The 53,974-nt window shown below is 72.9% G+C and carries 57 protein-coding genes, 2 pseudogenes and 1 riboswitch (2 of these 60 only partly in view); of the genes and pseudogenes, 33 read left to right on the plus strand and 26 right to left on the minus strand.

What is annotated here, in order from left to right; translation table 11 throughout:
- Positions 1 to 241: the 3' end of a glycosyl hydrolase family 18 protein gene (locus ACIO5D_RS18020; protein ID WP_400652193.1), read on the plus strand. 1,559 nt of this gene lie to the left of the window's left edge; the window shows 241 of its 1,800 coding nt (coding positions 1,560-1,800); its start codon lies off the left edge, out of view; the stop codon is at positions 239 to 241.
- Positions 242 to 378: 137 nt separating this feature from the next.
- On the opposite strand, the gene ACIO5D_RS18025 is transcribed toward ACIO5D_RS18020, so the two are convergent.
- Positions 379 to 939 carry a MarR family transcriptional regulator gene (locus ACIO5D_RS18025; protein WP_363607067.1) on the minus strand — a complete coding sequence of 187 codons (561 nt, stop codon included), beginning with the start codon at positions 937 to 939 and terminating at the stop codon, positions 379 to 381.
- Positions 940 to 1,071: 132 nt separating this feature from the next.
- Between ACIO5D_RS18025 and ACIO5D_RS18030 the strand changes: the two genes are divergently transcribed.
- From ACIO5D_RS18030 to ACIO5D_RS18045, 4 genes are all read left to right on the plus strand, one after another.
- A complete protein-coding gene (locus ACIO5D_RS18030) occupies positions 1,072 to 2,379 on the plus strand; it encodes an MFS transporter (RefSeq protein WP_363607065.1) in 1,308 nt (435 codons plus the stop codon).
- Between the two features lie 144 nt (positions 2,380 to 2,523).
- Complete coding sequence (locus ACIO5D_RS18035) at positions 2,524 to 4,128, plus strand: dolichyl-phosphate-mannose--protein mannosyltransferase (RefSeq protein ID WP_400652197.1); 1,605 nt, start codon at positions 2,524 to 2,526, stop codon at positions 4,126 to 4,128.
- Between the two features lie 3 nt (positions 4,129 to 4,131).
- Positions 4,132 to 4,911 (plus strand): ABC transporter permease, encoded by a 780-nt coding sequence (locus ACIO5D_RS18040; protein WP_363607062.1) that lies wholly within the window; start codon positions 4,132 to 4,134, stop codon positions 4,909 to 4,911.
- A 211-nt stretch (positions 4,912 to 5,122) separates the two neighbouring features.
- Positions 5,123 to 5,707 (plus strand): TMEM165/GDT1 family protein, encoded by a 585-nt coding sequence (locus ACIO5D_RS18045; protein ID WP_363607060.1) that lies wholly within the window; start codon positions 5,123 to 5,125, stop codon positions 5,705 to 5,707.
- Positions 5,708 to 5,715: 8 nt separating this feature from the next.
- On the opposite strand, the gene ACIO5D_RS18050 is transcribed toward ACIO5D_RS18045, so the two are convergent.
- The gene (locus ACIO5D_RS18050) at positions 5,716 to 6,837 is read right to left on the minus strand and encodes a peptidoglycan-binding protein (RefSeq protein WP_400796220.1); all 1,122 of its coding nucleotides are present in this window, start codon (positions 6,835 to 6,837) and stop codon (positions 5,716 to 5,718) included.
- Positions 6,838 to 7,172: 335 nt separating this feature from the next.
- Here ACIO5D_RS18050 and ACIO5D_RS18055 point away from each other — a divergent pair, with 335 nt between their 5' ends.
- Together ACIO5D_RS18055 and ACIO5D_RS18060 are read left to right on the plus strand one after the other, a co-directional pair.
- Entirely contained in the window at positions 7,173 to 9,245 is a 2,073-nt protein-coding gene (locus ACIO5D_RS18055) for an MFS transporter (protein WP_400796223.1), read from the plus strand.
- A gap of 86 nt (positions 9,246 to 9,331) precedes the next feature.
- Positions 9,332 to 10,576: an MFS transporter gene (locus ACIO5D_RS18060; protein ID WP_400796225.1), complete on the plus strand. Its 1,245-nt coding sequence runs from the start codon at positions 9,332 to 9,334 to the stop codon at positions 10,574 to 10,576.
- 57 nt (positions 10,577 to 10,633) lie between these two features.
- On the opposite strand, the gene ACIO5D_RS18065 is transcribed toward ACIO5D_RS18060, so the two are convergent.
- Positions 10,634 to 11,539 (minus strand): LysR family transcriptional regulator, encoded by a 906-nt coding sequence (locus ACIO5D_RS18065; RefSeq protein WP_400652213.1) that lies wholly within the window; start codon positions 11,537 to 11,539, stop codon positions 10,634 to 10,636.
- Between the two features lie 118 nt (positions 11,540 to 11,657).
- Complete coding sequence (locus tag ACIO5D_RS18070) at positions 11,658 to 12,134, minus strand: MarR family winged helix-turn-helix transcriptional regulator (protein WP_400652216.1); 477 nt, start codon at positions 12,132 to 12,134, stop codon at positions 11,658 to 11,660.
- 60 nt (positions 12,135 to 12,194) lie between these two features.
- Here ACIO5D_RS18070 and ACIO5D_RS18075 point away from each other — a divergent pair, with 60 nt between their 5' ends.
- Positions 12,195 to 12,605, plus strand: coding sequence for a cupin domain-containing protein (locus ACIO5D_RS18075; RefSeq protein ID WP_400796228.1), 411 nt, complete (start codon positions 12,195 to 12,197; stop codon positions 12,603 to 12,605).
- 128 nt (positions 12,606 to 12,733) lie between these two features.
- On the opposite strand, the gene ACIO5D_RS18080 is transcribed toward ACIO5D_RS18075, so the two are convergent.
- Complete coding sequence (locus ACIO5D_RS18080) at positions 12,734 to 13,669, minus strand: LysR family transcriptional regulator (protein ID WP_363607050.1); 936 nt, start codon at positions 13,667 to 13,669, stop codon at positions 12,734 to 12,736.
- A gap of 135 nt (positions 13,670 to 13,804) precedes the next feature.
- Here ACIO5D_RS18080 and ACIO5D_RS18085 point away from each other — a divergent pair, with 135 nt between their 5' ends.
- Positions 13,805 to 15,091: an MFS transporter gene (locus tag ACIO5D_RS18085; protein ID WP_400796231.1), complete on the plus strand. Its 1,287-nt coding sequence runs from the start codon at positions 13,805 to 13,807 to the stop codon at positions 15,089 to 15,091.
- Positions 15,092 to 15,153: 62 nt separating this feature from the next.
- Here the strand turns inward: ACIO5D_RS18085 and ACIO5D_RS18090 are convergent, their stop codons facing one another.
- The 3 genes from ACIO5D_RS18090 to ACIO5D_RS18100 form a co-directional block, all read right to left on the minus strand.
- Positions 15,154 to 16,035 carry a phosphotransferase gene (locus ACIO5D_RS18090; protein ID WP_400796234.1) on the minus strand — a complete coding sequence of 294 codons (882 nt, stop codon included), beginning with the start codon at positions 16,033 to 16,035 and terminating at the stop codon, positions 15,154 to 15,156.
- 63 nt (positions 16,036 to 16,098) lie between these two features.
- Positions 16,099 to 16,584: a glycine-rich domain-containing protein gene (locus ACIO5D_RS18095; RefSeq protein WP_400652225.1), complete on the minus strand. Its 486-nt coding sequence runs from the start codon at positions 16,582 to 16,584 to the stop codon at positions 16,099 to 16,101.
- 545 nt (positions 16,585 to 17,129) lie between these two features.
- Positions 17,130 to 17,972 (minus strand): helix-turn-helix transcriptional regulator, encoded by an 843-nt coding sequence (locus ACIO5D_RS18100; RefSeq protein WP_363607047.1) that lies wholly within the window; start codon positions 17,970 to 17,972, stop codon positions 17,130 to 17,132.
- A gap of 330 nt (positions 17,973 to 18,302) precedes the next feature.
- On the opposite strand from ACIO5D_RS18100, the gene ACIO5D_RS18105 reads away from it, so the two are divergent.
- Positions 18,303 to 18,629, plus strand: coding sequence for an antibiotic biosynthesis monooxygenase (locus tag ACIO5D_RS18105; RefSeq protein WP_363607045.1), 327 nt, complete (start codon positions 18,303 to 18,305; stop codon positions 18,627 to 18,629).
- A gap of 5 nt (positions 18,630 to 18,634) precedes the next feature.
- Here ACIO5D_RS18105 and ACIO5D_RS18110 read toward each other — a convergent pair whose 3' ends face one another.
- Both ACIO5D_RS18110 and ACIO5D_RS18115 read right to left on the minus strand, forming a co-directional pair.
- Complete coding sequence (locus ACIO5D_RS18110) at positions 18,635 to 18,826, minus strand: hypothetical protein (protein WP_400758999.1); 192 nt, start codon at positions 18,824 to 18,826, stop codon at positions 18,635 to 18,637.
- A complete protein-coding gene (locus ACIO5D_RS18115; protein ID WP_400796237.1) occupies positions 18,823 to 19,842 on the minus strand; it encodes an alpha/beta hydrolase family protein in 1,020 nt (339 codons plus the stop codon). The genes ACIO5D_RS18110 and ACIO5D_RS18115 overlap by 4 nt, the downstream gene beginning before the upstream one ends.
- A 68-nt stretch (positions 19,843 to 19,910) precedes the next feature.
- On the opposite strand from ACIO5D_RS18115, the gene ACIO5D_RS18120 reads away from it, so the two are divergent.
- Both ACIO5D_RS18120 and ACIO5D_RS18125 read left to right on the plus strand, forming a co-directional pair.
- Positions 19,911 to 20,756 (plus strand): PaaX family transcriptional regulator C-terminal domain-containing protein, encoded by an 846-nt coding sequence (locus tag ACIO5D_RS18120; RefSeq protein ID WP_400796240.1) that lies wholly within the window; start codon positions 19,911 to 19,913, stop codon positions 20,754 to 20,756.
- A gap of 408 nt (positions 20,757 to 21,164) precedes the next feature.
- A pseudogene (locus ACIO5D_RS18125) lies at positions 21,165 to 21,656 on the plus strand (YrhB domain-containing protein); the annotation flags it as partial.
- A 284-nt stretch (positions 21,657 to 21,940) separates the two neighbouring features.
- Here the strand turns inward: ACIO5D_RS18125 and ACIO5D_RS18130 are convergent.
- Positions 21,941 to 22,294: a hypothetical protein gene (locus ACIO5D_RS18130; RefSeq protein ID WP_400796242.1), complete on the minus strand. Its 354-nt coding sequence runs from the start codon at positions 22,292 to 22,294 to the stop codon at positions 21,941 to 21,943.
- A 187-nt stretch (positions 22,295 to 22,481) separates the two neighbouring features.
- On the opposite strand from ACIO5D_RS18130, the gene ACIO5D_RS18135 reads away from it, so the two are divergent.
- Positions 22,482 to 23,333, plus strand: a complete 852-nt coding sequence (locus tag ACIO5D_RS18135) for a helix-turn-helix domain-containing protein (protein WP_400796244.1) — start codon at positions 22,482 to 22,484, stop codon at positions 23,331 to 23,333.
- A 13-nt stretch (positions 23,334 to 23,346) separates the two neighbouring features.
- The gene (locus ACIO5D_RS18140; RefSeq protein ID WP_400796246.1) at positions 23,347 to 23,544 is read left to right on the plus strand and encodes a DUF397 domain-containing protein; all 198 of its coding nucleotides are present in this window, start codon (positions 23,347 to 23,349) and stop codon (positions 23,542 to 23,544) included.
- A 196-nt stretch (positions 23,545 to 23,740) separates the two neighbouring features.
- Here the strand turns inward: ACIO5D_RS18140 and ACIO5D_RS18145 are convergent, their stop codons facing one another.
- The gene (locus tag ACIO5D_RS18145) at positions 23,741 to 24,049 is read right to left on the minus strand and encodes a hypothetical protein (RefSeq protein WP_363607032.1); all 309 of its coding nucleotides are present in this window, start codon (positions 24,047 to 24,049) and stop codon (positions 23,741 to 23,743) included.
- Between the two features lie 413 nt (positions 24,050 to 24,462).
- Here ACIO5D_RS18145 and ACIO5D_RS18150 point away from each other — a divergent pair.
- From ACIO5D_RS18150 to ACIO5D_RS18220, 15 genes and pseudogenes are all read left to right on the plus strand, one after another.
- A pseudogene (locus tag ACIO5D_RS18150) lies at positions 24,463 to 24,675 on the plus strand (helix-turn-helix domain-containing protein); the annotation flags it as partial.
- A 300-nt stretch (positions 24,676 to 24,975) separates the two neighbouring features.
- The gene (locus ACIO5D_RS18155) at positions 24,976 to 25,359 is read left to right on the plus strand and encodes a hypothetical protein (RefSeq protein WP_400796382.1); all 384 of its coding nucleotides are present in this window, start codon (positions 24,976 to 24,978) and stop codon (positions 25,357 to 25,359) included.
- 80 nt (positions 25,360 to 25,439) lie between these two features.
- Complete coding sequence (locus ACIO5D_RS18160; protein ID WP_400796249.1) at positions 25,440 to 26,663, plus strand: helix-turn-helix domain-containing protein; 1,224 nt, start codon at positions 25,440 to 25,442, stop codon at positions 26,661 to 26,663.
- Between the two features lie 97 nt (positions 26,664 to 26,760).
- On the plus strand, positions 26,761 to 26,970 hold the full coding sequence (locus tag ACIO5D_RS18165) for a hypothetical protein (protein WP_400796251.1): 210 nt from the start codon (positions 26,761 to 26,763) through the stop codon (positions 26,968 to 26,970).
- Positions 26,967 to 27,269 carry a hypothetical protein gene (locus ACIO5D_RS18170; RefSeq protein ID WP_400796254.1) on the plus strand — a complete coding sequence of 101 codons (303 nt, stop codon included), beginning with the start codon at positions 26,967 to 26,969 and terminating at the stop codon, positions 27,267 to 27,269. The genes ACIO5D_RS18165 and ACIO5D_RS18170 overlap by 4 nt, the downstream gene beginning before the upstream one ends.
- 166 nt (positions 27,270 to 27,435) lie before the next feature.
- The gene (locus ACIO5D_RS18175) at positions 27,436 to 27,657 is read left to right on the plus strand and encodes a hypothetical protein (protein ID WP_400796256.1); all 222 of its coding nucleotides are present in this window, start codon (positions 27,436 to 27,438) and stop codon (positions 27,655 to 27,657) included.
- A 131-nt stretch (positions 27,658 to 27,788) separates the two neighbouring features.
- A complete protein-coding gene (locus ACIO5D_RS18180) occupies positions 27,789 to 28,172 on the plus strand; it encodes a hypothetical protein (RefSeq protein WP_400796259.1) in 384 nt (127 codons plus the stop codon).
- 28 nt (positions 28,173 to 28,200) lie between these two features.
- A complete protein-coding gene (locus tag ACIO5D_RS18185) occupies positions 28,201 to 29,421 on the plus strand; it encodes a helix-turn-helix domain-containing protein (protein ID WP_363610103.1) in 1,221 nt (406 codons plus the stop codon).
- 89 nt (positions 29,422 to 29,510) lie between these two features.
- Positions 29,511 to 29,720, plus strand: a complete 210-nt coding sequence (locus tag ACIO5D_RS18190) for a hypothetical protein (protein ID WP_400796262.1) — start codon at positions 29,511 to 29,513, stop codon at positions 29,718 to 29,720.
- Positions 29,721 to 29,801: 81 nt separating this feature from the next.
- Positions 29,802 to 30,020 (plus strand): hypothetical protein, encoded by a 219-nt coding sequence (locus ACIO5D_RS18195; RefSeq protein ID WP_400796265.1) that lies wholly within the window; start codon positions 29,802 to 29,804, stop codon positions 30,018 to 30,020.
- Positions 30,020 to 30,193 (plus strand): hypothetical protein, encoded by a 174-nt coding sequence (locus tag ACIO5D_RS18200; protein WP_400652259.1) that lies wholly within the window; start codon positions 30,020 to 30,022, stop codon positions 30,191 to 30,193. Before ACIO5D_RS18195 ends, ACIO5D_RS18200 begins: the two co-directional genes overlap by 1 nt.
- Positions 30,190 to 30,345 (plus strand): hypothetical protein, encoded by a 156-nt coding sequence (locus ACIO5D_RS18205; protein WP_363610097.1) that lies wholly within the window; start codon positions 30,190 to 30,192, stop codon positions 30,343 to 30,345. The genes ACIO5D_RS18200 and ACIO5D_RS18205 overlap by 4 nt, the downstream gene beginning before the upstream one ends.
- Positions 30,346 to 30,377: 32 nt before the next feature.
- Positions 30,378 to 31,232, plus strand: a complete 855-nt coding sequence (locus ACIO5D_RS18210) for a hypothetical protein (RefSeq protein ID WP_400796268.1) — start codon at positions 30,378 to 30,380, stop codon at positions 31,230 to 31,232.
- Between the two features lie 364 nt (positions 31,233 to 31,596).
- A complete protein-coding gene (locus tag ACIO5D_RS18215; RefSeq protein ID WP_400652263.1) occupies positions 31,597 to 31,902 on the plus strand; it encodes a hypothetical protein in 306 nt (101 codons plus the stop codon).
- Between the two features lie 185 nt (positions 31,903 to 32,087).
- Positions 32,088 to 33,296 carry an alpha/beta hydrolase family protein gene (locus ACIO5D_RS18220; protein ID WP_400796271.1) on the plus strand — a complete coding sequence of 403 codons (1,209 nt, stop codon included), beginning with the start codon at positions 32,088 to 32,090 and terminating at the stop codon, positions 33,294 to 33,296.
- 112 nt (positions 33,297 to 33,408) lie between these two features.
- Here the strand turns inward: ACIO5D_RS18220 and ACIO5D_RS18225 are convergent, their stop codons facing one another.
- The 6 genes from ACIO5D_RS18225 to ACIO5D_RS18250 all read right to left on the minus strand — a co-directional run bounded on the left by ACIO5D_RS18225 (position 33,409) and on the right by ACIO5D_RS18250 (position 39,962).
- Complete coding sequence (locus tag ACIO5D_RS18225; protein ID WP_363610089.1) at positions 33,409 to 34,287, minus strand: ECF transporter S component; 879 nt, start codon at positions 34,285 to 34,287, stop codon at positions 33,409 to 33,411.
- Entirely contained in the window at positions 34,284 to 35,897 is a 1,614-nt protein-coding gene (locus ACIO5D_RS18230) for an ABC transporter ATP-binding protein (RefSeq protein ID WP_400796274.1), read from the minus strand. The genes ACIO5D_RS18225 and ACIO5D_RS18230 overlap by 4 nt, the downstream gene beginning before the upstream one ends.
- On the minus strand, positions 35,894 to 36,997 hold the full coding sequence (locus ACIO5D_RS18235; protein ID WP_363610085.1) for a CbiQ family ECF transporter T component: 1,104 nt from the start codon (positions 36,995 to 36,997) through the stop codon (positions 35,894 to 35,896). The genes ACIO5D_RS18230 and ACIO5D_RS18235 overlap by 4 nt, the downstream gene beginning before the upstream one ends.
- Before the next feature lie 67 nt (positions 36,998 to 37,064).
- Positions 37,065 to 37,799: an SCO2322 family protein gene (locus ACIO5D_RS18240; RefSeq protein ID WP_400796277.1), complete on the minus strand. Its 735-nt coding sequence runs from the start codon at positions 37,797 to 37,799 to the stop codon at positions 37,065 to 37,067.
- Complete coding sequence (locus ACIO5D_RS18245) at positions 37,796 to 39,061, minus strand: prenyltransferase/squalene oxidase repeat-containing protein (RefSeq protein ID WP_400796280.1); 1,266 nt, start codon at positions 39,059 to 39,061, stop codon at positions 37,796 to 37,798. The genes ACIO5D_RS18240 and ACIO5D_RS18245 overlap by 4 nt, the downstream gene beginning before the upstream one ends.
- 116 nt (positions 39,062 to 39,177) lie before the next feature.
- Positions 39,178 to 39,242: riboswitch (cobalamin riboswitch) on the minus strand.
- A gap of 96 nt (positions 39,243 to 39,338) precedes the next feature.
- A complete protein-coding gene (locus tag ACIO5D_RS18250; protein ID WP_363610081.1) occupies positions 39,339 to 39,962 on the minus strand; it encodes a TetR family transcriptional regulator in 624 nt (207 codons plus the stop codon).
- A 305-nt stretch (positions 39,963 to 40,267) separates the two neighbouring features.
- Here ACIO5D_RS18250 and ACIO5D_RS18255 point away from each other — a divergent pair, with 305 nt between their 5' ends.
- From ACIO5D_RS18255 to ACIO5D_RS18265, 3 genes are all read left to right on the plus strand, one after another.
- A complete protein-coding gene (locus ACIO5D_RS18255; protein WP_400796283.1) occupies positions 40,268 to 41,578 on the plus strand; it encodes a glycosyltransferase family 4 protein in 1,311 nt (436 codons plus the stop codon).
- Positions 41,579 to 41,677: 99 nt separating this feature from the next.
- A complete protein-coding gene (locus tag ACIO5D_RS18260) occupies positions 41,678 to 42,442 on the plus strand; it encodes a class I SAM-dependent methyltransferase (RefSeq protein ID WP_400796286.1) in 765 nt (254 codons plus the stop codon).
- Positions 42,439 to 43,515, plus strand: a complete 1,077-nt coding sequence (locus ACIO5D_RS18265; RefSeq protein WP_363610075.1) for a prenyltransferase — start codon at positions 42,439 to 42,441, stop codon at positions 43,513 to 43,515. The genes ACIO5D_RS18260 and ACIO5D_RS18265 overlap by 4 nt, the downstream gene beginning before the upstream one ends.
- A gap of 78 nt (positions 43,516 to 43,593) precedes the next feature.
- On the opposite strand, the gene ACIO5D_RS18270 is transcribed toward ACIO5D_RS18265, so the two are convergent.
- The 5 genes from ACIO5D_RS18270 to ACIO5D_RS18290 form a co-directional block, all read right to left on the minus strand.
- Positions 43,594 to 44,502, minus strand: coding sequence for a hypothetical protein (locus tag ACIO5D_RS18270; protein WP_400796289.1), 909 nt, complete (start codon positions 44,500 to 44,502; stop codon positions 43,594 to 43,596).
- A gap of 176 nt (positions 44,503 to 44,678) precedes the next feature.
- Entirely contained in the window at positions 44,679 to 45,704 is a 1,026-nt protein-coding gene (locus ACIO5D_RS18275) for an N-acetylmuramoyl-L-alanine amidase (protein ID WP_400796292.1), read from the minus strand.
- 7 nt (positions 45,705 to 45,711) lie between these two features.
- Positions 45,712 to 46,830, minus strand: a complete 1,119-nt coding sequence (locus ACIO5D_RS18280; protein ID WP_400796294.1) for a hypothetical protein — start codon at positions 46,828 to 46,830, stop codon at positions 45,712 to 45,714.
- A gap of 195 nt (positions 46,831 to 47,025) precedes the next feature.
- A complete protein-coding gene (locus ACIO5D_RS18285) occupies positions 47,026 to 47,679 on the minus strand; it encodes a class I SAM-dependent methyltransferase (RefSeq protein ID WP_400796297.1) in 654 nt (217 codons plus the stop codon).
- A 119-nt stretch (positions 47,680 to 47,798) separates the two neighbouring features.
- On the minus strand, positions 47,799 to 49,169 hold the full coding sequence (locus ACIO5D_RS18290) for a M48 family metalloprotease (protein WP_400796300.1): 1,371 nt from the start codon (positions 49,167 to 49,169) through the stop codon (positions 47,799 to 47,801).
- 139 nt (positions 49,170 to 49,308) lie between these two features.
- Here ACIO5D_RS18290 and ACIO5D_RS18295 point away from each other — a divergent pair, with 139 nt between their 5' ends.
- On the plus strand, positions 49,309 to 50,403 hold the full coding sequence (locus ACIO5D_RS18295; protein WP_363610061.1) for an alcohol dehydrogenase catalytic domain-containing protein: 1,095 nt from the start codon (positions 49,309 to 49,311) through the stop codon (positions 50,401 to 50,403).
- Between the two features lie 85 nt (positions 50,404 to 50,488).
- Here the strand turns inward: ACIO5D_RS18295 and ACIO5D_RS18300 are convergent, their stop codons facing one another.
- The 3 genes from ACIO5D_RS18300 to ACIO5D_RS18310 form a co-directional block, all read right to left on the minus strand.
- Positions 50,489 to 50,668 carry a hypothetical protein gene (locus ACIO5D_RS18300; protein WP_363610059.1) on the minus strand — a complete coding sequence of 60 codons (180 nt, stop codon included), beginning with the start codon at positions 50,666 to 50,668 and terminating at the stop codon, positions 50,489 to 50,491.
- A gap of 163 nt (positions 50,669 to 50,831) precedes the next feature.
- Positions 50,832 to 52,670: an ATP-binding cassette domain-containing protein gene (locus tag ACIO5D_RS18305; protein ID WP_400796303.1), complete on the minus strand. Its 1,839-nt coding sequence runs from the start codon at positions 52,668 to 52,670 to the stop codon at positions 50,832 to 50,834.
- Positions 52,670 to 53,974 carry the 3' portion of an ATP-binding cassette domain-containing protein gene (locus tag ACIO5D_RS18310; protein WP_400796306.1) on the minus strand. It continues 372 nt past the right edge of the window, so 1,305 of the gene's 1,677 nt are visible here — the last part of the coding sequence; its start codon lies off the right edge, out of view; its stop codon occupies positions 52,670 to 52,672. The genes ACIO5D_RS18305 and ACIO5D_RS18310 overlap by 1 nt, the downstream gene beginning before the upstream one ends.

The raw sequence follows: 53,974 nt of genomic DNA on the forward strand, positions 1-53,974 counted from the left end.
CCCGCCGACCACGCCGCCCACCACTCCGCCCACGACCCCGCCGACCACGCCGCCCACCACGCCGCCGACCACCCCGGCCGGCTGCTCGGGCGCCCCGAGCTGGGACGCGGCCGCCACCTACGCCACCTCGACCAAGGTGTCCTGGAAGGGCCACTTCTACACCAACAAGTGGTGGACCAAGGGCGACGACCCGGCCGCCAGCGGTGCGTGGGGCGTCTGGACCGACAACGGCCCCTGCTGAGGCCGGTACCACCGGGCGGCTGACCCGCCCGTACATCTGAGGGCCTGACGGACCCTCGCACCACGAGTCCGGCCCGCCGGGGGAGCTCCCCCCGGCGGGCCGGACTTCCGCGTGTGCGGGCAGGTGTGCGGGCCGGGTCAGGCCAGGTCGTCGGTGCGCCCCAGCGCGTCGGGCTGGGTCTCCTCGATCCGCCGCAGCATCCGGGCCAGCAGCGCGGACAGCTCGGTGCGCTCCTCCCCGGCGAGGTCCTGGAGCAGCTCCTCCTCGAAGCCGGCGGCCATCCGCATCGACTCCAGCCACTTGTCGCGGCCGTTCTCGGTCAGCTCGATGATCACCCGGACCCGGTTGGCCTCGTCCCGTTCCCGGGTGACCAGGTCCTCGGCGACCATCCGGTCGATCCGGTGGGTCATCGCGGCCGGGGTGAGTCCGAGCCGCTTGGCCAGCTCGCCCGGGCCGAGCCGGTACGGGCTGCCCGCGACCACCAGGGCCTTGAGCACCTCCCACTCGGCGGAGGTGATCCCGAGCACATTCAGCTGCCGGCCGTACGCCACGCCCATCCGCCGGGCGACCCGCGAGAGGGTCTGCACGATGGTCTCCACCTGTGGGTCCACGGTGGGGAATTCCCGCTGGTAGACGGCCACCTGCTCGGCGACTCCCAGCTCGTTGGCGGTGGCCGGGGCGGGCTTCTCTGCAGTCATGCGGACCAGTGTCGCATGAAGCGGTGCACTCCTTAAGCCTTTGACTCCACACTCTTCCGAATGCTAAGACTTTAGCTCTGAAATCTTCTGGGCTTAAGAGTATCCAGCGAAACTAGTGAAGGGGTGTGCACGGTGACCGGCACGGTGAAGCAGCAGAGGCAGCGGCGTCATGGGGCGGGCGGCCCGCTGCGCCGCGTCCAGATCGGCAACGCGCTCAGCGCGTTCGGCAGCGGATTCACGATGCCGTACATGTTCGTGTACGTGGACCAGGTGCGGGGCCTGGGCTCGCTGGCCGCCGGGATGGTGTTCACCGTCTTCGCGCTGGCCGCGCTGGCCGTGCTCCCGTTCACCGGCCGCGGCATCGACAGGTACGGCCCGCGCCCGGTGCTGCTGGCCGGCGCGACGCTCGCCGCCACCGGCGCGTTCGCCTTCGGTCACGCCACCGGCACCCCGGCCCTGCTGGTCTCGTCCTTCCTGTTCGGCGCGGGTGTCACCACCTGCCAGCCGGCGCTCGCCACGATGATCGTCCGCTGCTCGACCACCGCGACCAGGTCGCACGCGTTCGCGCTGCAGTTCACCCTGATCAACCTGGGCATGGGCATCGGCGCGCTGGTCGGCGGCCAGATCGTCGACGTCGCCGACCCGGCCAGCCTGACCCGGCTGTTCACCATCGAGGCCGTGACCTTCCTCGGCCTGGCCCTGGTCACCGGCTCCGCCCGGATCCCGGCGCCGGCCCCGGTGTCGGTCCAGGAGCGGACGGACGGCCCCCAGGGCCTGCGCGCCCTGGTCACCGACAAGGCGATGCTGCGGCTCTGCGTGCTCGCCGGGCTGATCTTCTTCGCCTGCTACGGCCAGTTCGAGTCCGGCGTCGCGGCCTTCGCCACCGACACCGTCGGCACCGCGCCCTCCACCCTGGGCCTGGCGATCGGCGCCAACGCCGTCACCATCGTGGTGCTGCAGATGTTCGTGGTGCGGATCACCGCCCGCCGCCGCCGCACCACCGCGATGGCCGCGGCCGGTGTGGTCTGGCTCGGCGCCTGGGCGATGGCCCTGGTCGCCGGCCTGATCCGGACCGAGACCATGGCCGCCACGGTCGCGATCGTCTCGATCTACGCCCTGTTCGGTGTCGGCGAGTCGCTGCTCGCCCCCACCATGGGCCCGATGGTCGCCGAGCTCGCCCCGGCCCGGCTGCTCGGCACCTACAACGCCGGGTACGCCCTGGTGAAGCAGATCGCGATCGCGGTCGGCCCGGCCGTCGGCGTGCTGCTGGTCGGCTCCGGCACCTGGCCGCTCTACCTCGCGGCGATGGCCGGCTCCACCCTGCTGATCGTCGTCATGTCGATCCGGCTGCGCCCGCACCTCACCGCGGCCCAGGACAACGCCGCCCCGGTCGTGGTCCGCACCCCCGTCCCCGTCCGGGAGCTGCAGACCGCCGCCTGACGACACCGCCCGACGGGCGCCGCCAGGGTCACCTGGTCGGCGCCCGTCGCGCTTGGATTCACGACCACCGGCACATAGTGTCAGTGGCTGTTGAACGCCCGGCCCAGGCCCGGCACAGGCGAGACAGGCGAAATCGGCGAGGCTATGACGCAAGCGGCGCTCACGCACCCACCGGCAGCACCCCCGGCCCCCGCAGCCCCCGCACCGGCTCCGCGGGGGCCGCTGCGCTGGGCGGCCGACCGGGCCGGCTGGCTCGGGCCGATCGGTGTGGCGGTCTTCGCCGGCCTGCTCCGGTTCTGGAACCTCGGCTATCCCGACTCCTTCGTCTTCGACGAGACGTACTACCCCAAGGACGCCTGGTCGCTGCTCCAGCAGGGCTACGAGGGCACCTGGCCGGAGAGCGCCAACGCCGACATCCTGGCCGTCCCGCAGCACGTCCCGCTGACCTCCGCGCCCGAGTTCATCGCCCACCCGCCGCTCGGCAAGTGGGTGATCGCGATCGGCGAGTACGCCTTCGGGCTTCACCCCTTCGGCTGGCGCTTCATGACGGCCCTGCTCGGCACCGTCACCGTGCTGATGCTGGCCCGGATCGGCCGCCGGCTCTTCGGCTCGACCCTGATCGGCTGCACCGCCGCCCTGCTGATGTCCGTGGACGGCCTCCAGCTGGTGATGAGCCGGGTCGGCCTGCTGGACGGCGTCCAGATGTTCTTCGTCCTCGCCGCCTTCGGCAGCCTGCTGATCGACCGCGACCGCACCCGCGCCCGGCTCGCCGCCGCGTACCCCGACGGCGACCTGGTCCGCCTCGGCCCGCGCCCCTGGCGGATCGCCGCCGGCGTGGCCCTCGGCGCCGCCTGCGCGGTCAAGTGGAACGGCATCATGGTGCTCGCCGCCTTCGGCCTGCTCACCGTGCTCTGGGACCAGTCCGGCCGCCGCTGGGCCGGTGCCCGCCGCCCCTGGCGCTCGATGCTGCGCCGGGACGCGCTGCCCGCCTTCCTCGCCACCGTCGGCTCCGCCCTGGTGGTGTACGTCGGTGCCTGGGGCGGCTGGCTCGCCACCGGCGGCGGGTACGACCGGCACTGGGCGGACGGCCGGGCCGGGCTCTCCCCGGACAGCCTCCTCGGCATCGGCCTGCCGCAGGTCTCGATGAGCTGGGTGCCCGCGCCGCTGCGCAGCCTCTGGCACTACCACTCGCAGATGTACGACTTCAATACCGGGCTGAGCACCCCGCACACCTACCAGTCCAACCCGTTCAGCTGGCTGGTCCAGGGCCGCCCGGTCTCCATGTACTGGGAGCAGGTGCCCAACGGGCAGCAGGGCTGCACGGCCTCCGGCGGCTGCGCCGCGCAGATCCTCGGCCTCGGCACCCCGCTGCTCTGGTGGACGGCCTGCGCCGCCCTGGTCTACCTGCTGTGGCGCTGGTTCTTCCGCCGGGACTGGCGCTCGGGCGCGGTGCTCTGCGGCGTCGCCGGCGTCTACCTGCCGTGGTTCCAGTACCAGGAGCGGACGGTCTTCTCCTTCTACATGGTCGTGCTGGTGCCGTTCCTCTGCCTGGCCGTCGCCCAGATGCTCGGAGCCATGGTCGGTCCGGCGGGCTGCTCGCCCGAGCGGCGCCGGATCGGCGCGGCCGGGGCCGGGCTGATCGTGCTGGCCATCGTGGCCTGCTTCGCCTTCTTCTACCCGCTCTACACGGCGGAGGTGATCCCGATGACGTCCTGGCAGGACCGGATGTGGTTCACCAGCTGGATCTGACGGATGACGGTTCTGGCGGCCGGGCAGTCCCAGCTGCTCCCCGTCACCCCCGTGCTCGGGGTGGTCACCGCGGTGCTGCTGGCCGCCGCCGTGGCGGTGGCCGGGTGGGGCCTGCTCGGGCACGGGCACGCGGTGCTGCGGGCCGGACTGCGCGCGGTGGTGCAGCTGGCCGCCGTCGCGCTGGTGATCACCTGGGTGGTCTCCTCGCTCTGGTGGTCGGCGCTGTTCGTCCTGCTGATGTTCGCGGTCGCCGTCCGCACCGCGGGACGGCGGATGACCCCGGGCCCGGACTGGGTCTGGGCGGCCGCCCCGATCGGCGCCGGGGTGCTGCCCGTCCTCGGGCTGCTGTTGGCCGTCGGGCTGCTGCCGCCGAAGGGCCTGTCCGTCATCCCGGTGGCCGGCATCCTGATCGGCGGCGGGCTCAGCGCGACCTCGCTGGCCGGCCGGCGGGCCCTGGACGAGCTGCGGCAGCGGCACGGGGAGGTGGAGGCGGCGCTCGCCCTGGGCTTCGAGGAGCGCGACGCCCGGCTGGAGATCTGCCGCACCGCGGCCGCCACCTCGCTCGTCCCCGCCCTCGACCAGACCCGGACGGTCGGCCTGGTGACGCTGCCCGGCGCGTTCGTCGGCATGCTGCTCGGCGGGGCGTCGCCGGTTCAGGCGGGCGCGGTGCAGCTGTTCGTCCTGGTCGGCCTGCTGGCGGTGGAGACGGTGGCGATCGTGGTGGTGCTGGAGCTCGTCGCCCGCGGGCTGGTGGGCCCGGGGGAGCCCCGCGTCATCGGGTAGGCTTGGGCGCGTTGAAGGGGAGTAGCCCTCCACCGGACCGTCGACATACTGGCCCCCAGGGGCCCGGCGCCCGGGGCACCGCGATCCGTTCCGGTGCCGGCGAGACCTTCGGCCGCAGTGCTGTGAACCATGACCAGCGCTGTCGGGCCGAAGCCTCCCCCGACGGAGCCGCCGAGGCCGGGCAGCCCGACCGAGGGAATCCAGACCCCCGATGAGCCTGACCGTAGCCGCAATCACCTTCGGCATCGTCTTCCTGGCCGAACTGCCGGACAAGACCGCCCTGGCAAGCCTGATGCTCGGCGCCCGCTACCGCGCGAGTCACGTCTTCGCCGGCATCGCCGCCGCCTTCGCCCTCCAGGTCGGTATCGCCCTGGTCGCCGGGCACCTGCTCTCCCTGCTGCCGCACCGCTGGGTGGAGGGCGTCACCGGCGCGCTCTTCCTGGCCGGGGCCGCGATGCTGCTCTTCCACGGCGGTGACGACGAGGACGGCCACGCCGCCAAGGAACCGTCCGCGAACAGCTTCTGGAAGGTCGCCGGGGCCAGCTTCGTGGTCGTCGCGATCGCCGAGTTCGGCGACCTGACCCAGATCATGACCGCCAACCTGGCCGCCAAGTACGCCGATCCGCTGGCCGTGGGCCTGGGCGCCTGGCTGGCGCTCTGCGCCGTCGCGGGGATCGCGATCGTGGGCGGGCAGAAGCTGCTGAAGCACGTGCCGATGAAGATGATCGTCCGGGTGGCGGCCGGTGTGATGGTGCTGATGGCCGGGTTCAGCATCTTCCAGGCGATCACCGGCTGACGCCGGGGTCAGCAGCTCGGGGGGCTCTGCTCCAAGGCCGCGCGGGTCTTGGGGCCGTACTCCCCGTTCTCGCCCTTGATCTTGTTCGCCTGCTGGAAGTTCAGCACCGTATTGCGGGTCCACCAGTCGAAGAAGCCGGTGGCCAGCGACTTGTCGACGGTGCCGCAGGAGGCGGCCACCAGCCGCAGTTGCATGTCCTTCACACTCGCGCCCGTCATACCGAACGTGAGGGTCTGCGGGGTGGTCGTCGGGCTCGCGCTCGTCGTCGGTGTCGGCGTCGGGGTGGTCGTCGGGCTCGGCGGGGCGGGGGGCGGGTCGGCCGGGGCCGGGGGAGCGGCCGGGGGCGGAGTGGGGGCCATCGGGGGCGGGGTGGCCGCCTTGGTCGGGCTCGCCTTGGCCGTCGTCCGGCTGGGGGACGGGCTCGGGGCCTCCGCCTCCGTGGTGGACGGCGGAGCGCTCGGGCTCGGGTCCGCCGGGGTGGTCGGGTCCACCGGTGCGGGCGCCAGGGTGGTGGAGGGGGCGGGCCGCGCCTGGTGGTCCGGCTCCTTGGAGGGCGTCACCGCGTACGCCAGACCGATGGTGACCGCCAGCAGCCCGGCGCCGGCCGCCACCAGCAGTCCCTTGCGGCGGGCGAGCGGGCCCTGTTCGGCCTGTTCCGCGGCCCGGCGGGCGGCCCGGCCACCACCGGCCGGCTCGGGTGCGCCGGGTGCCGAGTGGGCGAACGGGAAGAAGCCGATCTCGTCGTCGGCCGGCTCCGGCTGCTCCTGCGGGTGCTGGGAGTGCTGGGGGTGCTGGGGGTGCTGGGGGTGCTGGGGGTGCCGGGGCGGGGCCGGCGGGGGTACCGACATCACCGGCGGCAGCACGGTCGTCGCGTAGGCGTCCGCGTCGGGCCCGGGCGGCGGGGCCACCGGGGGGAGCACGGTGGTGGCGAACGGATCGGCGGGCGCGCCCGCCGACGGGCCGTCCACGATCTGGCCGACCGCCTGCGGCACGTACGGGCGCACCAGCGGCGGGCCCTCCAGATGCGGCAGGACGGCGGTCTCGGCGAGGCTCGGATCCGGGAGATCCGGGAGGCACCTGCACCCGGCGGAGCGCGCGGTGCCGCACGTCGGGCAGTGCTGGTCCGGCATCGACCGGCCCTCCTCGGTTCTCGCTCGGTACTCGGATGTTTCTCGGGTTGGCGAACGCGCCCGGGCACTCCCGTACGCGCCTGATTATGCAGGACCGTCCCCAAGGGGGGACAGGGGCGTCCGGCCCGCCGTGGGGGTGTTGTGCCGGTTGGTGGCGGTTGGGGAGCCGGTGAACGGGACGGGGCTCGGGGCCGGGCCCGCGACCGGCCGTCGTTCTTGCGTTCGGCTCAATCGAATGCCGCATATCCGGGCATTTCTGACAGCATGGTGAGCCGGGAGTGATCATTCGCACGGCCCCCGGCCCGGCCGGGGGCCGCGACCCCTACGGAGACGCCATGACGGATCCGACCGCGGCGTCCGACCGCGGCCCGGCGCACCAGCCGGGGCCGCCGGAGGTCACCGCCCCCAACCTCTGGGTCCCGATCGGGGCCCTGCTGCTGGCGATGCTGCTCGCGGCGCTCGACCAGACCATCGTCTCCACGGCGCTGCCGACCATCGTCAGCGACCTCGGAGGTCTGGAACACCTCTCCTGGGTCGTCACCGCCTATCTGCTGGCCTCGACGGCGGCCACCCCGCTCTGGGGCAAGCTCGGCGACATGTACGGCCGGAAGCGCTTCTTCCAGGCCTCGATCGTGATCTTCCTGCTGGGCTCGGTGCTCTGCGGCATCGCCCAGAGCATGGGCGAGCTGATCGCCTTCCGCGCCCTCCAGGGCCTCGGTGGCGGCGGGCTGATGGTGCTCTCCCAGGCCATCGTCGGCGACCTGGTCTCACCCCGGGACCGCGGCAAGTACCAGGGCCTCTTCGGGGCCGTCTTCGGCGTCACCAGCGTGCTCGGGCCGCTGCTCGGCGGCGTCTTCGTGGACAACCTCAGCTGGCGCTGGGTCTTCTACATCAACCTGCCGGTCGGGGCGGTCGCCCTGGTGGTGATCGCCTCGGTGCTGCACGGGCGGGAGGTGAAGCGGAAGCACCGGATCGACTACCTGGGGACCGTGCTGATCGCCTCGGTGGCCACCTGCCTGGTCCTGATGACCTCACTCGGCGGCACCACCTGGCCCTGGCGCTCCTGGCAGATCATCGGGCTGGGCGTGCTCGGCGTGGTCCTGCTGGTCGCCTTCGTCGCGGTCGAGCGGGCGGCCGCCGAGCCGGTGCTGCCGCTACGGCTGTTCCGCTCGCGGACGTTCAGCCTGGTCGCCGTCATCTCCTTCGTGGTCGGCTTCGCGATGTTCGGCGCGCTCACCTATCTGCCGACCTTCCTCCAGGTGGTCATGCAGGTCTCGCCGACCTTCTCCGGCATCCACATGCTGCCGATGGTGCTCGGCATGCTGGTCACCTCGATCGGCGCCGGCCAGATCGTCGCCCGCACCGGCCGCTACCGGGTCTTCCCGATCGCCGGGACGGCCGTCACCACCGTCGGCCTGCTGCTGCTGTCCCGGATGGACGAGCACAGCAGCACCACCGAGATGAGCTTCTACTTCCTGGTCTTCGGCCTCGGGCTGGGCCTGGTGATGCAGGTCCTGGTGCTGATCGTGCAGAACTCCGTCGGCTACCAGGACCTCGGGGTGGCCACCGCCGGGGCCACCTTCTTCCGCTCCATCGGGGCGTCGTTCGGCGTCTCCGTCTTCGGCACGATCTTCGCCAGCGGGCTGGGCAGCCGGCTGGCCGACGCCCTGGCGGGGGTGGCGCTGCCGCCCGGCTTCAACCCCGCTGTCGTCACCGCCGATCCCCGCGTGGTCGGTACCCTGCCGCCGGCCGTGCAGGCCGCGGTCCACCACGCGTACGCCGAGTCGATCACCCGGGTCTTCCTCTACGCGGTGCCGGTCGCGCTGGTCGCCTTCGTGCTCTCGCTCTTCCTGCGCGAACAGAAGCTGCGCTCCACCGTCACCGCGCCCGACCTCGGCGAGTCGATCGGCGTCAACCCGGTGGAGCGGTCCTCGCTGGACGAGATCGCCCGCGCGCTCTCGGTGCTGAACACCCGGGAGGCCCGGCGCGACCTGTTCCGGCGGATCACCGCGACCGCCGGGCTCGACCTCGGACCGGCCTCCAGCTGGCTGCTGCTGCAGATGCACCACCAGGGTTCGGTCGAGCCCGCCGAACTCGCCGAGCGCCGGATCGTCCCGATCTCGGTGATCGAGGAGGCCGTGCGGGAGGTGGAGAGCCGGGGCCTGGCGGCCCGCACCGGCGGTCTGCCGCTGCGGCTGACCGAACCGGGCGAGGAGACGGCGCTCCGGCTGGTCGCGGCCCGCCGGACCCAGCTCTGCGAACTCCTCGGCGACTGGGACGACAAGCAGCACGCCGACCTCGCCGACCTGCTCACCCGGCTCAGCTCCGCGCTCTGCGCCGACCAACGGGACCGGCCCGACCGCAGCGGCCCGGAGCACCCGTACCACGGGGAGGGGCGGTCGTTCTAGGGCTTGCCGTCATTGATTAGCGGGGCTAATCGCCTGTTGAGGAGATCGATCTTGTTCCGCCCCGAAAGGGGTGGTGAGCTGGCTTTATGAGAAATGCGAAAACTCCGGCATCCGGGACGGCGGACGGCGTCGATTACCACTGGTCGCCGGTCATCGCCGTGGCGCTGAGCACATTCACGGTGGTGTCTTCCGAAATGATGCCGGTAGGCCTGCTGACCCCCATCTCGGACACGCTTTCCGTGTCCGACGGTGTTACCGGCCTTTCCCTCACGATCACCGGGCTCATCGCCGCGGCCGTGTCTCCCTTCGTGCCGGCGCTCATCGGACGCCGTGACCGCAAGAGGGTGCTCGTGGCCTTCATGATTCTGCTGTCCCTGGCGAACGCGCTGACCGCGGTCGCGCCCGGTTTCCCGGTGCTGGCCTTCGCCCGGACGGTCCTCGGCATTTCGATGGGGGTGGTCTGGGGGCTTGCCGCGGGGCTGGGCCCGAGACTTGCCGACGGGCCCCGAACGGCGCCGGCCACCACGATCATTTTCTCGGGCGTCTCGATCGCCTCGGTTCTCGGCGTTCCCCTGGGGACGTACATCGCGGCGTTCCTGGGCTGGCGTGCCGCGTTCTGGGCACTCGCGCTCCTCGGCATGGTCGTCGTCGCCGTCCTCGTCCGTACGCTTCCGGCGCTTCCGGTTCACGAGCGGAGCAGGCTCGACGGAATCGTCGACGCGCTGAGGAACCGCGGTGTCGCCGCGGGGCTCGCGATCACGGCACTGGTGGTGTTCGGCCACTTCACCGGCTACACGTACGTCCGCCCGGTTCTCGAGACGGACGCGGGCCTGAGCGCCGGCCTGATCGCGGTCTGCCTGCTGGTCTACGGCCTGGCCGGCGTCGTCGGCAACTTCACTCTCGGCCCCTTGGCGGGCCGGTACCCGAAGGGGGCCGTGGCGAGCGCGCTGGCCGGCGTGGTGACGGCCGCGCTGCTGCTGCCGTTCGCGGTCGCGGGCGCCGTCACGGTGCTGTTGGTGCTGGTCGTCTGGGGCGTTTCGTACGGTGGGGTCTCGGTGTCGACGCAGACCTGGGTCCGCACGGCCGACCCGGCGCGCATCGAGGCGTCGGCCGCGCTGTGGGCCGGGGTGTTCAACGCGAGCATCGCTCTTGGCGCGTTCGCGGGCGGGCTCGTCATCGACAATGCGGGAGGCCGGGCCGTCATGTTCTCGGCGGGGTCGATCACGCTGGTCGGGCTGATCGTCGCGCTCGCGTCACGGCCGCGACCGACGGTGCCGTGCCCTTCGCGCTCCCGGAGGGAGAGGCCGGCTGCCGCCGACTGCGCGGGCTGAGCCCGCGATGCCCTCCGGGTGCGGGCGAGCCGCAACCCGGAGGCTCCACCGCCTTTCTCAGCCCACGCTCTTTCCCAGAAGCTCCGCGAACCTGTCGGCCAGGCCGTGCTGCTTCCGTTCGTTTCGCAGCACGAGCAGCGTCGTCGGCTCCAGGTCGGGAGCCGGCAGGTAGCGGATGTCCGGCCGCGGGACGTACCTCGTGCTCGCTTCGCACAGCAGAAGACCGAGACGTGTGCTGGCCACGGTCGAGAGCCCCTCCTGGATCGTCCCCGCGGTCGCCGGGTAGGTCAGCTCATGCCCGCTTCGCGTCTTCCTCGGCGCGTTCACCTGGCGCCAGTAGTCGGGCGCGGGGCCGAGCGGCTCGATCAGGCCCAGCTCGGACAGCTCGTGGGCGGAGACCTGTGACCCGCGAGCCAGCCGGTGTGTGCTGGAGAGGGCGACGTACATCGGCTGCCGCGAGAACTCCAGCATGCTGCGGAGGCCTTTCTCGCGGCAGGGTGAAAGAACGATGGCCACATCGATCTCTCCCCGGAGCAGGTGTGTGAACGGGTCTCCCCAGGCGAGCTCGACGAGTTGCGCGGCGCCCTCGGGGAGGTTCGCGATCACCTTGGCGACCGGCTCGTACACCGCGCACTGGAAACCCACCCGGATGGGGCGGTCCGCCGCGACGGCGCTGGCGCGGGCGGCGTCGAAACCCTCGCGAAGCCGGTCGAAGGCCGGGACGACCTGATCCGCCAATTCCCGCCCCAGGGTGGTCGGCTCGACGCGACGGCTGGTGCGTTCGAACAGCGGGGCGCCCACCCGGCTTTCCAGGCGCTTTATCAGCTGGGAGACCCGCCCCTGGGAAATGCCGAGCGTTTCGGCGGTGCGGCCGAAATGAAGATGGTGGACCAGGACGGAAAAGCACTCAAGTTCCCGTAGCGGAAGCTCCGGGATCGGTAGCGATGGGTTTATGTGATCCACCTCCACAGTCTACGTCGACGCCTTACCGCGCTCTGCTCGCATGCGTCCCGGGTCCGTTCCGGTGTTACGGCCGATCTCTCTCATGTTCTTCCCTTTGCGGGTGAACTCCGGTCTTTCCTCAAGGGCCGCCGAACCAGCGCGGGGTGTCGAGCCGGAACGGGTTGCCGGGGGCGAGCGTGCGCAGACCGGACTCCAGGGCGCGCAGTTGCTCCTCGCCGAGCATGTCGGCCCACTCGGCGCGCAGTTCGTCGAAGATCCGCGCCGAACGGACCAGGCAGTCGACGCCGCGCGCGGTCAGCCGGACCACCTTGCGCCGGGCGTCGCCGGGGTCGGAGCCGCGCTCGACGTAGCCGAGCTGTTCGAGCTGTTCGACGGTCTTTCCGGCGGCCTGCTTGGAGACGCCGAGCCGGCGGCCGAGTTCGACGGCGGTGGTGCCGTCCGGGCCGATCGCCTGGAAGACGAAGCCGTGCATCGGCCGCAGGTCGGGGTGGCCCTCGCGGGCGATCCGCTCGTGCAGCTCATCGATGATCATCCGGAACGCGAGCAGCAGGCGCAGTGGCAGCTCGAAGCCCGGGGGAGCGGGTTCGCTTGACATTGATAGACAACCTCATTGACCATATAGACAACTCGATTGTCCATCTTAGGGGGCACCCGCATGTCTGTCGTCCGCCGCACCGAAACCCGCCGCACCGAGACCCCCAACGGGGTGATGACCACCTTCGCCTCGCCCACCCAGGGCGGCACCGGCCTGTCGATGTGGCACGTCGAGATGGCCCCGGGCCGCCAGGGCCCGCTGCACGCCGCCGACGCCGAGCAGATCTGGACCTTCCTGACCGGCGGCGCCACCGTCGACCTCGCCGGTGACGTGCTCACCGTCGGTCCCGGCGACACCCTCGTCCTGCCCGCCGGTCTGGCCCGCCGGGTGGCCACCGACACCGGCTTCACCGCCGTCGCGGTCGCCCCGGCGCCGTGCCGCGTCTACAACCCGGACCGGGTGACCCCGGAGCACGCCTGCGAGCTGGCGCCGAAGGCCGCCGAGCGGATCGTTCCGCCGTGGATGGCCTGAACCGTCGTGGTCGGACGGGCGGTTCGCCCAGCCGGTCGCGACGGTCCGGGTGGCGGTTCAGATCGCTGGTCGGCCGCCGGTGTCGATGACCGTCGTGCCGGCCGCGATGCCCGAAGGTGCGGCGGCGTTCAACGTGGAATCACCCAGCCCGGTGTCCAGGTCCCGGCGGCGTCGTGGCCGGCCGCTGCGGCGGCGAGGTGGGCGCGGAGGGTGGCCAGCGCCGGGTGGGGGTTGTCGCGGTGCCAGAGGAGCGAGTGGGGGTAGACGGGCGTCGGGTCGGTCACCGGGATGCGGCGCAGGCCGTGGTCGGCGGGCCAGATGAGGCGGGTGTGCTCGCCCATGAAGGTGGCCAGGGCCGGGGTGTCGGCGATGGTGTCCAGGAGTGCGTCGGAGCCGAAGTTGGGGCCGGTCGCCTCGATGGTGAGGCCGAACTCGGCGACGAGGTCGTCGTAGTAGGCGGTCCACTCGGTACCGGGGACGATGCCGGGCATCCAGATCCGGTGCCCGGCGAGCTGGGCGAGGGGTACCGACCGGGCGCCCGCCAGCGCGTGGGCGGGGCCGGTGAGGAGCTGGAGCGGTTCGTCGAGGACCCGGACGGACTCGATGTCCGGGGGAAGGGGCCGGCCGGGTGCGGCGACGGCGCGGAAGGACGCGTCGATCGCACCGGACCGGATGGCGGCGACGGCCGTCTCGATGTCGAACAGCATCACCACGTCGAGCTCGATGTCGGGGTGCGCGCGGTGGAAGCCGCGCATCAGGCCCGACTGCGCGCTGCGCGAGGCGATCACGTCGACGCGCAGTGGACGGTGGCCGGTGCGTACGGACGTGGCCGCGCGCTCGGCGACGCGTAGCAGCTCGCGCGCGTGGGGCAGGAACGCCTGCCCGTCGATGGTGAGTTCGGCGCCGCGCGCGGTGCGGGTGAACAGCCGAACGCCGAGGTTGCGCTCCAGCGCGGCGATGCGCTTGGAGACGGCCTGCTGGGTGACCGCCAGCTCGGCGGCGGCCTCCTGGAACTGCCCCGCGTCGGCGGCGGCGACGAAGGTCCGGACGGTGTCGAGGTCCATGCTGACACCCTATGGGTACAACCGCTGGTTGTGGCCAGGCGGTCCTGTGGTTGTTTGATCCCCGGGTGTGGTGCTCGCTTTGATGCTTCCGATCGCGGATCGGTTGTGCGGGTGAGTGGCGAGAGGGCGGCAGGCATGAGGAGCGGGCACCGGTTGGGACATCTGTGGGGACATCTGCTCGGACACCGGCTGGGGCGGCGGTTCGGGTGGCTCTGGGGAGCGTACGGGACCAGCGCGCTCGGCACGTGGCTCGCCTTCGGCGCGTTCCCGCTGATCGCCATCCAGGTGCTGCACGCCGGACCGGCCGAGGTCGCCGCGCTCTCCTCCGTGGGGGCCGCGGCGGGCGCGGCCGTGGCGGTGCCGCTCGGCCCGTGGGTGGAGTTCCGCCGCAAACGGCCGGTGCTGATCGCGATGGACCTGGTGCGGTTCGCGGCGCTGCTGACGATCCCCGCCGCGTTCGCGCTCGGCGCGCTCACCTTCCTTCAGCTCCTGCTGGTCTCGGTCGTCGTCGCGGCGGCCGACATCGCCTTCCGCGCCGCCTCCGGCGCTTACCTGAAGACGCTGCTGCCGGCCGAGGACCTGCTCGTCGCCAACGCCCGATTCGAGTCCACGGCCTGGACGACCACGATCATCGGACCACCACTGGGCGGCGCCGCGATCGGGCTCCTCGGTCCGGTGGCGACGGTGGTGGCCGACGCGGCCAGCTACCTGCTCTCGGCCCTGGGCATCCGCGCGATGGGCGGGCACGAGCCCCGGCCCGAGCGCCGGGAGGCCGCGCGCATGCGGGCCGGGGACCTGCTCGACGGCTGGCGGTACATCCTCGCCGACGCGACGCTGCGCCCGCTGTTCTTCAACACCGCCCTGTTCAACGGCCTGGTGATGGCCACCCAGCCGCTGCTGGCCGTCCTGATGCTCGACCGACTCGGCTTCGCACCGTGGCAGTACGGCCTGGCCTTCGCCGCGCCCTCGATCGGCGGGCTGCTCGGCTCACGGCTGGCCCGGCGGCTCGTCACCCGGTTCGGGCAGCACCAGGTCCTGGTCGTGGTCGGGACGCTGCGCGCGATCTGGCCCGTCGGCCTGGCCTTCATCGGGCCGGGCACCGGAGGGCTGCTGCTGGTGATGGGCGTCGAGCTCGGGCTCATCTTCTGCTGCGGGGTCTTCAACCCCGTCCACGCCACCTACCGTCTCCAGCGCACCGCGACCGACCGGGTCGCCCGCACGCTGTCCGCCTGGGCGGTGACGGCCAAGGCCTCGACCGCGCTCCTGACGGTCCTCTGGGGCGTGCTGGGCGCCCTGCTCGGCCTTCGTACGGCCATCGGCCTGGCCGGCGTGCTCCTGCTGGCGACTCCGCTGCTGCTTCCTCGCCGCGCGGCAGCGGATCTCTCCGAGCCGGAGCCGGCGCCGGCGCCGAGCCGCGCCTGACGGGCCGCCGGGGCGCAGTAGCAGACTGCTTGCCGGAAGACCTCGGGGCCGGTCCGGGGTGGCTACCTGAGCCGGTGGCGCAGCCAGGCAAGCCCGTGGCCGCTCAGCGCGTCCCACTGCCGGCCGGGGGTCTCGACGGCGCGCAGGGTCCGCATTCCGGTGAGGATCGTGCCGAAGGCGGTCACGGCCCAGGGGGAGGCCTCATGCCACATGGGCACGCCGTCGGCCCATTGCTCGGCTTCCTCGGGCGTGTGTCCGGCCTCGATCAGCCGGATGACCATGTACGCCGTGTCGACCCAGGCGGCGCCGGGGGCGGGGAACGCCCAGTCGACGACGTGTACGGAGTCGCCGTCCACCAGGAGGTTGGGGCCGGTCAGGTCGGTGTGCACCAGGGTCCTGCCGTCGACCAGACCGGGTGCTTCCCGTTCGGCCAGGATCAGCCTCTCCAGCCGTTCCATGGTCCACGGGTCGAGCCGGTCGCGGTGCCGGCCGCCGAGCTTGTGCCAGAAGTCCTGATCGGACCACCTCTTGGCCAGGCTGAACGTCCGCAGGGGAGAGGCCGGGGTCAGCGTCTCGGCGAGCGTTTCCAGCGTCCGGGCGACCATCGGCAGGTCGGCCGACCCCGGTGAGAGGTCTGCGTGCCTGCCGGGAACGCACTCGAATCCGAGGGCCAGCCATCCGCCGGCCTCGACCTTCCACAGCATGCGGGGGGCGATGCCTGGGGGGAGGGCGGTGTTCACGACCGACTCACGCCGGTGCATCCATGCCAGGGGGTTGTCGTCCCGGACGGCCTTGCAGAACACCTGCCCGCCGGTCGTCTCCAGTGTGGCGGCGAAGTCGGACACGGTTCCGGCTGTTGGCGGTACGGCGCAAGTCACCGTGCCGGTCTGCCCTTCGATGCTCGCGCGCAACTCGTCCGGCAGGTCGTTCCAGGTGTAACCCATCGTCGGGTCCTTCGGGGTCGGGCCCGCCCCGCTCCGGGCCGGAGCGGGCCAGGTGATCAGTTCCTAGCTGCTGTGGCAACCGCGGTGACACTGCGAGCAGTTGCCGCTCCCGCTGGTGTCGCTGCCGTCGCCGCCGCTGCCCTCGGAGCAGTCGGCGGGCATGGTCCACAGCTCGGTATCCACGGCGTACCCGCTGGCCTCGATGATGGCTGCGGTGGCAGCGATGCCCATGCCCTTGGCCGAGTCGTCGGGGCCGTCGGTCGGCGCGTGGTGGAGGAACCGCCCGGCCACCGACCGGCAGAACTCGGTGTAGTCGAGGGTGTGGAGGATGAACGTGTGCCATCCGATGTCCACCAGGCCCGAGGGGGACAGCCCGGCGTCCGGGTTGGCCGCGCAGGCCCCGAGAAAGGCCAGGGCCTGCTCCATGACGCGCTCGGCGAGCGCCTGGTCCATCTCCTCGTCTTCGACGATCCGGGCGACCAGGCGCCCGAACAACGCCGGGTCCACCAGGGACCGACCGGTGATCCGTTCCGTGCTGATCGAAGTCACGCGGACTCTCCTAGCTCTGGTTCTGGACCAACCCGCTTGTGCGGGTGGGGTTTTCACAACCCGACTCATGCGGCCGGCTCGCCCGTCGGGGCGGTTCGCCGCAGGCGGGAACCTGTGGGCGGTCCCGAATGTCACTCATTCGGCACCGTCCGGGTTCAGGCACTTCCCCGACTCGGCATGGCGTCGGCGCAGTACCCGTACGTCCGTCAGCGCCGAGTGATTGCACCCTTCCGGGTCCTGAAGGGCTTCCTGCGCCATGTCGTCCAGCCGCAGGCACGTTGGGCACACGTCGGCGTCCGGGGCGGGCTGCCTCAGCCCGATCTCACGAAGCGACATGACCGACCGCCTTCCGGCTCTGCTTCCGGTCGGCAGTGCTGACCCTTCCGGGGTACGGACCAGCCGCCCACTGCTGTGAATTGGTGGTCATGGCTCAACTCCCGCGCCGATCGACGTCATCGGTCAGCACGTTAAGCGCACGAGAATTGCTGACGGGGCGCGTGATTCTCGAATATTCCAGTGCTCACGGTCGAGGCGCGTGAGGATTCTCAGCAGGCTCCGAGTGCCCTACGGCACCGGGTAATGACCTTGTGGGCATCCGCGCCGTAGACGGCTGCGCCGGCCAACGTCTCCCACACCCGCAGGTACAGCGCCACGTTGTCCTGTTGGTCCAACCACAGCTCTGCGTGCCAGTCCTCGACAATGACGAGCCGTTCGTCATGAATCCAAAATCCGTTGGCAGGAGGCAACTTGAGCGAAGCTTCGAACGGCACAATGCCCAGGGAGACGGTGTCCAGCCCGATCACGCCGCTGAGCCGGTCAAGTTGCGCGACCATCACGGCCGGTGGGCAGACCAGAGCGCGCAGCGCGGACTCCCACATGATGATGCGGTACTGCTTGCCCGGCTGGTACAAGCTCTCCTGCCGTCGGACCCGGGCCCGTACGGCGTCCTCGACATCGCGCGGCGACTGGTGGAGGTCGACGTACGCGCTGAAGATGTGCCGGGCGTAGTCGGGTGTCTGGAGCATGCCGACGATCATGGAACTTTGCCACGCGCGCAGGACAGCCGAACGGTCGTTCTCGGCGGTCAGCGTGTCCTGCACCGGCTTGTGCCCGGCGGCCAACTGCCGCCGCCAGGAGCGGGACCCTGACTCGAAGGCTCGCAGCCTGGCAGCCAACTCGGCTGCCACGTGGGGTTGTCCGACGCCCTCGGCCCAGGCCTTGAGGTCGTCGTGGGTGGCCGTCTGCCGACCGGTCTCCAGCTTGCTGACCTTGGACTGCGTCCAGTCCAGACGCTCGGCCAGTTGCCGACCTGTGAGATCGCCCTCGGCACGCAGCTCGCGGAGCCGCAGACCGAGGGCGATTCTGGCTTGCTGGAAGTCGGTGCTCACATGCCGGACGGTACCTCAGCGCCGAACTCGCGGTGCGGAGTGGCGAAGTGCCGGGTAGCGTCCCGCATATTCTCCCGGCACAACCGAAAGTCCCCGCCCGGCCCGGTGAAGGGCCAGACGGGGCAGAGGGCGCCACAACCGGGGAGCTCACAGGTCGACGGTCACCACCGGCGGGCCGTCCTCGTTGCGGAGGCGACGCCGGGAGCACCGCGGGCGATGGTTTCGAGTGGTTCGAGCTGCTGCGTCCGCGACAGATTCGTTGATGCACCTCTGAGGTGTCGGGACCGCCGGGTCCGCACCTGGCGTTGACCTTTGAGGCAGGATAGGGCCATGAGCGTAGTCAAGATCAATGTACTGGCCGTCCCCGCCGAGCAGCGCGAGGTGCTGGAGAAGCGGTTCGCCTCGCGGGCCGGTGCGGTGGAGAGCTCCGACGGCTTCGAGTGGTTCGAGCTCCTCCGCCCGGTTGAAGGCACTGACAACTACCTCGTCTACACGCGGTGGCGCGACGAGGAGTCGTTCCAGGCCTGGATGGAGGGCCCGATGAAGGCGGCGCACCAGGGCACCGGGGAGGGGGGCGAGCGGCCCAAGCCCGCAGCCTCCGGCTCTACCGTCTGGTCCTTCGATGTCGTCCAGCAGGCTGGGCCCAAGAGCGCCTAGCCGGCTCATGAAGATCTTGTCGAGGGGCTGTCCGGCGGTAGGCCGGGCGGCCCCTTCGGCTGTGCGGTGGCCGGGGTGAGGTGCCGGGCGTCGCTGGTGCGGGTGAGTTCGGGATCGATCGGCGTTCGCGGGTTGAGGGCGGCGGCCCGGCCCATCGTGTCCGGTCCGCCGCCCTTCACCTCCGGCTGTCCTTTCACCGGCCGATCGCGGCCACGAAGTGCCGCTGTTCGTCGAGGTAACCCGGGCTGAAGAGCGAGCGCGGTGCGGCGATCGCGAGGAAGGTGCTTCTGAGCTCCGAGTCCTCGATCGCCTCGGGGACGATGTTGTGGGTCGCGTCGGGGTGGCGCTTGACCTGGAGCTGGCCGGGGGTGGTGAGGATCCGGCGGTAGTGGGCCTCGGCGTCGTCGCTGTCGACGTTGACGTCGCGCCCGCCGAGGATCAGGAGGACCGGTACCCGGACCGCGGAGAGGTCCTCGGTGACGTCCGAGGTGTGGTTGCGGCGGTTGAACTCCCACCGGTCGGGGGTGAGGCCGGTGACGTCGCCGCCGGCGGCCTGGTACTGCTCGAAGGTCCGGCCGGTTCGCAGCGCGTCGAGGGTCCGGTCGCTCCTGGCGATCGCCGCCTCGGTCTCGGCCGGGGTGGCGTGTCGCTTCTTGAGCTCGGCGAGCAGGTTGTAGCGGCCTTGCTGAAGCCAGTTGACGGCGGGTGCGACGGCGATGACGAACTTGACGTCGGCGGACTGCCGCGCGGCCTTGGGCATCACCCAGCCGGCCTGGCTGGCGCCCCAGAGGCCGATCCTGGTGGGGTCGATGCCGGGCTGGGTCTTGGCCCAGCCGATGGCCGCGACGGTCTCGTCGGCCCGGTCCTGCATGCTCTGGTCCAGCCAGTTGCCGGGGGCGCCGTTGACGCCGGGCTTGTCCCAGGACAGCGAGGCGTAGCCGGCCTTGGCCATCGCCTCCCACATCGGTCGGTAGAAGGTGTCGTGGGTGGCGTTCTGCGCACCGTCGCCGTGCACGAAGACGACCAGGCCGACCGGGCCGTGGCCGCCGGTCGGGCGGGCGAGGACGCCGTTCAGTGGCTGCCTGCCGCCGGTGATCGTGACCCGCTCCTCCTTCAGGTCGTACTCGTTCTGGTACACGACCCAGCCGCCCGCGCCGAGCAGCAGGACCACCACGGTCAGCAGCGAACCCCAGAGCCACCAGCGTCTGCGCATCCTGCCGGCCACCAATCTATCAATCTCTGAACGACCGTATTCGATTCGATCGTACTATGATGATGACCATGCTGGAGATTCCGACCCGGGTGCTGGTGGAGGCGATGGTCCGCGCGGACGGGACCGTGGACTGCGGTGAGCTGTACGCCGTCGCGGGCCTGCTCGGCATGACCGATCAGCAGGTCCGCCTGACGATCAACCGGCTCGCCGCCGACGGACGGTTCGTCCAGGAGGGGCGCGGGCGGCGGGCCGTCCTGCGGGCCACCGTCGAAACCCGGCGCACGATCGAGCCGACCGCCGGATACATCGCGCTGATGTACGCGCAGGACCGCGGCGAGGCCCCCTGGGACGGGATCTGGCACCTGGCCGGCTTCGCCGTCCCCGAACACGCCCGCCCCGCCCGGGACGCACTGCGCGAGGCGATCACCGGGCTGGGCGGCGCCCCGGTCCAGAACGGGCTGTACGTGTCGCCGCACGCCTGGGAGGAGCCGCTCAGGGCCGAGGCCGCCGCCCTTGGCGTCCTCGGCAACCTCACCCTCCTCACCAGCCGGGACCTGCACACCGGTGACGCCGACGACCCGCGCGCGCTCGCCCGGCGGTGGTGGCCGCTGGCGGAACTCGCCGAGGGACACGAGCGGCTCGGCGCCCTGGCCGCCGACCGGCTCGCCAGGCTGGCCGCCCACCCGTCCGACACCGAGCAGCTCACCATCGCCATCGAACTCGCCGCCGCGTTCACCGAGGCCCTGGAACCGGACCCGCTCCTGCCCCCCGAACTCCTGCCGCAGCCCTGGCCGGGCACTGCGGCCCGTGCCCTCGTCGCCCGCTGCTGGGCGCTGCTGCTGGCCGACCGCCGGCCGGGCGCACCGCGCCTGTTCGACGTCTACGCCGACGTCGTCGAGGCGGTCACGGCCTGAGGCAAAACCAGCCCGCATGCGGCCTTCCGCCGCAGGTCGCGGTGCATCTGGCGGGGTAGGGCCCGAAGTGTTTCCGGAGCGGCCGTTCTCAGCCAGGCAGTTCGCGCGCTGCATCTCGATGTAGGTCGGGGTGCAGTAGGCCATGCCGAGCGCGTCATCGCCGTGTTCGTCGTCCGGTGTTGTGGCAAACTCGTGGGCCTCGTCGAACTTGGCCCGGCGGCCAGGGCCCGGATAGGCGGGGTAGCGCTGGGTGACCGTTGGGCGGCGCGGGCAAGTCCGACAGCCTGTTGTGTCTTGCGGCGGGCCGCAGTCTGATTGCCGAAACCCAATTGCGTCCGGGTGAATGATGAGTGGCATGGTCACCGAGGAACGTGCCGTCAAGCTGGTTGAGGCCCTGCTGTCGAAAAGCGCCAGGAGGCGCTGGCCAAGTACGGGAAGTCGCCGGAAGTTGTCGTCCTCAGCGTGGAGGAACACGCCCTGGGATGGCTGGTCGGCTGGCAGTCGGTGGAGTACATCCGTAGCCGCGAGCCATTGAACATGCTGATAGGGAATGGCCCCTACCTGGTGGACCGGCAGGACGGGAGCATCCACCACATCCCCGTCGTCACGTTCGTGGTCGAGGACTGGGAGGAGCTCTACCTCTGGCAGGTCAAGGGCGTCAGGCCACCAGAACCTTTGATGGCCACCGTCCGGGCACCTCTGCAGGCTCACGGAACCGTGACCGCAATGCGCCACCTGCGTAAGCACGCCCCGGCCCTTGGACTGTCGGAGGCAAAGGAGTACGTCATGGCGATGCTCGATGGAGGAGACCCTCCGGAGGAACTGATGGACCTCACTCGCACCCCTGACGTGTGCTCGCCGCTGCGCATCGAGACGCTTGCCGGACCACCGCAGCAGTAGCCCACCTACCGTGGCGCGGCCCTGGATTCGTTCGGGGGCGCGCTGTTTTGTGTTGCGCCAGGGGGTTTGTTCGCGCGCCGTCTGTTCGGGTGATCCGGAGAGGGGATTATCTGGTTCCGGCGCTGGTGTTCGTCTGCCGCGTCTACGGTGATTCTTGCGGCCAATGGTGGTGTCATACCTAGCTGTTGGCGCACGTAGTCTGATGAATGGTGCCGAAAGATGGTCCCTGGCGGTGCGAATACCCCGGGGCCCGGCGCCGACAGGTACGCCAGCAGGGCGAGGGGTCAAGCGGCTTGGGTCCGGTCCAGGGTGGCAGTGCCCGGTTGCGCGAGCCACACCAGTCTCGCGGTGATGCCCGGCTGCCCGGTGAACAGGTGCACGGCACGTTCGGGCGACGCGAGGGTCAACCGCGTTCGCCCGTCGACGCCGACCACGTACGTCGGCCCGTCGCCGTTGGCGAGCCCCCAGGCCACGACCCATCCGTCGGTGCCCTCGCGGCTGTCGTCGTACACCTGGACGACGGCGAACAGTTGGGGCGCGGTGTCGAGCACGAGCCCGCACAGCTCCTGGTCGAAGGGCACAGGCGTCGCCCACAGGCGGGTGGCCGGGCGGGGGTTTTGCGAGGGCGCGGCGGTCATGGAAGTCTCCTACGTGAAAGGGAGTTGGGCGCCGCGCCGCCGCTACTGCGGGCAGCGACCGGCCCTGACGCAGGATCAAAGTGGCCAGTGGGTAGCATGCAGTCCACCTTCCTTGGGGAATTCATAGCACCACCACTCCAAAGGGTGAACGGCGCCGGCCATGGCGAGCGAGGGAAGGAAACAGCGGATGCCGCCCAGCAAGGTTCCGCCGAGTATCCGGCAGCGGCGACTCGGCGCGGAGTTGCGCCGGCTGCGCGAGCGGGCAGGCCTGTCGGTCACGCGCGCCGGGGAGTTGCACGGCGCCACGCAGTCCCGGATCAGCAACATCGAGTCAGGGGGATACCCGGTGAGCGCGGACCGGGTGCGGGCCCTGTCACGCCTCTACGGCTGTTCGGACGATGCCCTGATCGATGCGCTGACCCACATGACCGGCGGCCGCACCCGGGGCTGGTGGGAGGAGTACCGCGAGATCCTCCCGTCCGGAGCCCTCGACCTGGCCGAACTCGAACACCATGCGCAGTCGCTGAGGATCGCCTCCGCGATTCACATCCCTGGACTCCTCCAGACCCCGGAACACGCTCGCGCGCTCTTCCGGGACGTGGTCCCGCCCCTGTCGCCACCCGAAGTGGAACACCTCGTCTCCCATCGCATCAAGCGACAGGCAGTGCTCTACGGCGAGCGGCCGATTCCGCTGTTGGCCATCGTCCACGAGGCCGCCTTGCGGATGGGCTTCGGCGGTCCAGAGGTTGCCCGTGATCAGCTGGAACACCTCCTGACCACAAGCGAGTACCCTCACATCGACCTGCGGGTGATCCCGTTCGGCACCGGTAGTTATCCCAGCTCCGGCGCCGGCATCGTGTACTTCAATGCCGCGGTGACACGATTGGACAGTGTCCAGGTCGACGGGGACAGGTCGGAGTTCATCGACACCGAGCCACAGCTGATCAAGTATCGGGCTGTCATGGATCGGCTGGAGATGGATGCGCTCAAGCCGGACGCCTCCCGCGACCTCATCCGCCGTATCGGCCAGAGCATCTGAGAGGGGAACGACCATGACCGTTCACAACTGGCAGAAGTCCTCGTACAGCGGCGACGCGGCGAACTGCATCTATGTCGCCGCGACCCCCGACGGCACCATCAAGCTCCGCGAGAGCGACGACCCCGACACCGTCATCACCACCACCCCTGACAACCTCCGGGCCTTCGTACTCGGCTTCAAGGCGGGCGAGTTCGACCACCTGGCAAGGTAATGCGGGCTCTTCTGCCGGACCTGTGGGTGTGATCAGGCGAGTGTGGTGGCGGGGCAGAAGATGATCAGCTCGCTGCTCAGCTCCTCGACGATCGCGTTCGGGACGGCGTCGTAGCGGCGCTGTTTTGTGTTGCGCCAGGATGTTTGTCGGTCCCGCGAGGCACCCCAGGCCGTTGGCTGCTCACCCGGATCGGGTATCAGGCCGCCTGCGGGCGCTTCCGCTGCTGGGGGCTCATGTACTCGACTGTGTCGAGTGTCTCGCCGTCCCCGGGTGTTGATGCCCGGTTGTGCCGCTTCTTCGGTACCGGTCCCTGCCGAGGGAGACGTACCCAGTGCACCCAGTCCGTGGGTGACGCGCCCACCACGTGGTTGTACTGCTTGCCCTCCGCAGGGAACACGGAGATCAACTCGGAGGGATGGGCCCAACCGGCTGCCACGGCGCGTTCGGCGTCGATGTGCTGGAGCAGCCACTGGGGAGCATCCAGCGGGATGGTCGTCTCGTCCATGGCCGCCAGCATGCCAGCTGAGCACAACCTTCAGGTATCGATCGCTAGTTGGGGCCGGTGTTCGAGCAGTCGAACCCGCAACCGGCCAGCTGGCAGCGGCTCCGCTCTGTGGCCCTTCGGGGTGGTGCAGTTGGCCGGTCTGAAGGTTTGACCGGTTGCGGTGTCTGTGACGGCGCGCTGTTTTGTGTTGCGCCAGGGGGGTTGTTCGCGCGCCGTCTGTTCGGGTGATCCGGAGAGGGGATTATCTGGTTCCGGCGCTGGTGTTCGTCTGCCGCGTCTACGGTGATCCTTGCGGCCAACGGTGGTGTCACGCCGACCTGTTGGCGCAATTAATCTGATGATCCGTGCCAAAAGATGGTCCCCGGCGGTGGGCAAACACCCCGGGGCTCGGCACCAGGAGATGAGAGCTCCCTATGCAGATCCATCGTATCCCGAAGCATGCGCCCGGGTACACGATCCTCGACAACGGCCACGTCGTCCGGAAGCACTCGCTCAGCTGGGCGGCCCGTGGGCTGCTGAGTTACCTTCTCAGCCTTCCCGACGGGGCCCGGGAGGACGTGCGGACCCTGGCGGCGAAGAGTGTCGAGGGCCGAACGACCGTAAGCCGTGCGCTCCGTGAGCTTGAGCAGGCCGGCCACTACATCCGGCGGACCGAGCGGGACCCGCTGACGGGACAGGTGCGGACCACGGTGTCCGTCCACGAGGTCCCGGTCACGGGCAAGGCGGTGCACACGGTGCCGCCGCTTCCCGTGTCTCCGGCCGCCGGTCTCCCCGGAGCCGGAACAGCGGTGGCCGGGAAGGCGGGAAACCCCTCCGGGAGGGTAAGGAATCTGATTCGGAGGGAAGTTGAAGGACCTTCCGTCCTTCCGTCCCGGCCGGTCGGCCCGGACGCGGAGCTGTCCGTCGGGAGCCCGGGAAGTCCGAGGGTGCCGAGCCTGCCGCGTCCGACGGAGGGCATGGAGCTGCTGCTCGAACTGGGCCGTTGTGAACCGCGCATGGCGCTCGCGGGCAAGCCGCTGGCGGATCAGGCCGCCCGGGTGGAGGGGCTGCTCGCGGGCGGCTGGAGCCGGGACGCGCTGACGGGCATCCTGTCCGCCCCGCTCCCGGAGAAGATCACCCGAAGTGTCGGCGCCGTCCTGGCAGCCCGGCTGACGAAGGTGCCCCCGTTCCCGCCCGCCCACCGGCCGGCACCGTCCGAGGCTGCTCCGGCGCCTCGCCAGGCGTCTCCCGAGTGCCAGGGCGACGACGGCCTGTGCCGTCGGCCGGTCCCGAGCGCGGACCGACTGTGCTCGGAGTGCCGTCCGCAATAGCACACCGGACGGTCCAGGCTCTCCGAACGCACGCGCAGGGCGTACTCTCCGACTAGACGTGACACCGTCGGGGAGCAACCATGAGCGAACTGCCAGCGGAACTGACGACAGGCGAGCGGATTCGGTTCCACCGCGAACGGGTGGGTCTGACTCGCGCCGTCCTCTCTGGCCTCGTGGGTCGGTCTGAGGACTGGCTGAAGAAGATCGAGCTGGGAGAGCGGAACCTCAGCAACGTCACCATGTTGGTGCGGCTGGCGCAGGTGCTTCGCCTTGACGATGTAGGCGTGCTCACCGGAACGCCGGGCGCTGTCCCCGTGGGATCGTGGGGGAAGCTCTCGCACGCTTCCGTGCCGGCGCTGCGGGAGGCGGTTCACGCGAGCATCTACCGTCGTCCGACCGACCTGCCCACGACCACGGAGGAACTGGCCGGACGTGTCCGTCAGACGTGGGCTGTTTGGCATACATCTCCCCACCAGCGCACTGAGGTTGGCGCGCTGCTTCCCGAACTGATCACGGCTTGTCACGCGTTGGTGAGGGGGCGTGAGGGGACCGAGCGGCGACACGCGTACCGCGTAATGGCGGAGACGTACGCACTCGCACAGCAGTACGCCGCGCACACGACGGAGCCGGAGCTGTACTGGCTGACCGTCGACCGCGCGCGCATGGCTGCAGAGGAGGCTGACGAGCCGGTGATGCTGGCCATAGCTGCGTGGATCGTCGGGAACGGGCTGCGCGACTCCGGGCATGCTGACGAGGCTCTGCGGCTGGTGACTGACGCGGCGGACTCCCTTCGTCCGATGCTGGAGAACGGCCCGTCGCTGCTGCGGGGTACGTTTGGCTCGCTCTGCCTCCACGCGGCCGTCACGAGCGCGAAGGAAGGTCGCGAGGGTGATGCGTGGCGATGGTGGGATGAGGCCGACCGCACTGCTCGACAACTAGCCGACTACGCACACCCGTTCACGATGTTTGGTGCCGGGAACGTGGCGGTGCACGGGGTCACGCTGGGTGTCGAGCTGCGGACGCCAGGGGCGGCGCTCCGTCGGCTGACGGATGTGCAGCCAGAAGCCATCCCATCGACCGAGCGACGGAGCCGACTGTTCGTCGACGCGGCACGGAGTGAGTATGCGCGACGGGAGCCCGCCGGCGCGTTGCACTACATCCGGCGCGCATTCGACACGAGCCCGGAGGCGGTGCGCTACGTCCCGCCAGCACGGGCACTCGTGGTTGAACTTACCCGCACCGCATCAGGCCCCCTTCGGGGGGAGGCGGTTGCTCTCGCGGAAGCCGTGGGAGTGGCTGCCTGAAGATCATTAATGAGGGGCCCCGCTCTGGGGCCGTTCCCTTCCCCAAGAGCCCGTAGCGTCGACTGACGTTACGGGCTCTTGGCATGAGGGAGTACTGATGGCATTGGAGACGCGGCGGCACGGCAACCCGGTCAGGCCAATTCCCAAGCGGCAGAGCGGTATAGCGCCGAAGTCCTGGGTGCCGTTGGACGACTACCTGAACGCCCGGCGTCCCAGCGCCTTCGACAGCACTGCCGAGGCGCTGAGCAAGGCTGCTGTCCTCGCGCACTGCGAGTGTGTCAACTGCACTGTGGGAAGGTCGGCGTGAGTGCCTTCCTGCCGGTTCCGCCCGCCGAGCGCCGGGGGCGCGGGCCGTGGCGGTTCCTGGAGTGGACGCTTCAGGCCGATGTCGCGCCGGACCGGCCTCCTGTCCGCCACCGGTTCCGGTGCGCGGGGGAGTGCGAGGACGGTCAGCCGTGCGAGGAGGAGGGGCCGGTCTGCGACGACTTCGCGGAAGCGCAGCGCTGGGCGTACCGGCACCTCAAGGTTCACCAGGATCACCGGAGCTACGAACACGTGGCCGTGACACCGTGGTTGATGGTGCCGGCGGAGGAACCCAGCCTGTGAGCATTCCGAAGAAGGCCGGAGCCGGCCGCCTGCCGAGGTCGGATTCCGGATGCGCCGAGTGCGCACGTCTCGCACAACAGGAGCGGGACGCCAGCGACGTATACGACTACTCCGCGGGCACCGACGCCCGGGTACGGATGCGCCGTCACCGAGACGAAACACACCGGTGACGGACGACGGCCTGGAGGACTACCGCTCCGCCGCGGAACAGGCCCGGCTCAACACCTACAGCCAGGGCGACACCTTCATCAGCACCCTCCTGGAAGCCGGCGGACACCCCTTGATCGAACGCCTGCTCAAGAACGAAGACTTCCTGCCCACCCTCAGTGAGATCACCAACCCCACCTCCTGGCTGAAGCGCTACGCCCCGGCGATGAACGGGGTGTGAGAACGGCGGCCCCGAGCTTCCGCCAACCCCTGAGGGTAAGGACTTTGGTTCGGAGGGAAGTTGAATTCCCTTCCGTCTTTCCGTCCCGGCCGGTCGGCCCGGACGCGGAGCTGTCCGTCGGGAGCCCGCGGGTGCCGATTCTGTCGCGTTCGACGGAGGGCATGGAGCTGCTGCTCGAACTGGGCCGTTGTGAACCGCGCATGGCGCTCGCGGGCAAGCCGCTGGCGGATCAGGCCGCCCGGGTGGAGGGGCTGCTCGCGGGCGGCTGGAGCCGGGACGCGTTGACGGGCATCCTGTCCGCCCCGCTCCCGGAGAAGATCACCCGAAGTGTCGGCGCCGTCCTGGCAGCCCGGCTGACGAAGGTGCCCCCGTTCCCGCCCGCCCACCGGCCGGCCGAAGCAACTGCCCCCGCTCCGGTGCCTCGCCCATCGAAGCCGGAGTGCGCCGGTCGGGACGGAATGTGCGGTCGATACGTCTCGGCGGTCGGGAAGTTGTGCTCGGCGTGCCGAGACTGAAGAGTGTTTTCCACTCTAGGCTGGCAGCATGGCACTTGACCCTGCGCTCCCGGTGGGACGGCGCATTCAGTACTACCGTGAGCGGGCGGGGAAGTCGCGCCCTGTGTTGGCTGCCCTGCTGGGGCGATCACCGGCATGGCTGAAGCAGATTGAGACCGGAGTCTTACTGCCGCCGCGTCTTCCGATGCTGATGAAGGTCGCCCAGCACCTGGGGATCACCGATCTGTCGGATCTGACCGGCGACGTGTCGATTCCTCGTACGCTTTACTCCGGCATAGAGCACGAGGCATTGGCCTCCGTTCGTCGGGCTGTCGATGGTGCACCGCTCGGTCTGGCCAGCGGGCCTGCGCCGAACCTGGATCACATTGCCGCGCAACTGTCTGCCGCGTGGCGGACGAGGATGACGCGGGGGGATCACCGTTCCGCGCTGGCCGCGCTGCTTCCGCCGCTCGTCTCGGCAGCATCGATCGCGGCGTCACACCCGGGGTGTTCTGACCGTCGGCGCGCTGAGGTGATGTATGCCAGTGCGCTTAATCTGACGCAGATGTACGCCGCGTTCCAGGGGGACGGCAACCTCGTCTGGAGAGTGGCGTCCACTGCGCTCGCCACAGCGCGGGCGTCGGGCGACCCGGGCGCCATCGGCCAGGCCTGCTGGTTCCTGGTGGAGGCGTTCCGGAAGTCGGGGCAGTGGGACAGCGCGCAGGCGATGACGGAGGATGCCCTCCGTCTGCTGGACCCGGTACGAGCCGAATCCCCACACCTGGCGGCAGCCTGGGCTGACATGGCCTTCCACGCCGCCATCACCCACGCCGTCGCGGGAGAGGGCGGCGAAGCGTGGGGGTGGATCGACAGGGCGTCCGCCGTGGCGCAGAGACTCCCGGCCGACTTCTGGAGCGCTCCGACGTCATGCTCTGTTCAGGCTGTTGCGTTCCACTCGGTCACGGTCGCAGTGGAGCTGCGCCAGGCCGGCACAGCACTGCGCTGGGCGCGTCAGCTGCCTGATGAAGAGATCAAGGCAGTCCCCCGGCGGGGACGGCATTTGATTGAGGTAGCGCGGGCACACGCACTTCGCGGGGATGCGGATCAGGTAGTGACCCTGTTGACGAGTGCCGTCGAGGTGGCACCTGAGACGGCCCGGTGGAATGAAGAGGCCCGTTCCATGGTGCGCGGGCTCGTCAACGGCCCACCAGTCGGCCAGGCGCAGGCAGCCGGTCGACGCCTGGCCGACGCCATCGGAGTCGCTGCCTGAAAACAGGGGGTAGAAACTCTGCCTCGCCTCCCCCGGAAGAGCCCGTAGCGTCGACTGACGTTACGGGCTCTTGGCATGAGGGAGTACTGATGGCATCGGAGACGCGGCGGCGCGGCAACCCGGTCAGGCCAATTCCCAAGCGGCAGAGCGGTATAGCGCCGAAGTCCTGGGTGCCGTTGGACGACTACCTGAACGCCCGGCGTCCCAGCGCCTTCGACAGCACTGCCGAGGCGCTGAGCAAGGCTGCTGTCCTCGCGCACTGCGAGTGCGTCAACTGCACTGTGGGAAGGTCGGCGTGAGTGCCTTCCTGCCGGTTCCGCCCGCCGAGCGTCGCGGGGGCCGCAGGCTGTGGCGGTTCCTGGAGTGGACGCTTCAGGCCGATGTCGCGCCGGACCGGCCTCCTGTCCGCCACCGGTTCCGGTGCGCGGGGGGAGTACGAGGACGGTCAGCCGTGCGAGGAGGAGGGATCGGTCTGCGACGACTTCGCGGAAGCGCAGCGCTGGGCGTACCGGCACCTCAAGGTTCACCAGGATCACCGGAGCTACGAACACGTGGCCGTGACACCGTGGTTGATGGTGCCGGCGGAGGAACCCAGCTGATGAGTACTGCGAACAAGGCCGTCGCCAAACGCGTGTCGAACGCGGGCGCCGGGTGCGCCGAGTGCGCACGTCTCGCACAACAGGAGCGGGACGCCAGCGACGTATACGACTACTCCGCGGGCACCGACGCCCGGGTACGGATGCGCCGTCACCGAGACGAAACACACCGGTGACGGACGACGGCCTGGAGGACTACCGCTCCGCCGCGGAACAGGCCCGGCGGGGACTGCGTGACCCCCGCCGGCTCACCGCCGCCTACGCGGTGTCGGTGGCCGGCATCGCCGCGTTCATCGCAGTGCTGCTCATGCCGCGCACAGCCCCCTGACCACCTGACGTACCTACAAGAGAACAGAGTTCATGACCGCCTTCACGCTCCACAACGACGCCGGGGTCGACAGCGGCACCTACGACCGCATCAGCCGACTCCTGGCCAGGTCCGCGCCGCTGGCCGAGCGGCACTCCCGGCTGAGCCTGCCCGACCGGGCGAGCGTCCGCATCGTCTCCACGGAGCAGTTCGTCTCCTTGACGGCCGACCACGGTGAGTACACCATGCGACAGGCCGCCGACGCGTTCCCCGCCGGCTCCGGATCGCGTGACCGGGCGCTCGCCGAGGTCCAGGCGTGCCGGGACGGCTTCGAGCGGGCGGCCGCCCAGAGCTGGCCGATGGTCACGGCCGCCGTTGTCTGCCGGTCCACCGCCGGAGACCCGGAAATGATCACCATGCCCGAAGGGCACGCCGAAAGCCGCGCCACAGACCGCTACCTCACCGGCGCGTTCGCACACGAGTGGACCCACCTCGCCCAGAACAAGGTCTGGCCCGCCATGCCCTACGCCCACATACGAATCGCCCTCCAAGCCGACGCCGACGGCCTCCCACCCGAGCAGCGCCGCACCACCCACCACGTCATCGAAGGCCACGCCCAATGGGTCCAGCGCCAAACGGTCCAGGAACTGTGCGGCGTAGCCACCGCACAGCTCCGGCTGGACGGCGAACCGAAACCCACCAAACGATTCCGCCGCCTCAAAACGCAATCACCCCTGATCAGCATCTACGACCAGGGCGACGCCTTCATCAGCGCCCTCCACGACACCGGCGGACACCCCCTGATCGAACGCCTGCTCAGGAACGAAGACCTCCTGCCCACCCTCGGCGAGATCACCAACCCCACCACCTGGCTGGAACGCTACGCCCCGGCGATGAGCGGGGCGTGAGAACGGCGGCCCCGAACTGCCGCCAACCCCTGGGCCGGTCCGGCCGTCCGTAACCCCACGGAGGACGGCCGGACCATCAACGGTGCCAGTTCGTGGTGACGGAGCAGTCCGGCTGATGAGCGATCCGGAGAGAGCCACCGAGAGCGAGGCGCCGAAGCGACAGGCTGCCGCCGGTTCCGTCCTCTGGTCCCCTTCGGCGCCGTCGTGCATGCCGAACGCGGGTGGCCCTCGGTGGCGTTCGGGCGGCCGGGAACCGGAAGCGGAAGGATCGGTTTCGGCCAGTTGTGTCACGCGCGGATGCATTCGTCCCCGGCTGCGGCATGCTGTCCGCACAAGTTGTCGGTACTGGGACAAGGAGAAGGTCATGCGTCGAATAGCAGCCCTGGGCACCGGAGCGGCGCTGCTCGTGGCGGCGGGAGTGGTGGCGGCGCCGCAGGCGTCGGCGACCTCGTACTGCTTCACGGACCAGGGCACCAACTGGGGCTCGGTGAGCTGCCAGACCACGGCCCCGAAGAACCACTGGCAGCTGGTGCTGGTCTGCGAGAGCAACACCGTCAAGGGGATCCGGCAGACGGTCACGGGCCTCTGGCACACCGGGGACGGGAGCGACAAGCTCTACTGTCCGAACGGTTACAGCGCGGCCCTCACCAACGTCAACAACGACAACTGACGCTACTGGCAGGGGTGTCGGCCCTCATCGCGCGATGGCGGGCCGGCCCCGGCCTCGGCCGGCCGCAGTACGCGCGTGCTTCTCCCTCCTCCTCGGGTGGGAGGCCCGGATACGGCGGGGGGACGACACAAGTTCACACTCTGAGGCGACGTCAGACGTGCTCCCGCGGATCTACCGTGCTCGGCATGACCAGACTCCGACGTACCGCCGTTGCCGTCCTGCTCGCGCTCGCTCTGCCGTTGCCGATCGCCGGGGCGGGTTCGGCCTTCGCCGCGCCCGCGCCCGCGCCCGCGTCCGCCGCGCCCGTTGCCGACACCGCTGCCGCGGGCCCGTCCGCCGGGCGGCTCGATCTGCCCCGCCCGACCGGCCGGCACGCGGTCGGCCGCAGCACGCTGCACCTCGTCGACCGGAACCGCCAGGACCCGTGGGTGCCGTCCGCGGGCCCGCGGCAGCTGATGGTGTCGATGTACTACCCGGCCAGGCCGGGGACGGGTGGGCCCGCCACGCCCTACCTGACCGCGGAGGAGGCCCGGCTGCTGCTCGGCGACCAGGTGCCGGGCGAGGGCATTCCGCCCGAGGTGGTCACCGGCCTGCACCCGTGGGCGCGCACGGACGCGCGTCCGGCGTCGGGCAGGTTCCCGCTGGTGGTCCTCTCGCCCGGGTTCACGCTGCCGCGCGCCACGCTCACCGGCCTCGCCGAGGACCTGGCCAGCCGCGGGTACGTCGTCGCCGCGGTCGACCACACCTACGAGACCTCCGGGACGACGTTCCCCGACGGCCGGACCCTCGCCTGCGCCATCTGCGACTACCCGGAGACGGACCGGACCGCGCTGGTGCCCCCGAGCCGGGCCAAGGACGTCTCCTTCGTGCTCGACCAGCTGACCGGCCGCCGGCCGGCCTGGCCGTACGCCCGCATGATCGACCGGGACCGGATCGGTATGGCCGGGCACTCCATCGGCGGCAACGCCGCCGCCTCCGCGATGACCGCCGACCGCCGGATCCGCGCGGGCGTGAACATGGACGGCAAGTTCTTCGACCCGGTGCCGTCGGCCGGGCTCGGTGGCCGCCCCTTCCTGATGCTCGGCACCCAGGCCGTCCACAGCACGACGGGCTGGGACACCAGCTGGCCCGAGGCCTGGACGCGCCTGGACGGCTGGAAGCGCTGGCTGACCGTCACCGGTTCCGACCACAGCAGCTTCACCGACTCGCCCGTCATCGCGGCGCGGGCGGGCTTTCCCGACCCCGAAGGGACGACGATCGCCCCGCTGCGGGCCGAGAAGGTCACCCGTGACCTTGTCGCCGCCTTCTTCGACCTTCAGCTGAAGGGCATTCCGCAGCGCCTGCTCGACGGCCCCTCGGCGGCGTACCCGGAGGTCGTCTTCCAGCGGCCCTGACACCAGCCCCGCCCCGGCCCACGCCCCGGCCCCGACTCCGACGCCAGTCCCGGCCCTGACACCGATCCGGCGCCACCGGCCCACCGGCCCCGCCCGGCCGGTGGCGCCGGGTTCAGGCCGGTCCGCCGCTCCCGGACGGCGGCGGAACCCGGTCCGCCGGCTCCTCCGGCGGGCGGAAGGCCGCCGGGGCGGCGAAGGCGGCGCGGCGGGTGGCCCGGCGGAGGGCGCGCAGCAGGGGGGTGCCCAGGGAGAGGCAGAGGACGACGGTGAGGGCGGCGCGGGGGAGGTCCCAGCCGAGCGAGGTGGTGAGGCAGTAGGCGGCGAAGCGGACCAGGTTGGCGGAGAGCGGGTCGCCGGGGACGAAGGAGATGGAGCCGGAGAGGCCGGCGATGTAGGGCCAGCCCTGGAGGTTCATGACCGTGCCGTAGAGCAGGGAGGCGACCGCCCCGTAGCCGGCGAGCAGGGCGAGTTCGCGGCGGCCGCGCAGGGTGGCCGCGCCGGGCAGCAGGCCCGCGCCGAGGCAGACCCAGCCCATGGCGAGCATCTGGAACGGCAGCCAGGGGCCGACCCCGCCGGTCAGCAGCGCCGAGGCGAACATCGACAGGGAGCCGAGGACGAAGCCGAAGCCCGGGCCGAGCACCCGTCCGGAGAGGACCATCAGGAAGAACATCGGCTCCAGCCCGGCGGTGCCCGCGCCGAGCGGCCGCAGCGCCGCGCCGGCCGCGGCGAGCACACCGAGCAGGGCGACGGACTTGGCGTCCAGGCCGGGTGCGCCGCCGCCCGCCGTACGGCCCTCGGAGATCTGGGCGATCACCACGGCGAGCAGCAGCGGGAGGAGCAGGGCGAACAGCCAGGGGGCGTCGGTGGCGTGGCCGACCAGGGCGGACCGGGCCGAGGCGAGCAGCGGCCAGCCGAAGGCGACCACGCCGACGGCGGAGGTGAGCAGCAGGACGGCGACGGAGCGGCGGCCGAGCGGGACGGGGCGGTTCATGCCGGTGCGCCCCCGGCGAGGGCCCGCTCGACCTGGTGGACGGTGAGCCAGGGAGAGGACGCGAGGATCTTGGCGACCTGCGGGGCGAAGGCGGGGGAGGAGACCACCACATCGGGCGTCGGGCCGTCCGCGACGATCTCGCCGTCGGCCAGGACGGCCGTGCGGTGGGCGAGTTCGGCGGCCAGCTCGACGTCGTGGGTGGCCAGCAGGACGGCGTGCCCCTCGGCGGCGAGGGCGCGCAGGATCTCCACCAGACGGGTCTTGGCGGCGTAGTCCAGGCCGCGGGTCGGCTCGTCGAGCAGCAGCAGCGGGGGCCGCGCGGTGAGGACGACGGCGAGGGCGAGGGTGAGCCGCTGGCCCTCGGAGAGGTCGCGCGGGTGGGCGGTGTCGGCGATCCCGGGCAGCAGCCGTTCGACCAGCGCCCGGCAGGTGCCGGGGTCGGCGCCCGCGTCGGTGTCGGCGGCGGCGCACTCGGCGGCGACGCTCTCCCCGTACAGCAGGTCGCGCGGGTCCTGCGGGACGAGGCCGACCTGCCGGATCAGCTCGGCGGGCCGGGTGCGGTGAGGGGTGCGGCCGCCGACCCGGACGGTGCCGGAGGCGGGTGGGTGCAGGCCGACCAGTGTGCCGAGCAGGGTGGACTTGCCGGCGCCGTTGCGGCCCATCAGCGCCGTGATCTCGCCGGGGTGCAGGGCGAGGTCGACCCCGCGCAGGGCCGGGACGGGCCCGCGCTTCACCGCGAGGCGCTCGGCCACGGCGGCGGGGGGCCCGGCGGGGGAGGGCGCGGCGGCGGGCCGCCGGCCGTCCAGCCGGGTGCGCAGCGGAGCGGCCCTGCGGCGGGCGTCGCGGACGGAGAGCGGCAGCGGGTGCCAGCCCGCCAGCCGGCCGAGGCCGACGACCGGCGGGTGGACGGGCGAGTGCGCCATCACCTCGGCCGGCTCGCCCAGGACGGGCGCCGAGCCGGGGGTGAGCAGCAGCACCTGGTCGGCGTACTGGACCACCCGCTCCAGCCGGTGCTCGGCCATCAGCACGGTGGTGCCGAGGTCGTGGACGAGCCGCTGCAGGACGGCCAGCACCTCCTCGGCGGCGCCGGGGTCGAGGGCGGAGGTGGGTTCGTCCAGGACGAGTACGCGCGGGTGGACGGTGAGCACCGAGCCGATGGCGACACGCTGCTGCTGGCCGCCGGAGAGCGAGGTGAGCGCCCGGTCGCGGAGTTCGGCCAGGCCGAGCAGGTCGAGGGTCTCCTCGACGCGGCGCCGCATCACGTCCGTCGGCAGGCCCAGGGACTCCATGCCGTAGGCGAGTTCGTCCTCGACCGTGTCGGTGACGAAGTGCGCCTGCGGGTCCTGGCCCACCGTGCCGACCAGGTCGGCGAGTTCGCGCGGGCGGTGGGTGCGGGTGTCGCGCCCGCCGACGGTGACCCGGCCGTGCAGCACGCCGCCGGTGAAGTGCGGCACCAGCCCGCTGACGGTGCCCAGCAGGGTGGACTTGCCGGAGCCGGACGGGCCCACCAGCAGGCAGAGTTCGCCCTCGGGGACGGTCAGGTCGACGCCGTCGAGCGCGGGGGCGGCGGTGTCGGCGTACTGGACGGAGACCTGCTCGAAGGTGATCACGAGGCCCTCCGGGGCGGGGTCGGGGTGGCGAACGCCGGTATCAGGCCGACGAGGACGGCGAGCACGGCGGCCAGCGGCAGCGCGGGGGCGGTCGGCGGGACGACGGTGGGGGCGAACGCGGCCGGGTCGCGGGTGGACAGCCAGATCAGCGAGCCGGCCACGGCGGCTCCCGAGCCGGCCGTCAGCCACTCGGGCAGTGACCACGGGTCCGGTCGGTAGCGGGTCCTGACGGAGCGTCGGCTGCCGAGCAGCAGTCCGGCGAAGGCGGCGGCCAGGCCCAGCAGCAGGACGGGCAGCGCCCAGCCGGTGCCGTCGGCGGTCAGCAGCCCGTACGCGGCGAGGCAGATGCCGAGCAGTCCGGCCAGGGTGAGGGCGGCGGTGGCCCGGGCGAGGCGCGGCGGGACGTCGGCGCTGCGGCCGAAGCCCCGGGTGTCCATCGCGGCGGCCAGCGCCACCGAGCGCTCCAGCGCGCCCTCCAGGACGGGCAGTCCGACGCTCAGCACGGCGGCGATGCCCCGGTCGGTGCGCCCGCGCAGCCGGCGGGCGGCGCGCAGCCGCTGGACGTCGGCGACCAGGTTGGGCGCGAAGGTCATCGCCACCACGACCGCCACGCCCGCCTCGTAGAGCGCGCCGGGCAGGGCGCGCAGCAGACGGGCCGGGCTGGCCAGGGCGTTGGCGGCGCCGACGCAGACCAGCAGGGTGGCCAGCCGCAGGCCGTCGTAGACCGCGGCGAGCAGCCCCTCGACGGTGACCCGGCCGCCGATCCGCACGCCCTGGGCCCAGGCGGGCAGCGGGACTTCGGGGAGGGTGAACAGGACGTGCGTCCCGGGGACGGGTGAGCCGAGCAGCACGGCGAAGACCAGGCGGATGCCGAGCACGATCAACCCGAGCCGCAGGAAGGCGCCGTAGGAGCGGGACCAGGGCGCGTCACCGCGCCGGGCGGCCACCACGTAGCCGGCGACGGCGGCGAGCAGGAGCAGCAGTACCGGGTTGGTGGTGCGGGTGGCCGCCGCGCCCAGCCCGAGCGCCCACAACCACCAGGCCCCGGGGTGCAGTTGGCGGGGGCCGGTGGGCGGTCGGGTGGCGCGGGCTGTGGTCACGGGAGGTCCAGGGGGAGGCGGCGGTGCGGAGGGGGCTGCGGAGGGGCGCCGTGTGGGCTCGGGCGGTTCAGCGGCGCCGGCGCGCCTGCCGGACGGCGCCGGCGGCCAGTGCGGCGACGAGCGCGCCGCCCGCGATCAGGCCGAGCTCGGGGCCGCTGCCGCCGGTGCCGCCGCCTCCGGAGCCGCCCCCGGAGCCGCCGCCCCCGGACGGCTGGTGCGCCGCGCCGAGCTGCTCGCCGCAGCCGGCCTTCGGGTAGCCGGCGATGGCGCAGAGCATGCCGTTGGTGTCGTAGCGCAGCGGTGGCACGACGGCGGCCAGCACCTCGGCCGAGCTCGCGCTCGTCGGGACGGCGGCGCAGGCGGTGCGGGGCTCCGGCGGGGTCTCGCCGGAGGCGGCGTCGGCGGCGGTGCCGAAGTCCAGCACCACGGCGACCCGCTTGCGCCCCGCCTGCCCGGGTGTCCCGGCGCAGGCGGTGGCGAAGTCCCCGGGGGTGCCGGGCCGGGCGGCGTCCTGTCCGCCGTCGGGGCTGACGGCGAACCGCCAGCCGTCCACGCTCCCGTCCGGCGGGACGTACACGGCGGGGCCCTGCTGCTGGTACGCCCAGCCGGTGCCGGACCACTTCCAGAACGACCAGTACCGGTACCCCGCGGCCTGGGCGGGCGCGGCGCCGAGCGTGAGCAGCAGCCCGGCGGTGAGCGCGGCGACCAGGGCCACCAGGGCGGCCGGCCGCCGGGTGGTGCCGGTGCCGTCAGTGGTGCCGGTAGTGGTGATGACGGGCGGGTGGTCCGGCCGGGTGGTCACGGCTTCAGGCCGCGCTTGCGCTGGAGGCTGAGGATCAGACCGCCGCCGACGCCGATCAGCAGGCCGACGCCGATCAGCCAGTACTGGCCCATGCCGCCGTCCTTCTTCCCGTCCTTCTTCGCGGCCGAGGCGGACGCCGAGGGCGCGGCGGTGGCGGCCTTGGGCGCCGGGCCGAGGGCGGTCAGCTGCGCGACCAGGTCGGCGCCGAAGGCGGCCGGGTCGCGCTGGGCGGCCTGGGCGACCAGCAGCAGGGTGGCGGTGGCGGAGGCGTCGGTGCCGCCCTTGGACCAGGTGCCGCCCTCCTTGGCCAGCCAGTCCACCGCGCCGGCGGCCTGCTGCGGGTGGCCGCCCTGGATCAGGCCGAGCGCGGCCCAGGCGGTGGCGGTGTAGTCGGGGGTGGGGGCGGCACCGGGGGTGGTCAGGGCCAGGTGCCCGCCGCCCGCCATGAGCTGCGCGGTGAGGTAGGCGCCGGCCGCCTCGGCGGAGTCGGCGCGCGGCACGGTCTTCTCGGTGGAGCCGTCGGCGCAGGTCAGGGCCTTGGGCGCGGCATCCGTCCGGTTGGTGTTGGCGACCGGCAGCCGCCCGCCCGCCGCCGCCGGCGCGGTCTGGGCGGTGGCCAGGGTGTTCGGGGCGAGCGCGCCGGCCGGGTCGGGCTGGTAGGCGAAGGCGCCGCGCTGGTCGGCGGGCGCGGCGCAGCCGAGCTGGAACAGGGCCAGCCCGTCGAAGGCGCTCCGGCCGTCCTTGGCGACCTGCGCCGGGTCCGCCTTGGCGGCGAACAGCGCGTTCATGGCCAGGCCGGTGGAGTTGGCGTCACCGGGGCTTCCGGGGTTGTACGCCCAGCTGCCGTCCGTGTTCTGGGTGGCCTTGAGCCACTGGACGCCCTTGTCGACGGCGTCCTGGTGGCCGCCGAGGGCGACCAGCGCCTGGATCGCGACGGCGGTCGCGTTGCTGTCCTCGGTCCTGGCGTCGCAGGCGGCGGCGGTGTCCGCGCGGAACGACGGCCAGCCCCCGTCCGCGCACTGCTGGCCGGTCAGCCAGGAGACGGCGGAGTCGGCCGGGGTCACCCTGGCGCCCGCCAGCGCGGTCAGGGCCAGCGACTGCCGCCACACCCCGTCGTACGTCGGGTCGCCCTTGCCGTACAGGCCGTCGGGGGCCGCGACGGGGGTCGGCGAGGGACTGTCGGCGAGGGCCGGCGCGGCGGCGGCGCCGGTCAGCAGCGCGGCGGACAGGGCGGCGGCGCCCAGGCGGGCGGCGGTGAGCATGGTGGGGGGAGCGCCTTTCGGTGAGCGGTGTGGTGGCCCGGGTGGGCCGTTCCGTAGTCCTCGACGGTGCCGGGCGGTGGTGTGCCCGGGTCGGCCGCTCGCCTCTCCCCGGGCGCTCCGACTCGCCCGGCCGTCCTGCGCGGGCTCACGGCTGCGGGGTCAGTGCCGGAGTCGCACCGGCTTTCCCCGGAGGAGAGGCGGATGGAGTTGTGCTTCCCGACGACTGTAGCCGCCGGGCCGGGGCGGCCGGAAAGCCGGCGGCTGGAACACGTTCCAGTCAGGGCAGGGAGAGCAGCCGGGCCGCGGTGTGCAGATCGGCGCGGACCTCGGCGATCGAGGAGCGGCCGGAGAGCCAGGAGACCAGGGCCGAGTGCCAGGTGTGCTCGATCACCCGGACGGCGGCGCGCTGGCTCTCGGTGGGCGGCCCGGACTGGCCGATCGCGTCCAGGATCAGCTGGCCGGTGGCCATGCTCACCCGGTCCACCTCGGTGCTCACCGACCGGTCGGCGAAGGACAGCGCCCGCACCATCGCCTCGGCCAGCAGCGGCTCGCGCTGGAGCGCGTGGAACGCCCGGGTCAGCGTCTCGGCGACCCGCGGCGCGGGCTCCCGCTCGCTCGGCGGATGCCGCCTGACCTGCTCCTGGAGGCCCTGCAACTGCTCCAGCATGACCGCGACCAGCAGGTGCACCTTGGACGGGAAGTACCGGTACAGGGTGCCGAGCGCCACCTGGGCGCCCTCCGCCACCTCCCGCATCTGCACCGCCTCGTACCCGCCCCGGGCGGCCAGCGCGGTCGCGGCCCGCAGGATCCGCCGTCGGCGTTCGGTCTGGCGGGCGGTCAGCGGGGGGTCGGCGGACGGGGTGGCGGCCGCGGGTGTCGCGGGGGTCACGGGCGAGGGCAAGGGGTGCTCCCGGGGCGCGGTAGTGGCGGTCTGCTCCAACGGATCCAGCAGGTCCAACGGGTCCAGCGGGGGTGAACGGGTTCAGCCGGTCCGACGGGTTCCGGGCGGGTCCCGGCGCCGTTCGCCGGCCGGGGTTCCGGCGTGGCGTGAATCACCGGCCCTGGCTTCTGACGGGAAGCTACGGGCCGGTATCTTCGAGGTCTCTCATTGTTCATATGGTCGACGGCAGGCTCCGCGCCACACTGAAACCTGATCTACTTTAGCGACCGGCAGCACAGACAGCAGCAGAGATATGGGGGCCGAGGATGACCGCGCAGCCGCTGCGGATTGCCCTGCTGTCCTACCGCGGCGACCCGTTCTGCGGCGGTCAGGGCGTGTACGTACGGCACCTCTCCCGGGAGCTGGCCAGACTCGGCCACCACGTGGACGTGATCGGGGCCCAGCCGTACCCCGTGCTGGACGAGGTCGAGGGGCCGGGCTCGGTCCGGCTGGTCGAGCTGCCCAGCCTGGACCTGTACCGCGCCGACGACCCCTTCCGCACCCCGGCGCTCGCCGAGTACCGCGGGCCGGTGGACGTGCTGGAGTTCGCCACCATGCGCACCGGCGGCTTCCCCGAGCCGCTGACCTTCTCGCTGCGCGCCCGCCGGTACCTCGCCCTGCACAAGGGCCGCTACGACGTGGTGCACGACAACCAGACCCTCGGCTACGGCCTGCTGGGCCTGGCCCGGCACGGCTTCCCGCTGGTCACCACGGTCCACCACCCGATCACCGTGGACCGGCGGCTGGAGCTGGACGCGGCCCCCGACCGGCTCAAGCGGCTCTCGCTGCGCCGCTGGTACGCCTTCACCCGGATGCAGCGCCGGGTCGCCGCCCGGCTGGACCACATCATCACCGTCTCCGAGACCTCCGGGCGCGAGATCGCCGATCACCTCGGCGCCGCGCCGGGCGCGATCTCGGTGGTGCCGATCGGCGCCGACACCCGGCTCTGGTCCCCGTCCGAGCGGGTCGCCCGGGTGCCCGGCCGGATCGTCACCACCTCCAGTGCGGACGTCCCGCTCAAGGGCCTGGTCCACCTGGTCGAGGCGCTGGCCAAGGTCCGCACCGAGCGGGACGCGCACCTGGTGGTGGTCGGCAAGCCGCAGAAGGAGGACGGGCCGGTCGCCGAGACGGTGCGCCGGTTCGGCCTGGAGGGGCACATCGAGTTCCGCAGCGGCCTGACCGACCAGGAGCTGGTCGACCTCTACCGCTCGGCCGAGGTGGCCTGTGTGCCGTCGCTGTACGAGGGCTTCTCGCTGCCCGCCGCCGAGGCGATGGCCACCGGCACCCCGCTGGTCGCCACCACCGGCGGGGCGATCCCCGAGGTGGCCGGGCCGGACGGCGAGACCTGCCTCGCGGTGCCGCCGGGCGACGCGTACGCGCTGGCGGCGGCGCTGGGGCGGCTGCTGGACGACCCGGGCCTGCGCTCGGCGCTCGGTGCGGCCGGACGCGAGCGGGTGCTCGCCCGGTTCACCTGGGAGCGGGCCGCCGAACTGACCGCCGAGGGCTACCGGGCGGCGATCGCCACCGGAGCCGGGCGGCGCGCCCGGTCGGGACCGGGCTGGCGGTACGTCCCCTGAGCGGCCCGCCGGGCGGCCCGCGCCGCACCGCCGGCGGCCCGTCGGATTCACCTGACGAAGCGTCAAGAACGTGTGGTACCAAAGGAATGGGAGCCCGCAGTGCTGACCGTCGATTTCTCGCGCTTCCCGCTCGCCCCCGGCGACCGGGTGCTCGACCTGGGCTGCGGCGGGGGCCGGCACGCGTTCGAGTGCTACCGGCGCGGCGCCCGGGTGACCGCCCTCGACCAGAACGCCGAGGAGATCGCCGAGGTCAGGAAGTGGTTCGCCGCCATGGAGCAGGCCGGTGAGGCGCCCGAGGGCGCGTCGGCGGTCGCCGTCGAGGGCAACGCGCTGGCCCTGCCGTTCGAGGACGAGTACTTCGACAAGATCATCATCTCCGAGGTGATGGAGCACATCCCCGACGACAAGGGCGTGCTCAACGAGATGTTCCGGGTCCTCAAGCCCGGTGGCCTGCTCGCCGTCACCGTGCCGCGCTGGCTGCCCGAGAAGATCTGCTGGGCGCTCTCCGACGAGTACCACGAGGTCGAGGGCGGCCACATCCGGATCTACCGGGGCGACGAACTGCTCGACCGGCTGAAGGACGCCGGCCTGGAGCCGTACGGCACCCACCACGCGCACGCGCTGCACTCGCCGTACTGGTGGATCAAGTGCGCCGTCGGCGTGGACAACGACAAGGCGCTGCCGGTCAAGGCCTACCACCAGCTGCTGGTCTGGGACATCGTCGGCACCCCGGTGATCAGCGCCCTCACCAAGGCGGCCGAGAAGGCCCTCAACCCCGTCATCGGCAAGAGCTTCGTCGCCTACGCGGCCAAGCCGAACCGGGCCGAGCCGAATCACGCCGAGCCGAACCGGGCCGACGCGTGACCGCGGCCGTCCCCGAGGTGCTGCTGCTCGACGGGGTGCTCGACGCCGAGCAGGCCGCCGGGACCGTCCGCTCCATCCTCGCCGAGCAGCGCCCCGACGGCGCCATACCGTGGTTCACCGGTCACCACCTCGACCCGTGGGACCACACCGAGGCCGCGATGGCCCTGGACACGGCCGGCGAGCACGCCGCCGCCGAGGCCGCCTACCGCTGGCTGGCCGCCAACCAGAACCCCGACGGCTCCTGGTACGCCGCGTACGGCTACGGCCCCGGCGGCACCGACGGGCTGGTCTCCAACCCGTCCAAGGAGACCAACTTCTGCGCCTACATCGCCGTCGGCGTCTGGCACCACCACCTCAGCACCGGCGACGACACCTTCCTGGAGTGGATCTGGCCGGTCGTCAGACGCGCCCTGGACTTCATCGTCTCGCTGCGGCTGCCCGGCGGCCCGATCCCCTGGCGGCTCGACGAGCACGGCGCGGCGACCGACGAGGCGCTGCTCACCGGCTCGTCCAGCATCCTGCACGCGCTCCGCTGCGGCCTCGCCCTCGCCGACTACCTGGAGGAGCCGCAGCCCGACTGGGAGCTCGCGGCCGGGCGGCTGCGGCACGCCGTCGCCCACCACCCCGAGCGGTTCCTGGACAAGGACCGCTACTCGATGGACTGGTACTACCCGGTGCTCGGCACCGCGCTGCGCGGCCCGGCCGCAGTGGCGCGGATCGAACGGGACTGGGACCGCTTCGTCGTCCCCGGCCTCGGGGTGCGCTGCGTCAGCGACCGGCCGTGGGTGACCGGCGGCGAGAGCGCCGAGCTGGCCATGGCGCTCTGGGCGGTCGGCGAGTCCGACCGGGCGGTGGACATCCTGCGCTGGATCCAGCGGCTGCGGCACAGCGACGGCTCCTACTGGACCGGCTACGTCTTCGAGGACGACGCCGTCTGGCCCGAGGAGCGCACCACCTGGACCGCCGGGGCGCTGCTGCTGGCGGTCGCCGCGCTCGGCGGCGACCCGGCGACGGTGGCGGTCTTCGGCGGCGAGCAGCTCCCCGCCGGGCTGGTGGTCCAGGACTGCTGCTGAGCCCGCGCGCACACGCCGAAGGGGCGGGACCGGAGTGATCCGGTCCCGCCCCTTCGGCGTCGTGCGGGTACGGCGGGGTCAGCCGCGCTGGATGCCCGAGGTGTCGGCCAGCACGCCCTGGGCGCCGTCCTGGAGCTGCGCGACCAGCGCGGCGCCGCGCTGCTCGACCGCCAGGTACCAGGTGCCGGGAACCAGCTCGCCGACCGGGGCGCCGACCGGGTTGTCCTTCGGGGCCAGCGGACGCGGCGCCGGGACGGCGAACCAGAACGGCGCGAAGTCGGACGCCGGGGCCGGGGCCGGCACCGGGGCGGCCTGGGCCTGGGCGGTCTGGGCGGGCGCCGGAGCCTGCTGGGCCGCCTGCTGCGCGGCGGCGTCCTGCGGGTAGCCGTAGCCGGCGGGCTGGCCGCCGAACGCCGGGGCCGGCGCCTGGTGCGCGTCCTGGCCGGGCGCGGGGTAGCCGTACTGGCCGGGCTGGCCGGGCTGGCCGGCCTGCGGGGCCGGGTAGCCGCCCGGGTAGCCCTGCACCGGGGCCGGGCGGTCGGTGACCAGCGGGACCTTCAGCGCGGGCACCAGCGGACCGGCCGCGGCGGCGCCGGCGAGGACCACCAGCGAGATGACGGCGAGCCAGGCGCCGATGCCGTGGTTCACGCCGTCCGGGCCACCGCCCAGGCCCCAGATTCCGGCCCAGAGCGCGGAGACGGCGAAGGCGATGCCCCACTGGTCCAGCCGCAGGCCGAGCACCTGGCGGCTGGTCGCGGCGGCACCCTGGAAACGCTGCACCAGGATCAGCACCGCGGCGAGGATGCCGAGCAGGAAGACGGAGGGCAGGACGGGGAACAGGATGGTGTCCCACGCGTTCTTGGACGTGTCCCCGCAGTACCGACCCTTGCAGTCCACGGTCCAGTACGGCAGGAAGGATGAGATGGCGAGCAGGACGGCCGCACCTGCGACGGCGGCGTCTCCCCTGCTGAGAGCGCGCAGATTCACTAACGTTCCCCTCGTGGTGTTGTCGTGGACGGCCCGGTTGGGCGGCCGTCCGACCGGCCGGAAAACTGCCGAACGGACCAAGAGCCTAGGGCCAACCGCCCCGCGGGCGCACAGCGGGCTCGGGAATGGGGCGAAGTCGTTGCAAACCACGCGGTCCGGACCGGCGCGCGGGCCTGCTAACGCGCGGTCAGAAACGTGGTCAGCGCGTCCGCGATGCCCTGGGCGGCCTGCTGGCGCCACTGAGGGTCCGTCATCCGTTCGGCGTCCGTCGGGTTGCGCATGTTACCGCACTCGATGAACACCTTCGGCACGGCCGAGAGGTTCAGTCCGCCGAGGTCGGAGCGGGTGTCCAGGCCCTCGCTCGCGATGTAGTCGGCGTACGGCTCACCGGTCGCCGTGCGGAAGGAGTCGCGCAGCAGCAGGCCGAGCCGGTGCGAGGGGGCGACGATCGCGGAGTTGTCCGCCTTACCGGCGACCACCCGGGCGGGCATGATCACGTGGAAGCCGCTGCCGCCGGCCGGGCCGCCGTCCCCGTGCACGGAGACCGCCACGTCGGCGTGCGCCTGGGCGCCGGCCCGGGCGCGCTCGTCGACGCACGGCCCCCACGGGCGGTCGCCCTCGTGGGCCAGGACCACGGTGGCGCCCCGGGCGGTCAGGATCGCGCGGGCCCGGCGGGTCACGTCCAGGGTGTACTCGGCCTCGGTGTAGCCGGCGTCGGTGGAGGTGCCGGTGGTGTCGCACTCCTTGCGGGCGTTGCCGACGTCGACCTGGCGGTTGATCTCGGTGGGATGGGTGAAGTTGCCGGGGTTGTGGCCCGGGTCGAGCAGGACGGTGCGGCCGGTCAGCGAGGTGGGGGCCGTTGACGCTGCCTGTGTCGTCGGTGCTGTTGGTGCCGCCGGGGTCTCGGCGGCGGCCGGGGTGTCCGAGGGGCTCGGGGGGCCGGACGGGGCCGGGGTGTCCGAGGGGACCGGGGTCGCCTCGGTGGCGGACGGGTCCGGCGGTGCGGCCTCCGGAGAGGTGACCGCCGGTGCGGCGGCGCCCGCCGGGGTGTCGTGGTGGACGGCCCGCCAGCCCAGCCAGCCGGCCAGACAGAGCGGCACCACCGCCCCGGCCACGGTGGTGGCGCGCAGCAGGGCGGAGCGGCGGGGCGGCTCCCCGTTCGGGCCGGTGCGATCGGGGGTGGTGCGGGTGGTGCGGGTCACTGGCGGGTCAGATCCTGTCCTGGGTCCGCGGGGTCAGACCGAAGGTGTCGGCGATCGCCTTCCACTTCGTCACGAAGTCCTTCTTCGCCTGGGTGGCCTGCGGGTTGAGCTCGTCGGCGTGCTTCTTGTCGGCGGTGGCCGGGGCCGTTCCGGAACAGCCCTGGGCCGCGACCGTGCGCGCCCAGCTCGCGTACGCCCGGTCGATGTCGGCGGAGAGCTGCCAGGCGGACTTCAGCGACTGCGTCGCGTCCGCGCCGCCGGGCAGGTCGGTGACGGTCAGGGCGCCGAGCTTGCGGAGCAGTTCGTCGCGCTGCTTGGCGCCGGTGTCGAAGACCTGCGCCGCGCTCTCGATGTCGGCCTTGGACGGGCAGCTGCTCACCTTGGCGACCGCGCTGCCGATCGGCGCCTTCGCGCTCTCGCCCTGGGCCAGCAGGTCGTCCAGCGCCTTGGCCTGGGCCTGTGCGCCGGGGCCGGCTGCACCGGCGGTGGGGCTCGCGCCCGGGCTCGCCGAGGCGGAGTCGGTGGGGCCCGGCGGCGTGGTGGCCGCCCCGCCCGGTGCGGGCGCCGGCGGGTTCCCGGCGGGCGTGGTGTCGGTGGCGGCGGGCGGGGCGGCCTGGTCCTTCGTGGAGCCGTCGTCCCGCACTGCCCAGAAGAGGCCGCCGCCGAGTGCCAGGACGACCAGCAGCGCGAAGCCGATCAGCAGCGGCGCCCGCTTGTTGCGGCCGCTGTCCTCGTCGTCGAGGTCCTCGTAGCCGGCCGGGTAGTCCGGCTGCGGCTGCCCGGGGTACGGGCCGTAGCCGTACGGGGGCTGCGGCGGGCCGGCGGGCGGGGCCGGGGGCTGCGGGTAGCCGTAGCCGCCGGAGGCCTGGGGGGCCGCGTGGCCGGGGAAGCCCGTGGCGGGCGGGGTGGCCCCGAGGTGGAGGGGGGCGGTCGGGGCGTCGTAGCCGCCGCCTACCGGGCCCGGGTACGGGCCGGCCGGCTGTGGCGGTGCGGCGGGCGGCGCGGCGGGCGGGGGTGTGGCTGCCGGGGGTGCGGGCTGCTGCTGAGGGCCGCGCACCCAGCCGCCGGCGCCGCCGCGCGCGGTGGGATCCCAGACCGCCGGCGCGGTGTTGTGCCGATCCGTCATTGCGCTAGCCCCCACCGTCTGCCCGATGCTCTGTCTGGTGCCGCTGCCGCTGCCGCTGCCGCGGGCGCCCCGTACGCCGCGCGGACACCGTACCGTTCGAGCCCCCGCCCGACAGCCCCGGCACGACGTTAGAGCATCCGCCGCCGCCCGTGGGACGGTCCGTCGATCCTGGGACCCCGGCGGATGCCCGCGGCCTCAGCCCGCGGCGCGCCGCAGCACCCGCAGCGAGCCCGTCACCGAGACCTCCTCGAACCCCTCGGCGAGCGCCCGCAGATACACCCGGTACGGCGCCTGGCCGCCGTCCGCCGGGTCGGGGAAGACGTCGTGCACCACCAGCAGGCCCCCGGGCGCCAGGTGCGGCGCCCAGCCCTCGTAGTCGCCGGTGGCGTGCTCGTCGGTGTGGCCGCCGTCGATGAAGACCAGGCCGAGCCGGCCGCCCCAGAGCGCCGCGATCTGCGGGGAGCGGCCGACCAGGGCGACCACGTGCTCCTCCAGCCCGGCCGCGTGCAGGGTGCGGCGGAACCGGGGGAGCGTGTCCATCCGGCCCACCTCCCGGTCCACCAGCGTCGGGTCGTGGTACTCCCAGCCGGGCTGCTGCTCCTCGGAGCCGCGGTGGTGGTCGACGGTCAGCGCCACCGTGCCGGTCTCCTGGGCGGCGGCGGCCAGCAGGATCGCCGAGCGGCCGCAGTACGTGCCGATCTCCAGCACCGGCAGACCGGTCCGGCGGGCCGCCGTCACCGCCGCCGCGTACAGCGCCAGGCCCTCGTCCACCGGCATGAACCCGGTCGCCGCCTCGAACGCCGACAGCACCTCGGGCGTCGGGCGGGTGCTCTCCAGGACGTCGGACATGGTGCGCTCCTTGCCGGGGGTCGGTGGGCGGTACCGCCCACCGTCGGACCCTACTGGACGGTACGCCGGGGTGTCCCGCCCACCTGCCCGCCGCCCGTCCGTGGCGGGCCCGTCCGCCGTCAGCCCGCCAGCAGGACGCGGGCGACGCGTTCGCGGTGAGGGGCCAGCTCGGCGGTGATGGCGGTGAACTCGGCGGGGGTCGCGGTGATGGCAGCCGGTACCGGCGTGGACCGTTCGAGCAGCGCCAGCCGGAGATGGGTCGGCGGGTGGGTGGCGTCCACGGCGCACCGGTCCAGGGCGGAGCGGCGCCGCAGCCGCTCGCGCTCCAGCGGGGGGACGGCGGCGAGGTGGTCGCGCAGCCGCTCCCAGAGCGCGTCGGAGGCCGGGGCCAGGTCGCGCGTTGCCTCGGCGTGCGCTGCCCCGGCCCGGGCGGCCATGCCGCGGCGGCCCGCCCGGGGGCGGTTCTGGTGGTCGGCCCGCAGCCGGGTGACCAGGGTGCCGACGGCCCCGCCGAGCAGCAGGGTCTCCAGCATCCCGCGGGCCGCCTCGGTGGACGCGGTCCGCGCGGCGAGGGTGTCCGCGTGGTACTCGGCCTGCTGCCCGGCCCGGGCGGTGAGCCGGTCGAGCAGCAGCAGGGCCCGCCAGAACAGCCAGGCGAGGCCGTGCAGCACCGCGCCGCTGATCAGCTCGGCGAACTGGAACAGCAGCCGCAGGCCGCCCGGCTGCCCGGGGTGCTCGCGCGGCCGGGCGAGGTCGTGCCAGTGCGCCAGTGCGCCGATCGCGGAGGAGAGCCAGAGGCCGCGCCGGTGGTCGGCGTTGACCCGGTGGGCGAACTCGTGGCCGAGCAGGGCGATCCGCTGCTGCTCGTCGAGCGCCTCCCAGAGCGGCAGACCGAGGGTGAGAACGGTCCGCCGGCGCAGCCCCACCACCCCGATGCTCGCGTTGAACGACCCGTCGATCCGGATCACGCCGACCGGCCCCGTCCCGAGCTGCGCGGCGATCCGGTCCGCCAGGCCGTACAGGGCGGGCGCCCGGCGGCGGTCCAGCAGATGCTCGTCGCGCGGCACCCGGCCGAGCCTCGGGCGCAGCAGGACGACGACCGCGAGGGCGGCCGCGCCCAGGCACCTGAGCGGGGTGTTCCCGGTGACGAGCAGCCAGAGCGCCCAGCCGAACAGGGCGGCGGTGGCCAGGTGGACGACGGCGGCGACGGCGGCCGCGGCGAGCCAGTCGCGCCGGCCGGTGGCGGTGCCGCGCCCGGCGGCGAGCTCCCGGTAGAGCTGCTCGGCCCGGTCGGCGGCGGCCTGTTCGCGCCGGACGGCCCGGGTGCGTGCGGCCCCGCTCTTCTCCGTGGGCTCGGCCTCGGGCTCCGGTGCGAGGTTCCACTCGCACCGGGGGCACCAGACGGTGAAGCGCGGGTCGGCGTCCAGCCGCGCGGCGCAGCGCGGGCAGGTCCGGACGGAGTCGGCGGTGGTCGTGACAGGTGTGGACACGGCGGATGATCATGCCAGTGGGGGCCGACACCACGCACCCGGGTTCCGCTGGGTGGGTGGAACGCGTTCCAGTCCGGACGGGCGAGGCGTGCCAGAATCGGCCCGACCACCGATCCGCGGGGACCTCGGGAGCAGCTCCATGCGCGCAGCCATCCTGCACAAGACCGGCCAGGACACGCTCGACGTCCGCGACGACGTGCTGGCGGTCGGCTTCGGCCCCGGCAAGGTACGGGTCCGCCTGCGGGCGGCCGGCCTCTGCCACTCCGACCTCTCGGCGATGAGCGGCGTGCTGCCGCAGCCCGCGCCGTTCGTCCCCGGCCACGAGGGCGCCGGGGACGTGCTGGAGGTCGGCGAGGGCGTGAGCGGCGTCGCCGTCGGGGACCGGGTGGTGCTCTGCTGGATGGCGCCCTGCGGCCGCTGCGCCCACTGCGGGCGCGGGCGCGGCCACCTGTGCGTGGCCAGCCTGCGGCGGCTCGGCGCGCCCGCCTTCCGCTTCGGTGACGGCGGCCCGGACGGCCCGGTGGAGGCCTCGGGCTTCTACGGCACCGGCGCGTTCGCCGAGGAGGTGGTGGTCGACCAGGACGCGGTCATCGTGGTGCCGGCCGACCTGCCGTACGAGTCGGCCGCCCTGATCGGCTGCGGGGTGACCACGGGCGTCGGCGCGGCGGTCAACACCGCCCGGGTCGAGCCGGGTGCCTCGGTCGCGGTGCTCGGCGCGGGCGGGGTGGGCGTCGCGGCCGTGCAGGGCGCCCGGGTCTGCGGCGCGGGCCGGATCACCGTCGTCGACCCGGTCGTCTCGCGGCGGGAGCGGGCGCTCGCCTTCGGTGCCACCGACGCCCTCGCCCCCGAGGAGCTGAAGGCCGCCGCCAAGGCCCTGCCGGGCGGCGGGTACGACTACGTCTTCGAGGCGGTCGGCCGCGCGGCCACCGTCCGGGCCGGGTACGAGGCGGCCCGGCGCGGCGGCGCGGTGGTGGTGATCGGCGCCGGGGCGCAGGACGACCTGGCGCAGTTCGGCATGGGCGAGCTGTTCTTCAACGAGAAGCGGCTGCTGCCCTCGCTGTACGGCGGCGCGTCCGTGCCGAGCACCATCGCACTGGTGACCGGGCTGTGGCGGGCCGGGCGGATCGACCTGGCCGGGATGGTCACCCACCGGGTCGGGCTGGCGGACGTCAACGAGGCCGTCGCGCAGATGCGGAGCGGCGAGGCGCTGCGGACGGTGGTGACGTTCGACTGACGGCGGCTGCGCAGGCCGAACGGGACAGGGCCCGCCGTGGTCGGCGGGCCCTGTCCCGTTCGGCCTGCGCCGCGTGCGGCTTCGGTCAGCCCCGGTCGGTACCGGCGCCGAGCCGGTGGCGGCCGTGCGGGTCGGCCTCGGGACGGTCGTCGGCGGCGGAACGGCCGCGGTGACGACCGTGCGACGCGCTGTCCTCGGCCGTGGTCTCGTCGGCGTCGGTCCCGAGGGTCGTGGGTCCGGTGGTGTCGGTGAGGGTGTCGGACATCAGAATCGTCTTTTCCGTGCGAGGGTGCAGGTGCTTCGGCGCCTGGCCGGCGCCGCGGGCGCGATCGGGCGCCTGGTCGGGCGCCGGAAGCGCGCCACAGCCGGTGATCACGGCCCGCGTCCCGGCCACCATAACGGCCGGAACGGGCGAGATCCTATCGAGATCATGACGGGTGCCCGGTGACCGGCGCGGCACCGCGCGGGCCTGCCGACCCCCACCAGTGGCCGACCAGTTCGCGGTAGAGCGGGGACAGCACCTGGAGGTCGCCGTGGCGCGCGAGGACGCCGCGCCCGCCGTCCAGCAGCAGGACGCGGTCCGCGCGCAGGGCCGAACCGAGCCGGTGCGCCACCACGACGAGCGTTCCCGGCCGGGCGGCGAAGGCCCGTTCGACCCGGTCCTCGGCGGCGGCGTCCAGATGGCAGGTGGCCTCGTCGAGAACCACGACGGGCGCGGGGGAGAGATAGGTCCGTACCAGTGCCAGCAGTTGGCGCTCCCCGGCGGAGAGCGCGGCGGGGTCGGCGATTACGGCGTCCAGGCCGCCCAGCCGGGCGACGAGGGCTCCGGCGCCCAGCAGCTCGACCGCGTGGGTGAGCCGGGCCTCGGTGGGGGCGGCGAGCCAGGCCAGGTTGGCGCGGACCGGGCCAGGGAAGATGTACGCCTCCTGCGGCAGGAGCGCCACCAGGCGGGCGCGTTCGGGGCCGGGGAGGGTGTGCGGGCGGACGCCGGCCACGGTCAGCCCGCCGCCGAGCGGTGCGAGCAGGCCGGCCAGCAGCGCGGCGAGGGTGGACTTTCCCGTTCCGCTCGGGCCGACCACGGCCAGGTGCTCGCCCGGGGCCGTCGTCACGTCGAGGTTCGCGAACACCGGCTCGGCGCCCGGGCCGTGGGCGTAGCACAGGGAGGTGAGCCGGACGGTGGCGGTGGCCGCCGCCGCAGGTGCGCAGGGCGGCTCGGCCGGGCCGGGCCGGGGCGCTTCGGGCCCGGCCGGTTCGGGCCCGGCCGGTTCGTGTTCGGCCGGGTCGGGGGAGGTGGCGGCCAGGCGGTCCAGTACGACCGCGAGGCCCAGCAGCCAGCCGCCGACCGTACCGGCCAGCGTCCGCACCGCAGGGTCGAGTTGTTGCAGCAGATAGGTGGTGACGCCGAGCAGCTCACCGGCCGTCAGCCCGCCGTCGTCGAGCAGCCAGGGCGCGGCCGCGACCACCGCGAGAACGGGCAGCCGCCCGCCCAGCGCGACCACCAGGGAGCGGAGCGCGGCGGCCCGGCCGAGTGCGCGGGAGGCGGCCGCGCTCGCCTCGGCGGTCGCCGTCAGCGCCTCGGCGACCCGCCGGTCCGCGCCCGTCGCCTGGATGTCGCGCAGCCCGTGCAGGGCGGGCACGGCGTCGGCGGCCAGGCGTTCCTCGGCGAGCACCACGGCCCGGCGGCGGGCCACGAGCGGGCGCAGCAGGCGGGCGAAGAGCGCGCCCGAGACGAGCAGCGGCAGCAGGACCAGCGGCAGCACGGCCGGCGCGAGCAGCGCCAGACCGGCCAGGGCGGCCACCAGGGTGACCCCGACGCCGCGCAGGGTGCGCAGCAGGGTGGCGGTCAACTGGCGGGCGGATTCGACCTGTTCGGTGAGCCGGGCGACCTCGGCCGGGTCGGCGTGCGAGCGGGCGAGCGCACCCCGGACCACCCGCTCGACCAGGGCGTCCCGCAGCGGCTCGACCACGGCCGCCAGATGCGGGAACCCGGCCCGCGCCGCATAGGCGCGGACGGCGGTCGCCGCCCCGAAACCGGCCAGCCAGGCCACTCCGACACCGGGCCGCCCGGCGAGGAAGCCCTGGTCCACGGCGGCCGACACCATCAGCCCGGACAGCAGCGGCGGCACCGCCTCCGCTCCGGACCAGGCCAGCAGCCGGAGCAGCGGCCCCCGGGTGGTGGCGAGCCGGTGGGCCAGCAGGGCCCACCCGGGGGAGCGGGCGACGAGGAACCGGCGGGCCCCGGCGCGCGGGGAGCTGTGGCGGCCCATCAGGCGGTGGCCGCGTCGAGGGCGGCGCCGGAGAGGGCCGCGCCGGAGAGGACGGCGCGGTAGTCGGGGTCGGCCAGCAGTTCGGAGTGCGGGGCGAGGGCGCGCAGCCGGCCGCCGTCGAGCCAGGCGACCAGGTCGGCGCGGGCGGCCACCGTGCCGCGGTGGGCGACCGCCAGTCGGGTGCGTCCATGGGTGGCGCGGTCGAGGGCCTCGGTCACCTGGTACTCGGTGGCGAGGTCGAGCCCCGAGGTGGCGTCGTCCAGCACCACCACCCGGGTGGGGTGCGCCAACAGCCTTGTCAGTCCGAGGCGTTGAAGCTCTCCGCCGGATATTCGCAGTTCGTTCAGCGGGGTGTCCCAGCCCTTGGGCAGCCGCCGCAGGAAGCCGTCCGCGCGGGCCGCCGCGGCCTGTTCGGGGCCGGCGCCGTCCAGCGCCTCGCGCACCGTCCGGCCGACCAGTACGGGCCGTTCGAAGGCGTGGCCGACGGCGCGGCGCAGCTCGGACGCGGCCAGTTCGTCCACCGGGACGCCGTCGATCAGCACCCGGCCCTCGTCCGGGTCGCGCAGCCTGTCGGGCAGGGCCGCCAGCAGCGACTTGCCGCTGCCGGAGCTGCCGACCAGGGCGACCGTGCGGCCGCCCGGCACGGTGAGATCGACCGGTCCGAGCAGGACCCGGCCGCCCTCGCGGACCACCACGCCCCGGAAGACGAGCTCGCCGGTGCCGCCGTCCGGCAGGGCGCGCGCCCCGGTGGCCGCCGGGGCGAGGGCGAACAGTTCGTCGACCCGGGCCTGCCCGGCCCGCGCGTGGGCCACCCCGACGAGTGCCTCGATCTGCTCGAACAGTCCGGCCCCGAGCGCCGCCCAGCCCGCCGCCGCGGCCAGCGACCCGGGCGCCAGCGCGCCCGCCGCCACCTGCGCGCCGGCGGTGGCCAGCACCGCGACCTCGACCACGGCGATCAGCAGCGTCGCCTGCCACGCCGTCCGGCGCTGGGCGGACCAGAGCGCGTGCCCGGCCGCCGAGAGCGCGGGCAGCGGCGCCAGGACACGGGCCGCCTCGCGCCGCTCGGCGCCGGCCGCGTGGATGCTGCGCAGCCCGGTCAGCGCACCGGTGAGCCGGGCGGCGAGGTCCGCCTGGACCTCCTGGTAACGGACGAACACCTGCCCGGCCTCCCGCAGGAACAGCCTGATCAGCACCACTCCGGGCACCACCCCGGCGAAGAAGGCCAGTGCCAGCCAGGGCGACAGCACCCCGAGCCCGACGATCGCGCCGGCCGAGGTGAACAGCGCGGTGGCGGCGCCGAGGGC

Origin of the sequence: Kitasatospora sp. NPDC087315 (assembly GCF_044744345.1) — a bacterium.
Taxonomy (GTDB): domain Bacteria; phylum Actinomycetota; class Actinomycetes; order Streptomycetales; family Streptomycetaceae; genus Kitasatospora.

Bases quoted from the DNA above. Each gene is read 5' to 3' on its own strand.
- ACIO5D_RS18025 (WP_363607067.1), bottom strand. From the start codon at position 939: ATGACTGCAGAGAAGCCCGCCCCGGCCACCGCCAACGAGCTGGGAGTC.
- ACIO5D_RS18035 (WP_400652197.1), top strand. From the start codon at position 2,524: ATGACGCAAGCGGCGCTCACGCACCCACCGGCAGCACCCCCGGCCCCC.
- ACIO5D_RS18040 (WP_363607062.1), top strand. From the start codon at position 4,132: ATGACGGTTCTGGCGGCCGGGCAGTCCCAGCTGCTCCCCGTCACCCCC.
- ACIO5D_RS18045 (WP_363607060.1), top strand. From the start codon at position 5,123: ATGAGCCTGACCGTAGCCGCAATCACCTTCGGCATCGTCTTCCTGGCC.
- ACIO5D_RS18050 (WP_400796220.1), bottom strand. From the start codon at position 6,837: ATGCCGGACCAGCACTGCCCGACGTGCGGCACCGCGCGCTCCGCCGGG.
- ACIO5D_RS18055 (WP_400796223.1), top strand. From the start codon at position 7,173: ATGACGGATCCGACCGCGGCGTCCGACCGCGGCCCGGCGCACCAGCCG.
- ACIO5D_RS18060 (WP_400796225.1), top strand. From the start codon at position 9,332: ATGAGAAATGCGAAAACTCCGGCATCCGGGACGGCGGACGGCGTCGAT.
- ACIO5D_RS18070 (WP_400652216.1), bottom strand. From the start codon at position 12,134: ATGTCAAGCGAACCCGCTCCCCCGGGCTTCGAGCTGCCACTGCGCCTG.
- ACIO5D_RS18075 (WP_400796228.1), top strand. From the start codon at position 12,195: ATGTCTGTCGTCCGCCGCACCGAAACCCGCCGCACCGAGACCCCCAAC.
- ACIO5D_RS18080 (WP_363607050.1), bottom strand. From the start codon at position 13,669: ATGGACCTCGACACCGTCCGGACCTTCGTCGCCGCCGCCGACGCGGGG.
- ACIO5D_RS18085 (WP_400796231.1), top strand. From the start codon at position 13,805: ATGAGGAGCGGGCACCGGTTGGGACATCTGTGGGGACATCTGCTCGGA.
- ACIO5D_RS18090 (WP_400796234.1), bottom strand. From the start codon at position 16,035: ATGGGTTACACCTGGAACGACCTGCCGGACGAGTTGCGCGCGAGCATC.
- ACIO5D_RS18105 (WP_363607045.1), top strand. From the start codon at position 18,303: ATGAGCGTAGTCAAGATCAATGTACTGGCCGTCCCCGCCGAGCAGCGC.
- ACIO5D_RS18115 (WP_400796237.1), bottom strand. From the start codon at position 19,842: ATGCGCAGACGCTGGTGGCTCTGGGGTTCGCTGCTGACCGTGGTGGTC.
- ACIO5D_RS18120 (WP_400796240.1), top strand. From the start codon at position 19,911: ATGCTGGAGATTCCGACCCGGGTGCTGGTGGAGGCGATGGTCCGCGCG.
- ACIO5D_RS18130 (WP_400796242.1), bottom strand. From the start codon at position 22,294: ATGACCGCCGCGCCCTCGCAAAACCCCCGCCCGGCCACCCGCCTGTGG.
- ACIO5D_RS18135 (WP_400796244.1), top strand. From the start codon at position 22,482: ATGCCGCCCAGCAAGGTTCCGCCGAGTATCCGGCAGCGGCGACTCGGC.
- ACIO5D_RS18140 (WP_400796246.1), top strand. From the start codon at position 23,347: ATGACCGTTCACAACTGGCAGAAGTCCTCGTACAGCGGCGACGCGGCG.
- ACIO5D_RS18145 (WP_363607032.1), bottom strand. From the start codon at position 24,049: ATGGACGAGACGACCATCCCGCTGGATGCTCCCCAGTGGCTGCTCCAG.
- ACIO5D_RS18160 (WP_400796249.1), top strand. From the start codon at position 25,440: ATGAGCGAACTGCCAGCGGAACTGACGACAGGCGAGCGGATTCGGTTC.
- ACIO5D_RS18165 (WP_400796251.1), top strand. From the start codon at position 26,761: ATGGCATTGGAGACGCGGCGGCACGGCAACCCGGTCAGGCCAATTCCC.
- ACIO5D_RS18185 (WP_363610103.1), top strand. From the start codon at position 28,201: ATGGCACTTGACCCTGCGCTCCCGGTGGGACGGCGCATTCAGTACTAC.
- ACIO5D_RS18190 (WP_400796262.1), top strand. From the start codon at position 29,511: ATGGCATCGGAGACGCGGCGGCGCGGCAACCCGGTCAGGCCAATTCCC.
- ACIO5D_RS18195 (WP_400796265.1), top strand. From the start codon at position 29,802: ATGTCGCGCCGGACCGGCCTCCTGTCCGCCACCGGTTCCGGTGCGCGG.
- ACIO5D_RS18200 (WP_400652259.1), top strand. From the start codon at position 30,020: ATGAGTACTGCGAACAAGGCCGTCGCCAAACGCGTGTCGAACGCGGGC.
- ACIO5D_RS18210 (WP_400796268.1), top strand. From the start codon at position 30,378: ATGACCGCCTTCACGCTCCACAACGACGCCGGGGTCGACAGCGGCACC.
- ACIO5D_RS18215 (WP_400652263.1), top strand. From the start codon at position 31,597: ATGCGTCGAATAGCAGCCCTGGGCACCGGAGCGGCGCTGCTCGTGGCG.
- ACIO5D_RS18220 (WP_400796271.1), top strand. From the start codon at position 32,088: ATGACCAGACTCCGACGTACCGCCGTTGCCGTCCTGCTCGCGCTCGCT.
- ACIO5D_RS18225 (WP_363610089.1), bottom strand. From the start codon at position 34,287: ATGAACCGCCCCGTCCCGCTCGGCCGCCGCTCCGTCGCCGTCCTGCTG.
- ACIO5D_RS18245 (WP_400796280.1), bottom strand. From the start codon at position 39,061: ATGCTCACCGCCGCCCGCCTGGGCGCCGCCGCCCTGTCCGCCGCGCTG.
- ACIO5D_RS18255 (WP_400796283.1), top strand. From the start codon at position 40,268: ATGACCGCGCAGCCGCTGCGGATTGCCCTGCTGTCCTACCGCGGCGAC.
- ACIO5D_RS18280 (WP_400796294.1), bottom strand. From the start codon at position 46,830: ATGACGGATCGGCACAACACCGCGCCGGCGGTCTGGGATCCCACCGCG.
- ACIO5D_RS18285 (WP_400796297.1), bottom strand. From the start codon at position 47,679: ATGTCCGACGTCCTGGAGAGCACCCGCCCGACGCCCGAGGTGCTGTCG.
- ACIO5D_RS18295 (WP_363610061.1), top strand. From the start codon at position 49,309: ATGCGCGCAGCCATCCTGCACAAGACCGGCCAGGACACGCTCGACGTC.
- ACIO5D_RS18300 (WP_363610059.1), bottom strand. From the start codon at position 50,668: ATGTCCGACACCCTCACCGACACCACCGGACCCACGACCCTCGGGACC.
- ACIO5D_RS18305 (WP_400796303.1), bottom strand. From the start codon at position 52,670: ATGGGCCGCCACAGCTCCCCGCGCGCCGGGGCCCGCCGGTTCCTCGTC.